Origin of the sequence: Streptomyces sp. NPDC055955 (assembly GCF_042270245.1) — a bacterium.
Taxonomy (GTDB): Bacteria; Actinomycetota; Actinomycetes; order Streptomycetales; family Streptomycetaceae; genus Streptomyces.
In genome coordinates, this window is the sequence record NZ_JBHJYS010000024.1 from 97469 (window position 1) to 155139 (window position 57671).

The following is a 57671-nucleotide window of genomic DNA, read 5'->3' on the forward strand; positions in this document are numbered from 1 at the left end:
CGGCCCCCGGGCGCCCCGGGGGGCGCCCCCCCTCCCCCACAGCGCCCCGGGGCCGGCACCACACCACTTCCATGCGGGCCACCCACCCGGGGGGGGGGCGGGCGCGCCCCCGGGCCCCCCCCCCGACGCTCGTGTTGCCCCGCTCAGACGCGATCAGGTTCTCCGACCGGTTCCTTCTGCGTCTGCCAGTACTCGGCCCCCTTGATACCGAGCGGTCCCGGATCGAAATGCGGGTCGAGCCCCTCGCGCCGCTGACGGTCGTAATCCCGGATCACCTTGCGCACTACCGGCGTCAGCAGCAGGACGCACGCCATGTTCAGCCAGCCCAGAATGCCGTAGCCGATGTCGCCGACCGCCCACATGGCGTCCGCCGTGACCGCGCTCCCGATGAACGCGATGGCCAGCGTGCCGACTTTGACCAGCGCGTCCAGCGCCTTGCTGCGGCGATCGCCGAGCAGGAACACGAGGTTGGTCTGGGCCACATAGAAGAAGAACACCATCGAGGTGAACGCGAACATCGCCACGGCCACCGCGACGAACACCGCACCCCAACCCGGCAGGCTGGAGTCGATGGCCTCCTGCATGAAGTTGGGGCCCGCGACCGCACCCGGTACGTGCTCCACGAGGAACCCGCCGGCCGGGTCCTTCACGTTGTAGGCGCCCGTGACGACGAGGAGCAGTCCACTCGCCGTACAGATCAGCAGGATGTCGATGTAGATACTGAAGGCCTGGATGATGCCCTGCTTGCCCGGATGCGTGGTGGTCGCCGCGGCGGCCGCGAAGGTGCCCTCGCCGAGGCCGGTCGCCGAGGCGAACACGGCACGGCGCACGCCCCAGGCCACCGCGTAGCCGACAATGCCGCCGAACACCTGATCCTTGCCCGTGGCGCTGGAGACGATGAGCACCACCGCGTCCGGCACCTTCGTGACGTTCAGGCCGATGATGACGAGCGCGCTGAGGATGTAGCCGAGGGCCAGGAACGGAACGATCGCCTCGACGACCTTCACGATCCGGCGCGTACCGCCCAGGATGACGACCGCGAGGACGGCGGTGACGACGATGCCCGTCACCGGCCCGTCGACGCCGAAGGCCAACTCGGCGCTGGAGGCGATGTTGTTGGCCTGGACGCCCGGGAAGACGAAGCCGTACCCGACCAGGGTCGCCACCGCCACGATCGTGGCGAGCCAGGGAGCTTTGAGCCCGTACTTGATGTAGTACGGCATGCCGCCGCGGTCCTCGCCGTGCTCGCGGCGCTTGTAGACCTGCGCCAGTACGGACTCGGCGTACGCGCAGGTGGAGCCGAGGAGCGCCGTGATCACCATCCACACGAGCGCGCCCGGACCGCCCGCGGCGACGGCGGTGGCCACACCCGCGATGCTCCCGACTCCGATACGACTGGACAGGGACAGCGCGAGCGTCTGCAACGAGGACAGCCCGCCCTCACTCGCCTCGCCGGCCCTCAGGTGCCGGATCATGTCGGGAAAGCGACGGAACTGGACGCCCTTGGTGAGCAGCGTGAACAACACGCCGATTCCCAGAGCGACATAGGCCAGCGGATTCCAGATCCACCCGCTGATCGTGGACAGCATTTCCATGTGCGGCGTCTCCAGTGGCTCGGTGACACCCGTCCCTGGACGACCCCGGCACTCTACGCGGCGAGCCCGCCCAGGGAAACCCTTGTGTGATCTGTGATCACAGATTAACGTTCTGGCCGACCGGAGGTCAGCGAGCCGTGCCTGAACCCTCACCCCTGACACCCGTCCCTGACGACCTCGCACGGACGCCCCCGGCCACGAAGCCCGTCCCCGGGCACCCCTCACAAACCGCCGCGCGAAGGGGCTCCGCACACCCTGCACGTACGACCTGTCGGGCTCGTACGCGCCCCATCGGACAGAACGCCGACCTTGCCCACGCCGATGCGTCCGGCTTCAGATTTCAAGAAAGGGAGCGTGACGAGCGAGAACGCGACGGGACCGGGGGCGGGATCCCTCCCCGACCACTCTGAAGGCGCCCACACGCAGCACGGCATCGCTGCCGCAGTCGGTGAACAGCTCGCCCCGCACTCGTTCCGTCGAAGCCCTCGCCTCAGTTTCCGTCTCATTCAGCTGAGTTCGGGGACATCCAGGGCAGGACGGGAGCCGGGCCGACTGAACCGACGAACGTAGGTGAACCAGGTGGGCTCGGTTGACCTCGACGGACAGCGTCGGCTTCACTGACGCCGCGCCGTGCAACGGCCGCCTCGCCGTTCCCGAGATCTACCGGATCCGGCCCCGGAGCGCTGCGCACGAGGGGCCTCGCAGGGCGATCGGATCAGTGTCATGAGTGTTTCGACGTCCACGGTCCGCCGCCCGGACGGGAGCGCCCGCCCACTCGATCCACCGCGACCACACTGGAGTTCAGCGTTGCCTACGAACCCGTCCACCGACTCCTTCCCCACCGGTACCGGCACCCCTGCCGTCGGATCCGCGCGCCCGGGTGCCCCTGATCGCCAGGCGCGGGCCGTCTGGTCAGTGATCACCGGTATGTACGCGGCCTATGCCCGTCAGGACCGGGGTGCGATCGACGCGTGCCTGGAGCCGGACGCGACGATCTGGGACTCCGCCACCGCCCGACTGTTGTGCGGCAAGGCGGATCTGGACCGTGTCCGTGACGCACGTCCCGCATCGGGTGAGGGCCCTGAGGAGACGGGGCTCGATGCCTATGACCCAGTGATCGATGTCTTCGGCGACCTCGCACTGCTGCGGTATTGGCTGCGGGTCGACTTCGCACCTGATGCGTCGGGCTCGCCACTGCGGCCGGAGATCGTGCGCAACACCGCTGTGCTGCGCCGCTTCACGGACGAGGGCTGGCGCATCGTCCATCTCCACGAGGACGTGCAGCAGGTCGGCGGCTAGGGTCTTTCGCTTGGATCAGGCCGGAATCAGGGAGCGGGTGCCGGCGCCGTGCCTCGCAAGGCGCAGGAAGGAGCCCATGCGGAGCATCGGCGACGGACGACATCGCCGCCAGGCACGGAACCAGCCCCGCGAGCCCGGCACGATCCAAGCGCAAGGCCCCTGGGTGGCCACGTGTGTGCTCACGCGTGTGAGTGACGCTCGCGGCGCTGATCACGCAGTGTGCGTCACGCCCGGTCCACCTTTCCGCAGCGTGCGCGACGCACAGACCGCGTGCGGCCCCGTCCGGTTAGCGTCCGTCCATTCCCCGAGACAGCCGGGAGGCGGCATGACATACCGGGTAGCCATGGACATCGGTGGCACGTTCACCGACGTCGTCGCGTACGACGAGATACGCGGCACCTACTTCGCGGCGAAGGCCCCGACGACACCGGGCGATCTGGCGAAGGGCGTCTTCGCCTCGCTGGGCCGTGCCGTGTCGGACCCCGCCGCCATCTCGTTCTTCGTGCACGGCACCACGCAGGGGCTCAACGCGCTCCTGGAGCGCAAGGGCGCCAAGGTGCTGCTGATGACGTCCGAGGGAATGCGGGACGTCTACCAGATCGCCCGCGGCAACCGCGACCGAATGTTCGACCTGCACTACCGCAAGCCGGTGCCGCTGGTGGACCGGTACTCGACCGTGCAGGTCGGTGGCCGACTCGACTGGCGGGGCGCCGAGCTGCGACCGCTGGACGAGGACGCAGTGCGGGCGGCCGCCCGACGGGTACGTGCCGAGGGGTACACGGCGGTGTCCGTGTCGTTCCTGTTCAGCTACGTCGACCCTCGGCACGAGCTGCGGGCCGGCGAGATCCTGCGTGAGGAACTGGGCGACGACGTGATGGTGGTGCTCTCGCACGCCGTCGCCGGCGAGTGGCGCGAGTACGAGCGGACCTCGTCCGCGGTCCTCGACGCGTACACGGGACCGGTCGTGCGCCGCTACCTCGGCCACATCGAAGAACGGTTCTCCGAGCACGGTCTCGGCGTACCCGTCCAGGTCATGCAGTCCTCGGGAGGGGTCGTCAACGCCTCTTTCGCCCGGTCGCACCCCCTGCAGACGCTGCTGTCCGGGCCGGTCGGCGGCACCATGGGCGGTGTCGCGGCGGCGGGCCTGCTGGGCCGCGCGAACGCGATCTGCGTCGACATGGGAGGCACCTCCTTCGACGTGTCTCTGGTCCTCGACGGCCGTCCCGACATCTCGAACGAGGGCACAGCCGACGGCTTCCCGGTGCTGATCCCCCTGGTGAACCTGCACACGATCGGCGCGGGCGGCGGATCTCTCGCCTACGCGGAGGGCAGCGGTCTGCGGGTGGGCCCCGAGTCAGCAGGCGCCCTGCCCGGGCCCGCCTGCTACGGGCGCGGCGGTATCCGGCCGACCGTGACGGACGCCAATGCCGTACTCGGCCGTGTCGACCCCGAGTGGTTCGCGGGCGGACACATGACGCTGGATGTCGCGGCCGCACGGACCGCTGTGGGCTCCCTGGCCGACGAACTCGACCTGGACCCGCTCGCCCTGGCCGGCGGCATCTGTGACGTCGCCAACGCGAAGATGGCACAGGCCATCCGCACCCTGACCGTCGAACACGGCCGCGAACCCAGGGAGTTCACCCTTCTCGCGTTCGGCGGCGCGGGCCCCATGCACGCCGTGGAGATCGCACGGGAGCTGGGCGTCGAGGAGGTCGTGGTTCCGCTGTTCCCCGGGGCATTCTCCGCGTGGGGCATGCTGGGCACCGCGGTGCGGCGCGACCTGACCCGGCAGTTCTTCACCCCCGGCGACACGCTCGACCGGACCGCTCTGGCCGCCGCCCTCGGCGATCTGGGCACCCAGGGCCTCGCCGCCCTGGACGAGCAGGGCGTCCCCGCCGAGCGCCGCTCCGTCGAGCACGCCGTGGACATGCGCTACGAGGGCCAGGACTACACACTGACCGTGCCGCTGACCGGTGCCGACGAACCACTCACCGACGGCTTCCTCGCCACGGTCGCCGCCCGGTTCGCCACGCAGCACGAACAGCGTTACGGGCATGCCACGCCCGAGGCGCCGGTCGAGTTCGTGACGCTGCGCACCACCGCGCTCGGCACCCCACCCCCCCAGGAGACCCGGCCGTACACACCGGACGCGGGCGAAAGCCCCTGGGCCGGCCGTACCAAGCCCGTCGTCTTCGGCGGCAAGACGCACGACGCCCCCGTCCTCCGACGTGAACACCTCGCCGTCGGCGCGCAGTTCAACGGTCCGGCGATCGTCGTCGAGGCCACCTCCACCACCGTCGTCCCACCGGACGCGCTCGTCACCGTCGACGCGAACGGCTTCCTCGTGATCAAGCTCGGAGGCGCCGCATGAGCTCCCCTGCAGAGGCCGTCACAGACCCGGTCCGCACCATCGACCCCATCACCACGGAGATCATCCGCTGCGCCCTGCTCCAGGCCGCGGAGGACATGAACACCACGCTGATCCGCTCGGCGTACACACCGACGATCTACGAGGCGAAGGACTGCGCCGTCGCGCTGCTCGACCGGGACCACCACGTCCTCGGCCAGTCCTCGGGGCTGCCGATCTTTCTGGGCAACCTGGAGGAGTGCACCCGCGCCACCGAGCGCATGTACGGCCGGGACGTGTGGCGCGAGGGCGACGTCTGGGTGCTCAACGACTCGTACATCGGTGGCACGCACCTCAACGACGTGACGGTCTACGCGCCCATCCACGTCAGCGGCGAACTCGTCGGCTTCGCCGCGTCCCGTGCGCACTGGATCGACATGGGCTCCAAGGACCCGGGCGGCTCCATGGACTCCACGACGATCTACCAAGAGGGCCTGCGCATGGGCCCGTTGAAGATCTACGAACGCGGTGCGCCATGCGTCCTGACGCAGGATCTGATCGCTCGCCAGGTGCGGTTCCCGCAACCCACACTCGGTGACATGCGCGCCCAGGTGGCCTGCGCACTCACCGGCGCGCGGCGGCTCGCGGAGATCGTCGAGCGCTGGGGCACCGACACGCTCGCTGCCGCCCGGGACGCCATCTTCGAGCAGACCCGCCAGCTGGAGCGCGCCCAGATCGCCGACATCCCGGACGGGGTGTACGAGGCCACGGGCCGTCTGGACAACGACGGCATCGATCTTGACACCCCGCTGCCCGTCACCGTGCGCGTCACCATCGACGGCGAGCGGATGGTCATCGACGTCACCGACTGCGCCGACCAGGCGACCGGGCCGGTCAACTGCGGTGCGGCGCAGACCGTCGCGGCCTGCCGGGTCGGCTACAAGCTTCTGGTCAGCGGTGAAGTCCCGCTCAACGGCGGCTCGTTCGCACCTTTGGAGGTCGTGACGCGGCCCGGATCCATGCTGGCCGCGATCGAACCGGCCGCCTGCCAGTACTACTACTCCCACCTCGGCCTCGTCATCGACCTGGTCGTCAAGGCGCTGGCTCCGGCGATGCCGGAGCGTGCCGCGGCGGCCTCGTACGGGGACTCCATGATCGTGCAGTTCACCGGCCTCGACCCGCGCAGCGGAAAGCTGTTCGTGTCGCAGGAGGCGACGGTCGGCGGCTGGGGTGCCTGGGAGGGCGGCGACGGCGAGACCTGCCTGATCAACAACGTCAACGGCTCGCTGCGAGACATGCCTGTCGAAGTCCTGGAGACGCTGTTCCCGGTGCGGGTCGAGCAGTACGCCGTACGTCCCGACTCCGCAGGCCCCGGCCGTACGCGAGGTGGCCATGGGGTCGTACGCGAGTACGTCTTCACCGCCGACCAGAACCTGTCCTTGTGGTGGGAGCGGTCGGTCACGCCGGCCTGGGGGCTGTTCGGCGGAGCTGACGGGGCCGCGCCCCGGGTGACCCTCAACCCCGGCCGCCCTGAATCCCGTTCGCTGCTCAAGGCGAACGCGCTCCCGGTGCGCCAGGGCGATGTGCTGCGCTGTGAGAGCGGCGGAGGCGGCGGCTACGGTCCGGTGTCCGAGCGCGCTGCCGACGCCGTGGCGGAGGACATCCGGCAGGGAGCACTCACCGCGGAGCACGTCCGGGAGCGGTACAACGGCTGACGCCGGGTACGGGCCGGTGACCAACGACGGTGCCGGGCAGGGAAGACGGCCTTTCCCTGCCCGGTGTCACCGTCGCTCAACGACCCTCATCGAGCAGCACCTGGCACGCGACATGCAGTGGAAGCCGCAGCTCCGGGTCCTCCAGGTCGCAGCCCAGGGTGCGCAGTCGCTCCAGCCGTGCCGTCACCGTGTTGCGATGCACCCCGAGGCGGGCGGCCGCGGCCGAGGGGGCGCCACCGACGTCGAGCAAGACGGCCAGGGTCCGCAGCAGCGTGCCGTCGCGGTCGGCGGCGAGCAGCGGGCCGAGCAGCGCGGCGGCCGGCCGGCGCAACGCGTCGCGGGGCAGCGCCGCGATCAGCTGGGCGGATCCCGCCCGGTCCGCGCGTACGACCGTGCCCGGCCGGGCGACACCGGCGGCGGCGACGGCGTCGTCGAGCGCGGGCCCCAACGCGGTGAGGCTCTCGAGCGGGCCCGCGACCGCCCCGGCCACCGGCCAGGGCAGTGCGGCCTCGGCTACCGCCGCGGCCAGGCGCCGTTCTGCGCGTACGAGGGCTTCGGCCGATGGTTCGCCCCCTTCCAGCGTGCGCCAACAGACCCAGACGTCCCGGTACGCGACGAGCGGGCCGCCGATCCCGGCACGGTTCCACCACGTGGTGAGCAGCGGTCCGGTCTCCGTCGTCGGGGCGACGCCGGGCCGCAGTGCGTAGGCGAGGAGCGGCCCCTCGGTCGCCCAGCCGAGCGCGACCGCCGAGCTCAGGACCGGGTCGGGTTCGCTGTCCGCGGCAGCGGTGCCCGTGTCGGGCGCGTCTCGGTCGAGCAGCGTCCGCAGCAGGGCCGAGGCCGCTCGCTCGGACCGCTCCACGCCGAGCCGTTCGCCGGCGGCCCAGGCCGTCAGCGGAGCCACGGCCAAGTGCAGGACTTCCGTCATCGTCGCGGCCCAGTCCGGAGCGCGGGACTGTGACCGCGCCGTCAGGGCGGCCAGCTGCCCGCCGTCGGGATCGCGCACGGATACCCGCACGCTCACGTCGGCGGACGCGGTGTGCAGGGCCGACGCGCGCCCGGCCAGGAGGTCGCCGGACGGGCCGGTGAGCGCCACCGAGGTGCGGGGCAGCACGTCGTGCAGGGCTGCGAGTACCTCGGCCGGCCGATGCCCGGCCCCCGCGATCCGATGCGCGGCCCGGGCCATCAGCGCGGCCCGGCCCGCCTCGGGCTGGGCCACCACAGAGGCCAGCAGTACGGCGGTGTCCAGCGGTTCGCCCGCGACGAGGAGGAGGGAGACGCCGAGGCGGTCGGCCAGTTCTCCCACCGAGCCGGCACGCACTGCCGTCGGTGCGGCCACGACGCACGCCGCCGCGTGCTCCCACGCCTTGCGCAGCGCCATCTCGACGGTCCATGCAGCCGATGCGACATGTCCCACCAGCACCACAGCGGTCCCGGGCTGCACCACGTCGAGCGACTCGACACGGTCCACGATCCGAACGGACCGGATCTCGGTGGGCGAGTCGGCGGGACCGTACACGGTCGTCTCGGGCAGCGGGCCATGTCGCAACAGCTCGACCAGCGTCAGCGGGCGGCTCATGACAGCGCTCCGACCGCTCCGGCCAGAGCACGCCCTTCAGGGGTGTGCCAAGCGGGCGCCGCCTCGATCACAACCACGTCCACGGTCAGGCCCGGGAGAGCGCGTTCGACGTCGAGCACGCGCCCGTCGGCGCCGGTGACCAGCAGGATGTGATCGGGTGCGGCCGCGACGACCGCGCCGTCGGCCAGGGCGAGCAGCACTTCGTTGTGGGCTTCCAGACGGAACCGGCGCCGTAGCCCGTCTTCCTCGTCGACCAGGACGCTGGTGGGCCGCGACGGCAGAGTGACGGACGCGGCGGCATCGCCAGGTCCGTACGGCCCGGGCGACGGCTCCAGGGCGGCGATCCTGCCCCGGCACAGGCGGCGCGGCCGCCAGGCGGCGAAGCGGGCCGCCCCCTCCAGGGAGCCGACCTCGATCGCCCGGCTGACCGTTCCGTGCACGAGCGCTCCTGCCAGCACCGCCCCGTCCACCGGATACCCGGCGGCGACCGCCCAGCCTCCCGCGGCCAGGACCAAGGGACGGACGAGTTCCTCCACGCTGCTGCGCGCGCACTCCAGGGTGATGACGTCGCCGCCGGGTGTGGCCAGGGCGAGCGGCGCCGCGTGCGCGCCGGCCAGGGTGAGCAGGGTCTGTTCGAGCAGCGGGAGCACACGTCCGCAACCGTCACCGTCGACGAGCGGCAGACCACAGCGGGCGGCCGTGGCGAGGGCGATCAGAGCGTTCTCCGCGGCGGTGTTGAGCGGCACGACGGCGTGGGCCAGGCGTCCGGTCATCCGCTCGACGGCCTGCACGGCCCGCACCGGTTCGTCGCCAGTGGGCAGTGCTTCGGCGAGCGCGGCAGATGCCCCGGCCAGGGTCACGGCGATACAGAGCCCGTCGGGCGCGATCCGGTGGGCAGGTATCAGCCGCACGGGGCCATGGGCGGCGAGTTCGGCGGTGGCCCAGTCGAGGGCCACCTGGTATGCGGACTCCTCCGTCCCCGCGGCGAGTACCCGCGCGCCGACGGCCAGGTGGGCCAGTTCGTCCGGTCCGATGAGCCGGTCCTCGGCGCACGTCATGCGACAGCGTCCATGAGGGGTTCACCCGCGGCCTGCACAGTCACGCGGTGCACTCCGGCAGGCAGGTAGGCGACCGGAGCATGGGTGAGCGACCGCACCCGTACGGTGGCGGGGGCGGCGCCCGCCGCGATGGCCCGGGACAGCGCCTGGTCCCGCGCGGCATCCATCAGATGGTCCAGCTCCGCCCTGCCTGCGGCCACGACGATGTGCTCGATCTCGGCGCGGCAGTCGGCATGGGTGCCATGGCGAGCCGCGTCGAACCGCCCCTCGCTGTCGGCGCCACCGCCGGTGCGCACCACGGGCGCTCCTGGCACCCGTTCGGCAAGCCGTGCGACGACGGCGTCGATATCCTCGGCGCCTGGCCCTTGGGTCCACTCGGTCACGTCCGGGGAGCCCAGCTGCACGCGGACGCCCAGAGCTCCCGGGTAGGGGCGTTCGTGCCGCACGGGTTCCCCCTCGACCACAGTGAGGCAGCGGACGGAGCGAGCGCCCGCATCCACCACGACTGCCTGTTCGCTGCCTGTGCGCGTCACCGCGCCGCGGGCGGCACATGAGGTGGCGGGCGAGGTCGCGATGACAGGGTGGCGGCAGAAGTAGTCGGCGGACACCAGTCCCCCGCTGTCCCGGGCGAACAGCAACGGGGCGTCGATTCCTGCGGAGCGCAGGGCGCGCCGGCAGTCCCGTACGAGTTCCTCGGCCCAGCCGCCGAGCGCCGCGTTGAGGATCGTCGCATTCTCGCGTTCCCGAAGGCCGGGCGAGCCGATCTCGTACGAGAGGCTGAGGGCCGCGTCCGGGACGGTTTCGGCAATGATCTCGGACGCCTCCCACTCCGGCCCGGGCACGGTCGGGGCGCCGGCCGCACTCAGGGCGAAGGCGGTGACCCCGGCCGCACGGGCACGGTGTGCGAAGTGGGCGACGGCCCGCCGGTCGAGCGCGGCCAGGGGCCGCCCCGTCACGGAACTGCCGCCGGCCACGACCTCGTACGGCCCGGCCACCTCCGCACGTACCGACTGCGGCCAGCCGACGAGCGGGCCGAGCGCGGCATGGGAGTTCGGGGAGATCCGCAGCACCGCGACGCGACGCGGCATGGGCGGCCTGCGGGCCAGGTCGGTGACCACGGCGACGGCCCGCACCCGGCCCGGCAGCGGGCCGAGCCGTGCCAGGACTCGGCTCAGGCTCACCGCGGTCGTGGGCGCGCTCGCCACCACCGCTTCGGCCTCCACCCGGTCGGCGTGGCCCGGGTCGGCGAGAACGGCCGCGGTCGTCGCGCGCCCCACATCGATTCCGAGTCTCACCTGGTCATCTTCCCATCGCACCCGACGTGGGCGAGCCGAGCCGCCCGGCTACTCCAAGTCCTTCCCCTCGGTCTCCGGAAGCGGAGCGGCGCAGATCAGGGAGAGCGCGAGGAAGGCCATGATGAAAAGGATCGTGGACGAGTAGCTCGTCGCACGGGCCAGCAGGAATCCGATCACGGACGGTGCCAGCGAGGTGGCGCCCAGCTGGGCAGCGGTCGCCCACGAGTAGCCGGTCGCCCGGAGCGCGGTCGGATAGAACTCGCCGTTCCACGTGTTCCACACGCCCCAGGCCCCCAGGCAGAAGAACGACAGGGCGAAGTTCGCCACGTACATGGCAGTCAGAGTGTCGGCGTAGGCAAAGGCCACTCCGGCGACCGCGGCGAGGGCGACGTACGGCAGGAAGACCTTCTTACGGCCGTAGCGGCCCGTCAGCCATGACGCCGAGACATATCCCGGAATCATGAACACGGCGCTCAGCGCGACGAAACCGAGGCTCGCGGACATGCTGAGCCCCTTGTCCTGAAGCAGGGTCGGCAGCCACGTCTGCAGCCCCCAGTAACCCCAGTTGAAGGCGAAGTTGACGACGAGCATGAGGACGCTGACGCGCAGCAAGGGCCCCCGGAACAGGTCGACAGGACGGCCTGCCCGTGTCTCGGACGCCGCGGGAACGGCGAACACCGTGCCGTCGGGGACCTCCGCGCCGAGCCGTCGCAGCACGGCCCCCGCTTCCTGGTGTCGCCCCTGCTCCGCGAGCCAGTACGGGGACTCCGGGACCCATGCCCGGATGGCGAACACCCACAGTCCGGCGAGCGCGCTGGCAATGGCGACGACGTGCCAGCCGAGCCCGCCCAGGGCCTGGGTCACCCCGACGGCCAGAAGGACACCGATCGGCCAGCCGATGGACAGATAGACCGCCGCGCGGCCGCGCATCCGGGACGGCAGCAGCTCCAGGAAGTAGGGAAAAGTCACCGTGTAGATACCGGCGAGTGCGAGTCCGGACAGGAACCGCGCCACCATGAGCACGGTGAAGTTCGGCGAGAAGGCGCTGGCCAGGGCAATGACGCCGTAAGCGGCAAGGGACCACAGACACACCGACCGGCGCCCGATCCGGTCGGACACCGGCCCCCACACGAGGCTGCCGGGGATCATGCCGAGCGCGACCGCGGACAGAGCCCAGCCGATCGCGGACTCGTTGATGCCGAAGGCGTCGCCGAGGTCCCCCGACACGTACACCAGCGCCAGCTGCTCCCACGACTCGATCACGAACGCCATGAACAGGGCGGTGGCGGCCAGCAGATGGGTTCGCCCGAAAGGCATGCTCTCGAACCACGCGCCGACAGGGCGCGGCGCACTGCCCATCCCAGCCACGGCGGGCCCGGCGCCTCGGCCCGCTTCTCTCATGGTGCTCATCCGTCGTCCTTCCAGCCTGCTCAGGCTACGGCCCCCGTCATCAGGGGTGGCGGCACCATAAACAGCGACGCACCTCCGCAGGCATGCACGCCGCACACATGCGCCGACGGCTAGGCGTGCGCCGTGCACAGTACGACAGGGGCCTTCCGAGGCCATGACGTGGCGGGTACTGCGCTGCTGAACTCGTGCGGACAGGTGAGCGCTGGTCCGCCCGTCGGCGAGCTCGACAACGTCACCGGTGTCGCCGGGGATCAGTGCCACCGCGGTGACGGTCCCGGCGCTCGTGGAAGGGCTGCCCGTCAGGGGGCTGCCGCCGGCGCTCGCGGCGGCATGGATGCCTGCTCCCGACAGACACCGGTGGCGGCCAGAACAATGGTGGTTGCCACCGTCGTGGCCGCCCGCTCAGACAACGATGTACGAGAGGTCCGTCCTTGCCCCCGGTGACGTGCGCTTCGGCGAGAAGCGCACCAGGTCCACCGCGTCTGTCTCCCCTATCCGACCGCGTTCACCCCGAACGCCCGCGTGACGGTCTGCGTCAGGTGCCGGGGCACAAGCGAAGAGGCCCCGGACCAATCATGGTCCGGGGCCTCGCATGGAACGCCTGCGGGCGGCGGGACACCGCGGCAGGTTCTCTTTGCTGGATCAGCCGACGCAGTTCGGGATGGGGATGCCGCCCGAGCAGTTGGTGGGCGTGTTGTTCCTGACTCGGGAAGCGGTCAGCGTGACGGAGCCGCCGCTGTTGAGGATGCCGCCGGGGGCGGCGGCGGCGGTGTTGTTGTTGATGTTGCTGGCCGTGATGTTCGTGGTGCCGCCGCCGACGTTGGCGATGCCGCCGGCTTGGTTACCAAGGGCATGGTTCAAGGTGACGTCAGTGTTGACGAGTCGCAGCGTGCCGTCGTTGGCCAAGCCACCTCCAACACCGTTGTTGGCCGTGTTGCCGGTGATGCGGGTGTTGACGATGGTCATGTCTCCGTCGTTGGCGACGCCGCCACCGTTCACGTTGGCGGTGTTGCCCGTGATGGAGCTGTTCACGATCCGGGTGACGGTCCCCGAACCGCCGCCGATTCCACCCGAGAAGTTGGCGCTGTTCCCGCTGATGTCGCTGCCGGTCACGGTCAGTCGGCCGCGGTTCGCGATGCCGCCGCCGAAGTCGGACGCGACCCCCTTGGTGATGGTGGTGTTCGTGAGCGTGAGGTTTCCAATGGAGTCGACGGAGAGAATGCCGAAGTTGTTGGCTGCCGAGGGGTCGCGAGTGATCGTGGTGTTCCGGCCGACGATGGTGATCGTCGACTGGATGTGCGGCAGCTCCGTCATGAGCGAATAGATACAGCCCCTTGCCAGCACCAGGGTTCCGCCCCCTGCGGTGTTGGCGTTGCCGATGGCGGTGGACAGGGCATTCGCGCTGCACGGGACGACCGTCTGCGCCGATGCGGGAGTGGCCGAAGCGACGACCGTCGCGAGGGCGGCAACACACAATGCCTGCGCGGCGAGTACCGACGGCTTACGGGTGAACATGGGCAGGTGGCTCCTTCGGAAGTCCGGGATCCGCGGGGTGCTCCCCGCACCGAAAATCGGCGGCGCCGTATCTCGGGGGGAGCGGTGTTGATGGTGCCCCGTCGACGCGCCGCGGTTACGGGATGGAGACGGACGTCCGCTCGGACGGTGTAGCCGTTTCCGTCCGACGGCCGACAGGAGGCGTCCGGAACTCAGCCGTACAGCTCAACCCGGCTCCCCCTCCTGTGCCCCCTGGTGCCGGTCCCTCCGAAGTCGGCACCTGAGACACAGCCAGTCGGCAGGCAGAGTGCCCCTTGGGGGCGTTGCTGTACAGCGGCGCGGAGAACAGCCGCCGCGAACGCAGCTGACCATCAGCGGACTCCAAGACCGCCCACTCAGCCCTCAAGGCGAGAGACCCGATGCCGCTGGGCCCGGCGCCCTGCAGGGCAACCTCGACATCGGGTCAATCTTGCCCGTCCTCAAGGGAGTTGTGCTGTCGATGATCCCAGCGGTGGCCGTGGGCAGTGCTCGTGATCGGGCAGCGGCCGCTTCGGGAGGGGATCACGGCATCGGCGCTGACGGGCTGAGCACCCGCGCCGACCTACTTGGCTTCCTGAAGGGCGGCCTGCCAGACAGGGCTGTCGACGTAGTGGTTGTCGTACAGCTCCGAAGAGTTCTTGATCTCCTCGAAACCGGCCTCCCCGCGCATCACACGCCCCAGCAGGCGCAGGTAGTCGAAGCGCGGCATGCCCGGGCTGAAGACGAACAGCACATCCGCCTCGCGGCCCGGGGCCGCGGCGAAGGCGTGCGGACTGTGCGGCGGCACCAGCAGGAAGTCGCCCTTCTCCAAAACCTTGACCTCGTCGTCGATCAGCACGCGCAAGGCGCCGTCCAGGACGAAGAACAGCTCGGACGCCTTGGTGTGAAAGTGCGCGGGAGCACCGACCGCGCCCTTCGCGAAGGTGGAGCGGTAGCTGGTGAGAGCGCTGCCGTCCGTGCCGTGGTCCGCGAGCAGTGTCATCACGCTGCTGGGGTCCGCAGTGGTCTCGGCGGTGGCGGCACGGGTGAGGACGGCCTTGGGTGCGGTCTGCGCGTTCATGAGGGTTGTTCCTGTCTGTGAGCTGCGGCTTCGGGCTCTCCCGGCGCCTTGTGACCACAACTCTATGGAGCAGATAGACCTGCCATGAGGTGCATTTCACGGCCCAATCCATGGGTCAATTGACGGCGTTCGTGGGCTGGGCACTACTCACGGGGCGCCTCTCCGTCGCCGGTCGGCACCGAGGCTTCCGTAGCCGCACCTCCTGGCCGGGTCACCACGTCGATGACTCGGTTCGGCAGGTACTCACGCAGACTCTTGGCACTCGTCGAGCGCCGAGGCCAACGTGACCTCCGCGCACTTCGGGGCGGCCCTGGCGACGATGCGGCCACTCGTCAGCCGTACGCCCGACATCGTCAGCGCGACGATCGAGAGCGCCGACGGCTGGAGCTGGACGGGCGAGCTTCAGGTCGACCGGCCTCCCGGGCGGGCGGCCCGCGCGGGACGGGGTGATCCTGGTGGCATGGGTGGTACCGGTGGCGTTCCCTGGGCCCGGGTCCGACTGCCCGCCGCCTACCGGGCGGCGGCCCGCCGCTCCGCGCGGGTCACGGTGGCCGCCGGCGCCGGCTTCTACCTGTTCCTGTACGGCTTCGGCTCGGCCGAGGCAGCGATCTACGCGCTGTTCGCCGCGGTGTCACTGGCGGGACTGTCGCACATCCCCGGGACAGGCCGCCAGCGTGCCGCGGTGGTCGCGCGGCTGCTGCCGGTCAGCCTGGTGCTGATCACCGTCGGCACCTACCTGTCCGTGCAGACCTGGACCGCCACGACAGGGATGCTGCTGATCGGCTTCGCGCTGGCCTTCTCCGCGGTGGGCGGCCCACGCCCCGCGGGGGCCGCGCCCGGGCTCCAGCTGATGTACATCCTGCCGTCGTTCCCGCCCTACGACCCCGGCTCGCTCGGCTCCCGGCTGGCCGGGGCTGCGGTGGGCATCGTTTTCCTCGTACTCGCGGAGAGGTTCCTGCTGCCGGACCCACCCACCGTCCCCTATCGGGAACTGGCCGCGCGGGCCGCCGACTGCGCCCGCCGGTGTGCCGAGGAGCTGACCGAACCGCCGTACGCGATCACCGACCGGACGCTGCAGGAGGCCCAGGCCGCCAGTACCGCGCTGCGGTCCTCGCAGGTGCCGGAGGCCGAGCGGCCGGCCGGGCCGAGCGTGCGGGACCGGGGCCTGACGCACACCGGCCTGGCCACCCGCACCCTGTTGGGGCGGCTGACCGCTCCCCCGCAGCCGAACCCCGGGCCGGCCGGGTCCGGGCTCGGGCCGGCCGTGCTGCGCGCGGTGCGGGACACGGCCGTCGAGACGGCCGACCGCCTGCGGGGCCGGGCCCCCGACGCCGGGGACGCGCACGCCGAGCTGCTGCGGGCCCGCACTGCCCTGGCAGCCGGTCCGGACGCGGGCGCCTCGCCGGCCGCGCTGCGGCGGCACGCGGCGATGCTGGAGCTCGCGGACGCCGCGCTGGCGATGTCGACGGCGGCAGCCATCGCCGTACGGGGCCGGGCAGGCGCGGCACAGGCGGCCCCGGGCCGGTTCTGGTACGCCCAAAAACGCGCGCCGCAGCTGTGGTGGAGGCGGATGGCGGGGCACGCGAGCGCCCGGTCGGTGTGCTTCCAGAACGCGGTACGGATCAGCATGGCCCTCGCCGCGGCACGGGTGATCGCGGGGGTGGACACGCTGCCGCACGGCTTCTGGGTGCTGCTCGCGACCTTGACTCTCACCCGGACCACCGTGCGGCAGACCCGGTCGACGGTGCGGGTGGCACTGACCGGGACCCTGATCGGCGCGCTGATCGTGGCCGCGCTGTTCACCCTGGTCGGGACCAATATCGCCGTGTACGCGGCGGTGCTGCCGCCACTGATGCTGTTCGCGTTCACGCTGGGTCCCGTCAAGGGCGTGGGCTGGGCCCAGGCGCTGTTCACGCTGGTGGTCGCCCTGGCGTTCGCCCAGCTGGCGCCCGCGACCTGGCAGCTTGCCGAGTTCCGGCTGCTGGCCGTGCTGACCGGCAGCGCGATCGGCGCTGTCTTCGGGCTGCTCGCCTGGCCGCGGGGGGCCCAGGACGAACTGCGGCGGTCGATGGCGGTACTGCTGCGCGGCGCGGCGGAGAACGTGGTGGCGACCACCGCCCAGCTGGCCGCCGGCGGGGTGCGGGGACCGGTGACCGCCGCGCCGGGCCACCACTCGCTCATGCACTCGCTGGTCATGGCGGAGGCGGCGTACGCGCAGTTCCAGAGCGAGCCGAGGGGCCTGGCCGCCGGCCACCCCGGCCAGGATCCGAAGGGCTCGACAGGCCCCCATGAACCCGCCGGCCAGCGCAGCCCGCAGGACTGGCAGGCGACCTTGATGGCCGCCCACCACACCCTGTGGGGAGCCGACCGGCTTCTGGTGCCACCCGAGCGGATCGTCGCACCACCCCTGGAGCTGGAGCCGACGGCGGCCGTGTCCCGCCTCGGGGACCGGGTGGCCGGGCGGATGCTGCTGGTGTCGGCGCGGCTCGATCCGAGCGGCGACACCCCGCAGGACCCGGTGCCTCTGCGGGACCCCGACCTCGACGGTTTCGACGAAGAGCCGCCGGGCGCGCCGCGGGTGTACTACGCGGCCGTCTCGTGGCTGGACGCGCTGATGACAGACCTGGAGCGGATCACCGGAGAGGCCGCACCCGCGTCCCCTGACCACTGACCGCTGACCGCTGACCGCTGGCCGCTGGCCGCTGACGAGCTCGCGCACGGTTGGCGGTGCCACGTCGAGACTCTGATCGTCGATCATGGTCAGTGCGGTGTAGATCCAGGCGTCCTCGGCGGCGTTGCTGTCAGTTCCTGCCCTACGTCGGTGAGGGGCCGCAGCCGACAGATGTACGCGCGGTCCTGGTTCGCGGACAGTGGTTACGCGTCATACGTGTGCGCATCGCGGCTGCTGTCGCCACCGACGCCCATCTGACGGTGGTCCACCCTGAGCACGACCTCGTCACGCAGGTTGAGCTGCTGCGGCATCACGGTGCTCCTCTGCGCGTCGGAGAGTGCGGTGGCACGCTCAACTGGCGTGATTCCACCGGCCTGTTACGCGGGGCTCGCTTTCCCCGAAGAAACAACACAACTGACACGATGGCGCCGCCGGTGTTGTGGCTTCCTGTCTCACTGCCGGGCCGTAGGAGTTGTCCGCGAACTTTCCCGGACTTGTCCGCGATCCGTAACGGACGCATCCGTGGGCCTGGGTGTGTCGTCCTGCCCAGTGATCGCAAGGTGATCGGGGCCGGTGAGGCACTGCGTGAAGGGGACGGACATGGCGGCGCGGCGGAGCAATGGGCGGGGCTGGAACAGCAAGTTGGTCGGGGCCGCTCTCGGGGTGACGTTGCTCGCCACCGGTGCCTCGGTGTGGACCGCGCAGGCCGGTACCGTGGACGGCTCCTCACCGGAGGCGACAGCCCCGGCCACCCCGGGCGGCGCCGTGAGACCGACCGCGGTGACCATCGCACACGCCTCGGACGCGGGGACGCGCGGCATCAACATCACCATCGACGATGGCCCCGACCCCGAGTGGACCCCCCAAGTGCTGGGCGTGCTGCGGGAGTACGGGGTGAAGGCCACGTTCTGCATGGTGGGCCCGCAGGCCCAGGCGCACCCGGACCTCGTGAAGAAGGTCGTCGCGGACGGGCACCGCCTGTGCGACCACTCGGTGTCACACGACACCGCCATGGACAAGAAGTCCGAGGCCTATCAGTCGCGGCAGATACTCGACGCCGAACGCATGATCACCAAAGCCTCCGGAGGCGTACGGCCGATGTACTACCGGGCCCCCGGTGGAGCCTTCACCCCGTACAGCCGCAAGCTCGCCGCTTCCCGGGGCATGCGCCCTCTGGGCTGGAACGTGGACAGCAAGGACTTCGAGCGTCCGGGTACGGACATCATCGTCGCCACCGTCGAACGGGAGTTGCCCAACGGACCGACGCTCCTCTTCCACGACGCGGGCGGCGACCGCTCCCAGACCGTCGAGGCCCTGCGCCGCACTCTCCCCCGGCTCAAGGAACAGGGCTATTCCTTCGGCTTCCCGATGCGCTGAACCTCGACAACCCTGGCCCGGAAGCACCGGGCCGATGTCCGCACGCAGTCGGCCTTGACTCGTACTCCCTCCTGAAGGAGGGAAGTTCTGGCCGTCCCGCGCCGTGCTGTGCCGCTACGCGGCTCTCGGTAGCCGCAGAGTCAACGGACCTGGGGGCTTTGTCGATGCAGGGCGAGCGGGGCGAGCCGGTGAGGTCTGCAGGACATGTCCGGTTGCCCCAGGGATCGCGCAGCGACGCGACGTCACAAGGGGCGGGGCATGCCGGGCACGCGGACACCACCGCGCCGCGCACCCGGCTCCCTCGCGACCTGCCCAGCGTCGCGTCTAGTACTGCTCGGTCTCCACGAACCCGGCGTCCCCGTCGTCCTCCGCGTCATAGGCGTCGGCAGCGGCGGTCGGGTCGAATCCGGGCGGGCTGTCCTTGAGGCCAAGCCCCATGCCCGCGAGCTTCGCCTTGACCTCGTCGATCGACTTCGCACCGAAGTTGCGGATGTCGAGCAGGTCCGCCTCCGAGCGGGCGACGAGCTCGCCCACGGAGTGAACTCCCTCGCGCTTCAGGCAGTTGTACGAACGGACCGTGAGGTCGAGCTCCTCGATCGGCAGCGCCAGATCGGCGGCCAGGGCGGCGTCCGTGGGGGACGGGCCCATGTCGATGCCCTCGGCGTCGATGTTCAGCTCGCGCGCGAGACCGAACAGCTCGACCAGGGTCTTACCGGCCGACGCCATGGCGTCACGCGGACGCATGGCCTGCTTCGTCTCGACGTCGACGATCAGCTTGTCGAAGTCGGTGCGCTGCTCGACACGGGTCGCCTCGACCTTGTACGTGACCTTCAGGACCGGCGAGTAGATCGAGTCGACCGGGATGCGCCCGATCTCCTGACCGACCTGCTTGTTCTGGACGGCGGAGACGTAGCCGCGACCGCGCTCGACGGTCAGCTCCATCTCCAGCTTGCCCTTGCCGTTGAGCGTGGCGAGGACGAGGTCGGGGTTGTGCACCTCGACACCGGCCGGGGGCGCGATGTCGGCGGCGGTGACCAGACCCGGGCCCTGCTTGCGCAGGTACATCACGACCGGCTCGTCCTGCTCCGAGGAGACGACCAGCTGCTTGATGTTCAGGATGAGGTCGGTGACGTCTTCCTTCACGCCCGGCACGGTGGTGAACTCGTGCAGGACACCGTCGATACGGATGGACGTGACCGCCGCACCCGGGATCGAGGAGAGAAGGGTCCGGCGCAGGGAGTTGCCGAGGGTGTAACCGAAGCCCGGCTCCAGCGGCTCGATCACGAACCGGGAGCGGAACTCGTCGACGACCTCTTCGGTCAACGAGGGACGCTGAGCAATCAGCACGGGGTATTGCCTCCAGTGGTTTGGCGCCCGCTATGTGACGCCGTGGTCACCACGAAGGGTAATGGTGGTCCGGGCGATACGGCCTCCGAAGAGACCGAACCGCCCGACTCCGCCCGTCTGGCGGCCGTTCGGCGGCCCCTGCCTTCGCAGGGGTGGAGCGCCCGACGGCCAACTGCTCCTACTTCTGGGAGTCCTTCATACGGAGGGGGCGGGACTGGTACAGCCGGGTGTAATAGCGGCCTTCCGCCTCCAGTCCGGTGGGGTCGTCGCCTGCACGAAGCACCTGTTCGACGGCGCCCCGCTGTTCCGCCGCGCTGGTGAACTGCCTCTGGGGGTAGGTTCGTGCGGGGTCGGTCGTGGTGGTCAGTCCGTGAGCTTTCAATTCGTCGATCACGGGCTGGTAGGGGACGGTGCGCAGGACGAACGCGCTGAGCCAGATCGGCTCCTGCCGGCACTCCAGCAGTGCCCGGAAGGTGCGGTGGGTGATGTAGCCGACGCCTCCGGTGACCGTGATCAGGCCGGTGGCCGCGACGGCGCGCCGCAGCCGGGAACTGGGCGGCTGGTGTTCCAGGTTCTCGGCATAGGCCTCGTCGAGCAGGCCGGCGGCCAGCGCGTACTGGACGGCGTTTTCGGCGCTGTCGAGGCCGATGACCGGGGTCGCGTCCGCGCGGCGCCGCGAGGCGTAGAACTTCTTGTCGTATTCGATGAGTTCGGTGGTGGTGAGGGCGTCGGCCTCGGGGCTGGTGTAGTGCGCGTACAGCTCGGCCAGCGTGACGTGGTGGTTGAGGAGCGCGGCGTTGAAGCCGTAAGAGCAGCAGAGGTCGAGGACCGTGACGGGGGCATCGGTGCCGTCGGCCGCGGACCGGTCGGTGCGGGTGCGACGGAAAACGTCCTGGGCATGGTGCGGTATCTCGTACTCCAGCGGGGCGAGTCGGCGGACATAGGCGCGAGGATCGGGCTCGTTGTAGATGTCGTCGAATCGGGTCTTGCCCGCTGCGGCAATGACAGGGCCTGCGACCATGGGGCGTACCTCCGCGGAATCAGGACGGGCGGCTGCACTGAAAACCTCTGTCGGGCCGGTCTGCGCCGCTTCGGTGGAGCTCGCGGCGGGAACCGGCCACGGGGTGGCCGCGCCGGCACCGATCGAACCGGTCGACGCTGATCGAACCGGCCCGATGCCGGCCGAGGGCGCGACGCCATCCACTCACGACTCGTGCGCTCACAACCCGTGCAGAACGCTGTGTCCCGTCAGAACGGACCGGCATGACCTGGCGAGCCACCAGGAATGGGATGACGGCCCGCACACAGCTCTCTCGTGACGTTCGGGCGTCCGTTCGGCGCGTAGGAACGCGCCGTGGATCTCTTCGACTTCCTGTCCGGGAACTGGCCGAATTCGGGATGCACGGTGGATCATGCCGTGCTCGTCCTCGAAGGGCTCGGCCTCGCGACGGTGGTAGGCCGGCCCCTGGCGATGCTCGTGTACCGCACCGCACTGCCGCGCGCCGCCCTGTCTGAGCGTCGCGGGCCTTTTCTCACGATACCCTCGGACGCCCTGTTCGGCCTGCTGATCATCCATGCGCGGCCAGGATGGACGTCAGCGCAGGTCAGGCCGTGTATCTGTGCTCGTTGATGAGGCCCGGCGGGCTGTTGTCGAGCGTCGGGCGGCAGCCGAATGTGGCCGATGACAGCAGCCTTCCGCCGGCCCCGGGGTCGCGGTCGGCACACGGCCGAGATTGGGCCAGGTGCCTGGCGCCAGACACTGGGTGCCTGCTGCCTGGCGCCTGGCGCCTTTATCAACCAATGGTGACGACGCGTGCCCAGGACGGCGGGGTGTCCGGGACGTAGTCGGGGTCGTCCTCGTCCGTGGCGCGGGCGGGGCGCGGGAACAGGCCGACGACGGTGCGGCAGGGCGGCTGCTCGGAGGGCCACGGCGTCTGCCCGTCGGTCAGGGCGACGATCACGTCGGGGCGGGGCCGGGAACGGAGCGCCCGGGCGAAGCCGGAGCGCAGATCGGTTCCGCCGCCGCCCAGCAGCTCGAGGCTCTCGGCTCGGCACAAGGGGACGGCCACGCCGGCCGCCGCGTCGCAGGAGATCACCGAGACCAGGTCACGCCGCCCGCCGACGGCCCGCGAGATCGCCACGACCTCGAGCAGCGCGCTGCCCAGCTCGGCGTCGCTCACCGAGCCGGAGGTGTCGATGACGACGCAGACGCGGGGCGGCGTACGGCGAAGGCTCGGCAGCACCACGCCGGGCACGCTCGACGAGCGGCGGGACGGGCGCCGGTAGCTGTGGTTCTCCCCCACTCCGGGCGCACCCGCCGCCGAGCGGATCGCGGCGCCCAGCAACTGCCGCCACGGCTGTGGTGGTTGGAAGGCTTCGTCGGCCCACCGCCGCCACCCTTCCGGGGCTTGGCCAGGTCTGCCCTTGATGCCCTCGGCGACCCGGAAGCGAACCGCGTCCCGCTGCTGCCGGGTGAGTCCGTTCGCCCCGCCGGGCCCCAGCTCCCACGGCCGCTCGTGCCCGTCGGCACCGCTGCCGCAGTCGAGCCAGGCCAGTTCCGCGGCGAGCCCGGACATCGACGCCGTCCGCAGGTATTCCTCCATCAGCAGGCCGTCGGGCAGTCGCAGCAGCGACGGCACGACCGCCCCGAAGGGCCGGGGCAGTCCGTCACCGTAGATGTCGTCGTTGATCTCGAAGTCGGCGGCGATGTTCCGGCGCAGCCTCCCCCAGCCTTCGGCCGGGGGGACCCCCGGCTCGCTTCGCTCGCCCGGCCCGGACTCCTCGTGCTCCCGCGCGTAACGCTCGCCTCGTCCGTGGTGGTCACGGAGCAGATGGGAGACCTCGTGCACCCAGACGCCCGCCAGTTCCTCCAGCGGTGTGCGGGCGACGAACCCCGGCGACACGTAGCAGCGCCAGTGCGCGTCGACCGCCATCGTCGGAACCGCACGGTCCTCCACCACATGCAGCGCGAAGAGCGCGTCGGCCAGGTAGGGGCGGACCTTCACCGCGTGCAGCCGCGCGGTGAACAACTTCTCCCGGTCCAGCGGGAGTCCGGGTCGGTCGCCGGACCTTGCGGAGCGGGCCGGTCGCCCCGGCGGTGTCGCCCGCACCGGGCGCGGGGGCGCGGGCGGGGACATGGGGCGCGGCAGAGGGCGTGGTCCCGGGCGCTTCGCGGCAGCCGTCGCCGGTCGCGGGAGCGGGCGCGGTCCGGGGCGGGGCGCGGGTGCCGTCATCGGCGTGCCCCCGTCACGCGACGGGCGTCGGCCGCGGCCGCGACCCGTTCCACCGACCGGTCCGCAGTCCGGGCGAGCCCGACGACGTCGGCCAGTCGTTCCACCGCCACCGGCACCTCCCAGTCGTCTCGTCGCAGCCCGGCCAGCGCCGTCGCCGGGGCGACCAGAAGGTCCGGAGCTCCGGTCTCCATGGCCCTGACCAGCACGGCCCAGCCCGCCTCCCATCGGTGCCGCTCCGGCCGTGCCCCGACGGCGGCCACCACCGCTTCCAGCGCCGCCTGCCGCAGATCGCCCCGCTCCGGCAGCTCGGCGGCGGCCGGGTCGGCGAGCAGCGACTCCGGGTCCGGCAGGTCCATCCGGTCGAGGTGGGCGAGGAGTTCGAGCCCCGGCCCGTCCCCCACCGCGCCCCGCACCAGCAGCGCGAGGACGTCCCGGGAGACGGAGGCCGCCGTACCGAAGGCGAGCAGGGTCAGCGCGGCCTCCCAGCTCCGGGGCGACGGCCACGCACCGCCGCGCCGCGTCTCGGAGGTGGGCAGCCGGTGGATCAGCGTCGGCCGGGCCTTCAGGAATCCGCAGACCGCGTGCCGGGCGAACGTGACCGCCTCCGCCAGCCGCTCCGGGGCGAGCCGGGGCAGCTCCGCCCGGGGCCAGACCCCGCCGAGGCCGCGTACCACGACGTCCCGGTCGTGCACCCAGTGCAGGTGTACGAAGCGGTTGGCGAGCGGTGGGCTCAGCTCCCAGCCGTCCGCTGCCGAGGCGCGCGGGTTGGCGGCGGCCACGATCCGTACGTCTGGCGGGAGTTGGAGCGCTCCGACCCGCCGTTCCAGGACTACGCGAAGCAGTGCGGCCTGGACGGCCGGGGTGGCGGTGGAGAGTTCGTCCAGGAAGAGCAGCCCCCTACCGGCGCGTACGAGTTCGACGGCCCACTGCGGCGGCGCCATCGGCACGCCCTGCACGGCAGGGTCGTCGCCGACGATGGGCAGCCCGGAGAAGTCGGACGGCTCGTGGACACTGGCGATCACCGTCGTGAGCGGCAGGTCGAGCGAGGTGGCGAGCTGCGTCAGGGCGGCGGTCTTGCCGATGCCCGGCTCGCCCCAGAGCAGCACGGGCAGGTCGGCGGCCACGGCCAGAGTCAGCGCTTCGAGCTGTTCATCGGGGCGGGGCTCGGTGGTGGTCGTCCGCAGGAGGGACAGGAGCTGGTCGGCGAGGGCCAGGTCCGTATCGGTCTCGGACGTTGTGGTGGCGGGGGCGGGGGCGAGGGCAAGCACGGGCAGGACGGTGCTGGAAGTCATGAGGCATCACCTGGGGTGGGAGAGGGGAACGGGGCGTGCCGTTCCTGAGGGCATGAGGGCGTGAGGGCGTGAGGGCGTGAGGGCGAGACAGGGCGTGACCGCCTGTGCCGCGCGACGCGTCGCGCGTGAAGGGGACTTCGGTGAGTCAGCCGATGAGGTGAGTGAGGGGCGGGTCAGATCTGACCGGTACGAGGCCGGCCCCTGCTGCCGCGCTTGCGGCGCGCCACAAGGGACGTGTCGCGGCCGGGCCGGGGCCGGTGGTCCACTTCGGTGTGCCGCGCGCCCGAAGCGTGCCCGCCCCGTGGTTCGCCGGGACCTGCGGGTACGTCGGCCAGCCCCGCCCGGAAGAGCCCGTGGTCGATGCGGCGGACCGCGGCCGACTCCAGTTCCTCCCTGAGCGGTCCGTCGCGCAGCAGCGCGGCGGGACCGAGCAGCCCCTCGACCACGGCGAGCGCACCGGTGACGTCACCGTGGCGGAGCCGTTCCCGTACGGCGGGAAGCGCCTCAGGGTTACGGTGCACCGCGTCGATCGCCCGCAGGCAGGGCAGCGCCGGACCCCCGAGCGCCACCAGCAGGTCCTCTCGGCGGAGTTGGTCCGGGTCGTGATCGACCGCGCTCAGCACCCCGTCGCGCAGCGCGATGCGGTGGATCTCGCCCCGGCACTCCACCCGGTGCGGGTCACTGGGCTCGGGGACGCGGCCGGCCACGGACTCCGGGCTGTCTCCACCCACCGCCGGGGCCACGAGCGGATGCAGCCGTCCGACCGCGATCAGCCCGGCCCGCAGCAGTTCCAGATCCGGAAGAACCCGGGCCGCCGCCTCGGGCAGCACGGGCAGCACCGCGACGTCCTGCGGGGGCGGTGCCTCCCGCAGCGGCCGGAACGTCGGCGCGTGGCTGTCGTCGGGGGCGACGAGTTCGAGCACGGCTCGACTGCGCGCACCGAGCCGTACGGTGAAGGCCCCACGAGAGCGCCCCTCGGCTCGCAACAGCAACTCCGCCTCGGTGGCCCAACTGCCCACCGCCCAGGGGGAGTCGTGAAGGTCGGGCCGACCGGCGGGCACTACGGAGGGCGCGCCTCCGCGCTGCGCCAGTTCGGCGCTCCGTCCCGCATCCCAGAGATGCCGGTGCAGATCCAGCCGGAATCGCCGGTCGGGATGCGGATGCGGATGGAGGTACGAACGGTTCGCGGGACGGTCGTTGGCCGACCCCTCCCACACGTCCAACGACATCCGTTGTCCGGCGTCCGCGAGGGCGGGCGGTGTCCGCACCACGAGGTGGGGCGGTGTTCCGCCGCACCTGCCGTAACGGGCCAGGGAGATGGTGAGACCGGGCCTCAGGCGCCCGTCGGGGGCGATCCTGGGCATGTGCCAGCGGAGCAGATCGGGCGCGAGCCCGCGCAGATCCGCGCGGATGCGGGTGGCGATATCGGTGCCGTGGCGGTCGCGCACGGCGCGCAGATCGAGGTCGACGTCGATCCGGGCGGCGGCACAGGCCCCCGCCCAGTCACCGGCCGCACGGCGCGCGGTGGCGGTCTCGATCATGGACGGTGGCACGGCGTACTCGCGTACGCGCTGCCACATCAACAGGTGGGACGGAATCTCCTGCGCGAAGTGATGTGCCATCAGCACTCACCTTGCGCGAACGATTCCTCCGATCCCCAGGAGAAGAAGGTGAAGGTGTTCATCGCGGGCAAGGTAACCACACCGAAGACGATCTGTCAGTCTCCTTTCGGACCGTGTGCCGCTCAAGAGGTTGTCGGCGCAGGTCAGCCCGCGTAGCTGTACTCGTTGATGAGGCCGCCGAGGATCCGGGTGCGCAGCAAGGTGGGCGCAGACCAATCGACGCGAACTTCTGGACCGCACGCTCCTTTGGAGGCAGGGCACCCCGCCGGGCTGGCCCAGCTCCGGGCTGCCGCGAGACGGTGCCACCTGGGGTTCCGGAGCGGGGATGCGGCCCGCGTCATGCGTGCCCCAACGTAGGGGCCCTGTCGGCGCATCAGCGTCGGCGGGGCCCCTACGTGCGCTCTACTCGGCGCGGGATTCGGTGGCGCGGCTGCGCAGGACGGCGAACACCGCTGCCGCCAGCCCCAGCACGCCCACGATCAGCCCGGCGACACCGAGCCCACGTGCGGTCGAGTCACTGCTCGACGCGGTCGACTCAGTGCTCACGGAACTCTTCGAGCTCGTCGACGGGGTGGTCGCCGTGCCGCCCTCCGCGCCCTTGGCGGTCAGCTTGAGCACGGGTGCGGGGTTCTCCGGCTCTTCCCCACCGGACGGGTTCTCGATCCAGCGGACGGTCTTGCCGTCGGAGTAGGTCTGCAGGGTCTTGAAGGTCAGCTGGTCCGTGTCGTCCGACAGTTGGCCGAAGGCGACGTTGAAGTCCTGGTACTGACCGGCGCCGATCCTGCCGCCGGTCCAGGTGATCTCGGAGACGGCGTCGGTGATGGTGCCGTCGTCGGTCTTGACGGGTGTCTTGAGCTTGGTGTTGGTCACCTTGGCCGTCCAGCCGTCCTGAGGTGTGACGAGAACGCCGAGGACAGGGTGGTCGGCGGGCAGGAAGACCTGCACCTTGGTGGTCGAGGCGGCGTCCTCCTCGTTGGGCACGCGGAAGGTCAGGACGCCGTCGGTGGCGCCCTTGGCGTAGCTCTCGGGGTGGACGGTGACGTGCGCGGAGGCGATGCCCGCGGCGGCCAGGACTCCGGCGGCGGCCAGGGCGGTCACGGAGCCGGTTCGGCGCAGGACGGTACGTGCTCGGAACATGGGTGAGTGGATCTCCGTACTGGAAGGGGCAGCGCGGTCAGACGGCGTACGGCATCCCCGTCGGCGGGCCCCGCCGGTGCACGGCGTACCGCAGCCGCACACCCGTCAATGACCAGGACTCCGCGCAGGGCCGCGGCCGGGGCGGCAAGGTGTCGTCCGGCACTCCTCCGACGCCCTGCCACCAGGCGACGAGCCCCGGGACGCACTCGATCGCCCAGCGCAGCAGTGACCACAGTGCGGCCTCGCCTCTGCGCAACCACCAGGTCAGGACGGCGGCCGCCCCGGCGTGGATGGCGGTGGCGTGCGGTGTCAACGGATGGACATGGGTGGTCATCCGCGTGCCGTGCATGACCATCGCGGCGTGATACGGCCGGACGGCGTGGAAGACGACGTGCAATGCGCCCTGAACGGCGAGCGTCACGGCGCCTATGCCGACCAGCGACCGCTCCCGGCCGCCCAGCAGACAGCCGGCCATGAAGACCGGGCCGCCTGAGGCCACCTGAACCCACACCGGCGGCGCCTCACCCGTGGCCAGCACGTGCCCTCCGGCAGCGAGGAGTACGCACAGCACCGCGAACACCGCGGCGCGCACGCTCCGAACCGCCGCGGACGCACTCATCGCACCGGATGCTCCCACACGGCCAGAGGGCAGCTCCCGCCGCCCGCGCATGTGCACCACCGTCCACGTATCACCCCGACCTCCTCTGCCCCCTCTCTACGAGTCGGGCGCGGGGACCGTTCAGGTCCCGGCCCTCCGGATGCAATCGAGGCGCAGGGGCGTCGCCGGAGCAGAGGCACACATCAGCCGTCCTGTGCCGCTCGAAGCCTCATCCCCGCTGGTCAGGGGCGAGATCCGTACGGCGGTGAGGGTGCCCACCGAGGGCCGCCCCCGGAGCCAGTGAGGCGTGAAAGAACCGGAAGCCCATGCCCTATGACATCGGTCACAGCGCTCCCGTCAATCAACCGGCGTGCTTAGTAGATAGGACATGGGGGCTATCTAAGCATTTGTCCGAATTGGCACTATTTTTGGTCGCATCGCGTGCCCTGGGATTCCGCCCGGCCGACCCGCACTCCCGTTGCCCTGTCCTACAACGCTTCTGACGCCGCGACAGGTTCCCCTCCCGCCGCCATGTGCGGACCGACGACCCGCACACACCCCTGACGAGGTCCCCGGACCTACTAGGCGGCGTAGCGGAGGGACCCCTTGTGCTCCCTGTCGAGCCCTTCTAAGAATGTCGACCCACAGGACGTCGCCGCAGCTCGGAACCGGCGTTCACGCAGATTCGACCGCGCACCGGGCGCTCGGCGTCACCCAGCGAACAGGAGCCCCTGTATGAAGTTGTCCCGAACAGCCGCGAGGCGGCCCCTCACCCTCGCTCTCGGCCTGGGCCTGGCCGCCGGCGCGCTGGGCGCGGCGGTGCCGGCGAGCGCCCAGACACCCACCACCCCGTCCGCGGCCGCCGGTACCTCCGTGGCGCGGTACGCCGGGTCGGTCAAGAAGGCCGCGAACAACAAGGCCTTCTTCGAGGCCGTACGCACGTCGGTTGCCGAGAAGCGCGCCGCCCTGCCGAACGCGCAGGCGGTGACCATCTACTACAACGCCTCCCAGGCACCGAGCTTCCGTTCCCAGATAGCGAGCGCGGCCTCGATCTGGAACAGCACCCAGTCCAACGTCAAGCTCCAGGCGGCGTCGAGCGGCGCCGACTTCTCCTACCGCGAGGGCAACGACCCAGAAGGGTCCTACGCCTCCACCAACGGCGACGGCACGGGCTACATCTTCCTCGACTACGCCCAGAGCCGGGAGAACGACTCGGTCCGCGTCGCCACCCACGAGACCGGGCACGTGCTGGGCCTGCTGGACGACTACAGCGGGCCGTGCAGCGAGCTGATGTCGGGCGGCGGCCCCGGCCCGTCCTGCACCAACCGCTACCCGGACGCCACCGAGCGCTCGCGCGTCGACCAGCTGTGGGCCACCGGACGCGCCGACCCCGTACGCGCGCAGGCCCCGGACACGGGGAACCGGACCCGCGACCCGCGGACCGGCTGACCACTTGAGCGCTGCACCGCCGGCACGGATCGTGGCGCCGGGCCGCGGGCCGTACGCGCTGCGAACGGACCATCGGCGCCATCCGGCGACGAAGCGCTCGGCCACATCCTCATCCTCGACAAGGCCCACACTCCGGCACGTCGTGGCTACCTGTCGGCGGCACTGCAACGGGCATCGCCCGCACCAGGCCCGCAACCGACCACCACGTAGCTCCTGTGAACGTCCCGCCGCTGTGCAGGACCTCGACAGACGCAGAATGCTGCGCGGCCGAATCCTCGGCGGTCTGATCAACGCGTATCGCCATGCCGCTCGACCGGCACCGATGACCTTTCGAGCGGCACACACTCCCCCAACGGCTACGACGTTCACGCGGCACACGCCTCCGCCCCGTCGCCTGATCACAACCGAAGACAGGACCTAAGGGCGATCCCCTACAACACCCTGTCATCACACAGCAGTTGCTCCGGGTCAGCACCAGGGGTGGAGCCCTCCTCACCGACGATCCGCAGGCGTCCGCGCACCCGCAGGATGATCACATCGATCGTCCACCCCAGGAGCAGCAGATGCAGACGCGCAGCCGTACCCTCACCGCCGTGGCCGCAGCCCTCGTCCTCGGCCTGACGGCCGGACCGCTCGCCGCCCCCGCCTTCGCCTCCCCCGCCGGGTCCGCCACGGCCGCTCGCGTCACCACCGGCCCGGACGCCGAGGCCCTGCGCGCCGCGCTCGCCGGGCTGCCGGACTCCGACGCGACGGCCGCGCTCGTACGGGTCGGCGGCAATGACGGGACATGGCGCGGGAGCGCCGGCGTGCACGATCTCGCGAGCGGCCGGAAGGCGGACCCTCACGCGCTCTTCCGTGCCGGTTCGACCACGAAGGTGGTCACGGCGGCGGTGGTGCTGCAACTCGCGGCGGAGGACAAGGTCGACCTGGGCGCCCCGGTGCAGCGCTATCTCCCCGGGCTCCTGTCGTCCGCCTTCAAGCCCGTCACCGTACGGCAGTTGCTGAACCACACCAGCGGGATCCAGTCGGGCGACGGCTTCGGCGACTCCTTCGAGGACGCGTACGCGCACCGCTTCGACACGCTCACTCCGAAGCAGGTCGTCGCCTCGGCGGTGGCGAAGGGCCCGGAGTTCGACCCGGGCGAGCAGCAGGACTATTTGAACATCAACTACACGATCCTCGGCATGCTGATCGAGAAGGTCACGGGACACTCGTACGCCGGCGAGGCCGCCCGGCGCGTACTCCGCCCCGCCGGCATGCACCACACGTACTTTCCCGGCACCGACCCCCGCATCCACGGACGGCACAACCACGGCTACCAGGCGGTGAAGCAGGCGGACGGCACGACGAAGTTCGTCGACGTCACGGAGTGGAACCAGGCGGACCGCTGGGCGGCGGGCGACATGATCTCCACGACGGCGGACCTGGAGCGGCTGATCACCCACCTCTTCCGGGGCGAGATCGTCCCGAAGCCGCAGCTGGAGGAGATGTTCACCGTCCCCTCGGACATCGAGGGTGCCGACATGAGCGCCGGGCTCCAGCGCTTCGAGTACGGCGGCACGGTGTACTGGCTCAAGTCGGGCGCCCGCTACGGCTACAGCGCGGTCGTCGTGGCCACCCGCGACCTCTCCCGCACCCTGGTCTACTCGGTCAACTCCACGGACGCGAAGGGCGAGTCGATGAACCCGGTGGCCCAGCGGATCGCGCTGGCGGCGCTCAATTGACATGCTCCTCGGGCTGAAGTCCGAGGATTTTGGCCGTCCCGCACTGGTTGCGGTGCCGCTACGCGGCACGGTTTTCAGTACGAGATTCCGTGGCTTCCTGTTTCTTCACGCCGTGCCTCGCCCCCGATGATGCTGGGGGTTTGGTCTTACCAACGCTCCGCAGACTCGAACCGCCATGTCCGGCGGCTTTGATGTTCTTCGCGGCGTTCACATCGCGATCGTGCAGGGTATTGCAGGCGGGACAGGTCCACTCCCGCACGGACAATGGTTTGGGTCCGTCGACATGTCCGCAGGCGGAGCAGGTACGGGTGGTCGGGATGAAACGGCCGATGCGCACGAACTCGCGCCCGTACCGCTTAGCCTTGTATTCCAGCATGTCGACGAACACCGACCAGCCCGCGTCATGCACGCTCTTCGCCAGCCGGGTACGCGCGAGTGCGTTGACCGCCAGGTCCTCCACGACCACCGTTTGGTTCTCACGGATGATCCGGGTGGAGAGCTGGTGGCAGAACTCCTTGCGCGCGTCAGCGACGTGGGCATGGGCGCGGGCGACTTTCAGCCGGGCCTTCTCACGGTTCTTAGATCCCTTCTGTTTGCGGGACAGCTCCCGCTGGGCCTTCCTGAGCTTCTTCTCCGCACGGCGCAAAAACCGTGGGGCATCGATCTTCGTGCCGTCGTCCAGGACCGCGAAGTGAGTGAGACCGAGGTCGATACCGACGCAGGAGTCGGGGGCAGGGGCGGGCATCTTGGCGGCGTCGGCCACGGGGTCGGTTTCGATGACGAAGCTGGCGAAGTACCGGCCGGCCGCATCCTTGATGACGGTGACCGTGGACGGCACCGATGGCAGCGCTCGGGACCACTTCACCCGCACCTCGCCGATCTTCGGCAGGGAGAGCTTCCCGCCCTTGGTGATTTTCCAGCGGGCATTCGCGGTGAACCGGACTGCCTGCCGCGAGTCCTTACGGGAACGGAAAGACGGCTCGCCCATCTTCGCCCCCTTGCGTTCCCCCTTGAGCGAAGCGAAAAAGTTGGCGTACGCGGTATCCGCATCCCGCAGCGCCTGCTGCAGCACGACCGCGGACACGCCACTGAGCCAGGCACGGTCGGGGCGCTGCTTCGCTTCGGTGATCAGCGACGCCGAAAGGACCTTGGATGTGGGGTAGGGCTCCTTGGCGGCGCGGGCGTCACGACGGGCACGCACCGCGTCGTTGAACACAACGCGCGCGCACCCGAACGCCCGTGCCAACGCTGTCTGTTGACCGGGCTCCGGGTACAACCTGAAGGCGTACCGAAGCTGCACGACCATCACCCTACATACGTGGGTTACGGCCCAGATCCGGAACATCAGAACTGGCAGACACTGTGCTTTCGTCATGCACGCCCACTGGGTCCTCGTGACCAAGTTCCGGCACAAGGGTGTTCACAGATGCCCCCCTTCGGCAAATGGAGGAGATCATGCGGGCGGTCTCCGCCGGCTTCGCGTGCGAGCCGGTCGAGTTCAACGCAGAAGGCAACCACGCCCACCTCCTGTTGAACTTCCCGCCCCAGGTCTTGGAAACAGCAGCACCATCAGGCTACCGGCATCTCCAATTGAGATGATCTCTATGACAGTGTCCTACATGGTGAGGCTGGGTAGTGCTCCTCAACATGGGCCAAGGGACGTGGGGTTGGATTGTTCCGGACGGGCTGTGGGAGATCGCCAGGCCGTTGATTCCGGCGGATCGGGTGCGGCCTCAGGGTGGCGGAAAGCAGAACACGCCTGATGAGACGCTGTTCGCCGCGATCATCTACGTAGGTCAGCGGTTGGGCCTGGCGGGCGTTGCCGCCCTGTTTTGGGGTGTCGAAGTCGACGGTTCACCGGCGGTTCATGATCTGGTCGAGAGCCGGTGTGTGGGGTCGGCTGCACGAGGCGGTTGTGCACCGGCTGGACGATGCCGGCCTCGTCGATGCCTCCCGTGTCATGCTGGACGCCGCGCACGTGCGGGCAAAAAAAGGGGGCGAACACGCAGGTCCGAGCCCCGTGGACCAAGGCAAGCCGGGTTCCAAGATGCACGTCCTGTCGGACGCGAACGGACTGCCCCTCATCGTCGGTCTCTCGGCCGCCAACGTCCACGACAATCTCGCGCTGAAACCCATGGTCGAGGGTCACCAAACGAGACATGACCCCTACCGCGGACGCTACTTTAAGCCACAACGCCTTCACGCCGACAAGGCCTACGACATCTCTCACCTGCGGCGATGGCTCTGGGGAAGCACATCGGGGTCCGCATCGCCCGAAAGGGGGGTCGAGTCCAGCGAACGATCAGGGCGCAGCAGATGGGCGATCGAGCGGACGATGTCGTGGCTGACGGGCTACCGCAGACTCAGCCCTCGTTACGAACGCCAACCTGCCAACTACCTGGCCTTTCTCGCCCTCGCCGCAGCCCTCTGCTGCTACAAACGGCTCCTGAAACTCACCATGTAGGACACCGTCTAAATCCCGGTAGCCATGGCAAGCGGTACAGACGAGGTGAGCGCCTCCAGCCGCTTGATCTTCCTGCGGACGACGTACAGCGGGATCACCCCGAAGGCCCCGAAGGACATGTCGACGACCGACCACCAGAAGGGGATGCCGCGGAGCGGTCCGCAGATCAGGGCGAGCGGGACGATGCCGGCGCAGGCGATCATCGCGAACTCGACGACCCAGATGTTGCGGACGGGGTCGCGGTAGGGCCCGTAGAAGGCGACGGCGATCACGAGGTGCGCGAACGCCAGCCAGTCCGTGCCGTACAGCAGGAAGGGGTACTTCCCGTCGGCGACGTCGAGCCCCTGCCGTACGCGCTCGATCCAGTCCATGAGCGCGGGCAGGTGCTCCGGCACGGACAAGGACCTCAACAGATCCTCGGCCCAGTGCAGTTCGTGCACCAGAGGGAAGGCCGTCGCGCCGCTCAGCACGAGGCAGACGACGAAAAGGACCAGCCACGCACGGATGCCCTTGAGGAGGGCGGCTCTGTCACCACTGTCGTTCATGGCAGGAGAGTACGCCTTACTTGAACGTGTTCAAAACTTGCCCTCGTACGCCCCGATCGGTAGTTGGCGACGACGTTCGCGACCTGCGCCGATGCCGACCGGGTTCACCGGCTGGAAGCGCGGTCCTTGGAGAGGCTGCTGGAGATCGAAGTCGCGGCCACGCGGGCCCACAGGCTCGCCGCCCGCCTGCGGTTGCCCTGCCTGCCCAAGCCCTGGCCCACCTGGCCCTCAACGACCTCGACTTCGCGGCCCAATCCGGCGTCGACGGGAAACCCATCCGGTGGCCGCCTTGCGCTACCTCGACGACGTCTGCGACAGGCTGTTCACGGGACCACCCGGGACCGGCAAGCCATGCTGTCCGTCGCGCTCCGCCGGGCCGCGGTCGACGCCGGGCGCCGTGTCCACTTCACCACGGCCACCGAACTCGCCGCCAAGCGTGACCCAAGGCCGCCCGCGAAGGCCGCTGGAAGATCTGTATGCGGTTCGAGAAAATCTGCTCCCTCGTCCCGAAATGACGCGGCAGCGCCGACTTGTGCATGCCCACTTCGGTGGTGATGCCGGTGACGGAGGAGCAAGGGGCCGACGCGGAGATTCCTTCTTCGGCTCCGCCTCCGTGTCGACGCCCGCACGTCGCGAAGTGACAAGGATTCGTCGCGTGCGGACAAGACGTGTCCGCGCAGCAAGCGCGAGGCTGGGCGTCCCACGATCCCCAAGAGGCCTGCAGCCCGCCGGTCCTGGCCCACGACGTGCCGAGCGAGGGACCAGGGCGGCACCGGCCGTCCGCATCGTTCTCACGGTCGCCACGCCGAACCGGCGCCGGAGACAACGTCACGCGCAAGAACTTCGGAGACATCCCCATGCACACCAGCCTCGCGTCACCTCTCGAGGTCCACCCCCACCACACCCAGCAGCACGCCCGCACCCTGGCACCGGCCGCCGTCCCGGGGCCGCTGCCCGGCACCCTGATGAGTGACGCCTACCTCACGGCGGTCGGCCGCGTCGCCTATCTGTGGGGATGGCCGTTGGTGAACCTGCACAACCGACTGCGGGTCATGGCCCAGCTGCCCGCCCCCGCACTGCTCGGCGGGGTGGTCCCCGGCGGTCCGCCCGGGACGATCGGCATGCTGCACGACTACGCCCAGCCGCAGCAGCGCATCGTCGCCTGCGCCAACCAGGACGTCGTCTACGGCTTCGGCATGCTGGACGCCGAAGCCGGTCCCTGCGTCGTTCAGGTCCCCGACCTCGGCGACCGGTTCTGGGTGATCCAGCTCGTCGACCAGCGCACGGAGTCGTTCGGCAGGCTCGGCTCCCCGTACGGCAGCAAGCCCGGTCACTACCTGCTCGCACCGCATGACTGGGACGGCGAGGTGCCGTCCGGCATCGAGAAGGTCTTCCGCTACGACACCCGGACCGGTGTCGTCGTGCCCCGGGTGTTCATGGACGACACCGCCGAGGACCGTGCCGCGCTGCTGCCCGGCGTGCGGCGGATCAGCGTGTACCCGCTCGCCGAGTACGACGGGTCCGTGCGCGAGGTGGACTGGGCGGCCCTGCCGACCGTCGGTCCCGTCGCATCACCGGAATCGAACGCCGGCCGGGGCGAGCAGATTCAGGTGGATCCGGACACGTTCTTCGACCAGCTCGGCGCGGTCATGGACGAGGTGCCGCCCCTGCCCGGCGAGGAGTCGCTGTACGCCCTGTTCCAGTCGCTGCTGACGGCGGCCGGAGCGGACCCCGCGGCGGCCCGCACCCTGCGTGAGGCTGCGCGCTCGGCCGACGCCGAACTCGTGGCGGATCTGGCCCAGTTCAGGCACGTAGGACTGCCGGCCGCGCACGGCTGGACCACCCAGCGCAACGGCGCCCGCTTCGGCACCGACTACCTGACCCGCACCGCCATCGCCAAGTCGAACATCTTCGTCAACCCCGTGGAGGAGACCGCGTACTACTACCTGGACGTGGCCGCGGACGGGTCGCGGCTGCAGGGCGGCGACTCGTACACCGTGACCTTCGGGCCCGGCGCGCTGCCGCCGGTCCGCGGATTCTGGTCGCTGACCCTCTACGACACCCACCACTTCTTCCACCCGAACGACTCCGGCCGCTACTCCCTGGGCACCAAGAACCAGGATCTGCGCGTGGATCCGGACGGCTCCCTGACCATCACGGTCGCCGCTGACCGCCCCACCGATGAGCGCCGCGCGGCGAACTGGCTGCCCGCCCCCGAGGGCGAGTTCTCCCTCTTCCTGCGCGCCTACTGGCCGGACGATGCCGTACTGGACGGCACCTGGACGCCGCCCGCGGTGGTCAAGGACTGAGCCGTGGCCGCACGGTGCGCCTGCGGCGAGCAGCCGAACCAGCGGCGGCACGAGCGGCTGAAGCTGCTCTGCTCGCTGTACCCGAGTACGTTGGCGAGTTGCGCCAGCGGCATGGCCGTCGTGCGTAGATAGCGGTCGGCCAGTTCATGGCGTACGTCGTCGACGATCTCCTGGAAGGTCGTCCCGTGGGCGGCCAACTGCCTTTGCAGGGTGCGCGGGTGGAGGGCGAAGCTCTCTGCCACGTCCTCCAGGCCGAATCGCCGGGTCGGCAGCGCCCGCTTGACGGTGCTGCGGACCTCGGCGGGCAGTCCGTGGCCGACGGCGCCGCCGACCACGCCGCTCAGATACTCCAGGACGAGTCTGCGGACCGCCGGGTCGCTGCCCTCGACCGGGCGGTCCAGCACAGCGGCCGAGAAGCGGAAGCCCAAGTGGTCCTGATCGGCCGCCACCGGGCAGCCGAAGTAGGTCTCGTACGTGGTCATGGGCGCCGCGGGCAGGTGAGGGAACGAGACGGAGAGCGGGGCGAACTCGGGCCCGATCAGCATCCGGAAGATCTGCAGGGAGGCGCCCAGGGACAGCTCGCCGATCTGGGCCACGCCGATCAGCGTGCGCTGCACCCGCGGGCGGATGCGGAAGTGGTAGTCGGCCACCGCGCCCGCCCGCTCCACGGCGATCTCGATCGCCGGGCTGTACTGGTACAGGAACCGGCCGATGCCGTCGATCGCGTCGCCCACCGAGGTGGCGTGCCGCCCGATGACCCCGACCGGGCCGAGGATGTCCAGGCCCTGATGGGTGGAGAGCCGCAGTCCGAAGTCCGGGCATCGGTGTTGTCCTGCCGCGAGGTCGAGAGCCGTCACGAGGGCGCGGTACGGGATGTACTCGTCCGGGTCGTCGATCGCCTCAGGCCGGAGGCCGGCCTGCCGCAGCAGTGGTTCTGCCTGCCCGCCGAGCGACGACACCAGTGCGGGAAATCCAGTGAGGCAACTGGAACGGATCAGCGAGCTCATGTCGCCAAGTGTCAAATTCCAGTCGTCCTATGTCAAGACTTGCCGGGCGCCGCATCGCAAGCTGGGGGCCATTCACCATTCCGATCCGGAGCAAGGGAGCCCTCGGATGCCTGTCGACTTCGACGTATCAGGCAAGCACGTACTCGTCACCGGTGGCCGCGGCGGGATCGGCGGCGCGATCGCCGCGGCCTTCGTCGACGCCGGCGCGCACGTGATCGCCACCGACCTCTCGCCGGTTCCGGCCGAGCCCCGCAAGGGCATCGACGACCGCGTGCTCGACGTGCGGGACGCCGACGCCGTACGCGCACTCGCCGAGGACCTGGACCGCCTCGACGTGCTGGTGCAGTGCGCGGGCCGCGCCGCGCCCATGGAGGAGTACGAGCTCGCCACGTTCGAGGAGATCGTCGGTATCCACCTCACCGGCTCGTTCTCGATGGCGACCGCGCTGCGCCCGCTGCTCGCGGCATCCGGCGGCAGCGTCCTCAACGTCGGCTCGATGTACAGCTACTTCGGCTCCCCGCTCGTGCCCGCCTACGGCGCCGCGAAGGCGGGCATCGTCCAGCTCACCAAGACCCTCGCCCTCGCGTGGGCGGCCGAGGGCATCCGTGTCAACGGCATCGCGCCGGGCTGGATCCGCACCGCTCTGACCGCGCCGCTCGCCGACGTTCCCGGGGCGGAGCAGGCGATCACCAGCCGCATCCCCGGCGGGGAGCTCAGCGAGCCGGAGGAGCTGGCCGGAACAGCCCTGTTCCTGGCCTCCCCGGCCGCCCGCCTGATCACCGGCGTGACCATCCCCGTGGACGGCGGGTACAGCGCCGGCTGAGCGCCGCCCCCATATGTCCGCCTGTAGTCCCGTCCGTCCTGTCCCGCCCCACCCCGTCCCGTGAGGAACCCCTATGACGATGCAAGCGGTGGTCCTGCACAACGGATCACTTGAGCTCACCGACGTGCCGCTCCCCGAGCCCGGCCCCGGCGAGGTCCTGGTCAAGACCCTGGCCAACGGCATCTGCGGCTCGGACCTGCACTGCGTGACGCACAGCCACGCGCTCGCCGCCGGTGTGAAGGCGGTGACCGGAGCCGACATGTTCGACCCGGACCGGCCGGTCGTGCTCGGCCACGAGTACTGCGCCGAGGTCGTCCGCAACGGCCCCGACACGCACGGCACGTTCGCCCCCGGCACGCGCGTCGTGTCACCGCCCATGCTCGCCCGGCCGGTGCCGGTGAACCTGGGCTTCGGCGGTGTGGACGCGCCGGGCGGCTTCGCCGAGTACATGGTGCTGTCCGAGGTGCTGCTGATGCCGGTGCCCGATCACCTGTCGAGCGAAGTCGCCTCGCTGACCGAGCCGTTGGCGGTGGCGCTGCACGCCGTCAACCGCGGCGCGCTCGGCTCCGACGACGTGCCGATCGTGATCGGCTGCGGCCCCATCGGCCTCGCCGTGATCGCCGTCCTGAAGATGCGGGGCGTCGGCCCGATCATCGCCGCCGACTTCTCGCCCGCCCGGCGTGCCCTGGCCGCCGAGATGGGCGCCGACATCGTGGTCGACCCGCGCGAGGCGTCCCCGTACGACTCCTGGCACGAGGTCGCGGCCGTCGACGACCCGGCCCGCTACGGACGCCAGACCGCGCTCTTCCCCGAGCTGCCCTACCGCCCGTCGGTGGTCTTCGAGTGCGTCGGCGTGCCCGGCGTCATCCAGCAGGTCCTGGCCGGCGCTCCGGCCTGCTCGCGGGTGGTCGTCGCCGGTCTGTGCATGGCCGAGGACACGTTCCTGCCCACCTTCGGCGTGCTCAAGGAGATCGACCTGGTCTTCTCCCTCTACTACACCGTCGAGGAGTTCGCCCAGACCCTCGCGCACCTCGCGGCGGGCGAGCTTCACGTGGAGCCGCTGATCACCAGCCGGGTCGGCCTCGACGGGGTCGCGGACGCCTGCCGGGGTCTCGCCGACCCCGAGAAGGACGCCAAGATCCTTATCGTTCCCGGACTCTGACATTTCGTCACATCCGTAATCCCCTCTTCACCTCTCTCTACTGATCAACAAGGAGACAGCAGATGGCCGACCAGCCCTCCGCCGCCAAGCTTCCCGTGATGTCGCTCCCGCAGGGTGAGCTGCTGACGCTGAACGTCAAGGACATCCCGGTCATCAAGGACTCGCTCGGACCGGGCATCCACTACCAGCCCCTCTTCCTCGACCCCGAGGTCGGCGTCTGGGTGGTGCTCGCCCACTTCGCCCCGGGCGCCGAGCTCCCGGTCCACCTGCACACGGGTGCCGTGCACGCGTACACGCTGAAGGGCTCGTGGGCGTACCGCGAGTACCCGGACCAGCCGCAGACCGAGGGCTCGTACCTGTACGAGCCCGGCGCCTCGGTCCACAAGCTGTTCGTGCCGGAGACCAACACCGAAGACACCGTCGTCCTGTACGTCGTCTACGGCGCGAACATCAACTTCACCGACGAGGGCGAGTTCCACTCGGTGCTCGACGCGGTCACCATCCAGGGCCTGACCCAGCAGCTGGCCGCCGCCCAGGGCCTGGACGTCAACTACCTGACGGGCGGCGCCGCCCGCTACGCCGCCCAGGCCTCCAAGGAGGCGTGAGCCGCCGGGCCCCGAGTCCGAACGGAACACGCGCGAGGGCCCCGGGTGCGAAAGGCGCACCCGGGGCCCTCGCCCGTTCCCGGCGCGGCAGGCGCCACGACATCGTCCAGTCACACAACAGCCGAGGAAAGCAACCATGGTCGAACCCGTCCACCGCGCCACCCTCCCCATCAACGAGCCCCGTCGGCCCGCGGCCACGCCGCTGGACGTGCGCGACGCCCGACAGCCCGCCCCCATCCAGCCGTTGCGCCCGCCGGCACAGGCGCCGAACGTGCTGGTGATTCTTCTCGACGACATGGGATTCGGCGCTTCGACACCGTTCGGCGGCCCCTGCCGCATGCCGGTCGCCGACCGGCTCGCCGAGAACGGCCTGCGATTCAGCCGCTTCCACACCACCGCGATCTGCTCGCCCACCCGCGCCTCGCTCCTGACGGGCCGCAACCACCACACGGTCGGCATGGGCGGCATCACCGAGATAGCCACCGCGTTCCCCGGCTACAACTCCCTGCGCCCCGACAGCTGCGCGACCCTGCCGGAGATCCTGCGGCAGAACGGCTACAGCACCGCGGCCTTCGGCAAGTGGCACCAGACCCCGCAGTGGGAGACGAGCCGCTCCGGCCCCTTCGACCGCTGGCCGACGGGCGAGGGATTCGAGCGCTTCTACGGGTTCATGGGCGCCGAGACCGACCACTGGAGCCCCTCCCTGCACGAGGGCACCACCCCGATCGACACCCCGGACAAACCCGGCTACCACCTGAGCGAGGACCTCGCCGACCGCTGCATCGCCGACATCCGCGAGCAGCAGACGATCACCCCGGACAAGCCGTTCTTCGCCTACCTTTCGTTCGGCGCCCTGCACACCCCGCACCATGTGCCACGTTCCTACATCGACGCCTGCCGTGGGCAGTTCGACCACGGCTGGGACGAGCAGCGGACACGAACCTTCGCCCGCCAGAAGGAGCTCGGCATCGTCCCGCCGGACGCCGAACTCACGCCGCGGCCGGACGCCATGCCCGCCTGGGCGGACAAGTCCGAGGACGAACGGCGGCTGTACGCACGGCTCATGGAGGCGTACGCGGCGATGGCGACGCACACCGACGAACAGGTCGGCCGGGTCGTCGACGCGCTGGAGAACCTGGAGATCCTCGACAACACCGTCGTGCTCTACATCCTCGGCGACAACGGCGCGGCGGCCGAGGCGGGCCTCGACGGTTGCGTCAACCACCGTACCGCGCTCAACCAGGCGTCCGAGACGGTCGCCGAGATGCTGGAGCGCATCGAGGACATCGGCGGCCCCGACTCGTTCAACAGCTACCCGGTGCCCTGGGCGCACGCCATGAACACCCCGTTCCAGTGGACCAAGCAGATCGCCTCGCACTGGGGCGGCACCCGCAACGGAATGATCGTGCACTGGCCGGCCGGTATCGAGTCCGCGTCCCGCGGCGGAATCCGCGAGCAGTTCACGCACGTCAACGACATCGCGCCCACCCTCCTCGAACTCTCCGACATCCCCGAGCCGTCGATGGTGAACGGCATCTCGCAAAGGCCCATGGAGGGCGAGTCGTTCGCGTACACCCTGAACGACGCCGACGCGCCGGAACGGCACACCACCCAGTACTTCGAGGTCTTCGGCAACCGCGGCATCTACCACGACGGCTGGTCAGCCTGCACCAAGCACGGCCTGCCCTGGATGCTCCTCGGCGAGACCCCGCGCTTCACTGACGACGTGTGGGAGCTGTACGCGCCCGGCGACTACGCCCAGGCCCACGACCTGGCAGCCCAATGCCCGGACAAACTCCGGGAGTTGCAGGACCTCTTCCTGATCGAGGGCGCCAAGTACCACGTCTTCCCGCTCGACGACCGCAAGGCGGCCCGTACGAACGCCGCCGCCTCCGGCCGTCCCCACCTGGCGGCGGGCCGCGACCGTGTGACGCTCTACCCCGGCATGCGCCACCTGGGCGAGGGCGTCGTCCCGGACACCAAGAACCGCTCCTGGAGCGCGACCGCCCGCATCGTCGTCGGCGCGGAGTCGGCGCGGGGCGCGATCATCGCCCAGGGCGGCAAGTTCGGTGGCTGGTCGCTGTACCTGCACGAGGGCCGTCCCGCGTTCACATACAACTTCCTGGCCCGCGCGTCGTACGCCATCGAGAGCCAGGACGTGCTCGCGCCCGGCGAGCACGAGCTGCGCTACGAGTTCGACTACGAGGGCGGCGGCGTCGGACGCGGGGGCACGGGGCGCCTCCTGGTCGACGGCAAGGAAGTGGGACAGACCCGGATCGAGCGCACCATCCCGTTCCTGTACGGCTACACCTCATGGATGGACATCGGTCGCGACGAGGGCGCGCCGGTGACCGACCGCTACGGCACCGACCGGGGCGTCTTCACCGGAGGAACCATCGACCACGTGGTTCTGGCCACCGGGGACGACGCGATCACCGATCCCAGGGGTGAGGTGGAGGCGACGCTGTCCGTGCAGTGACGCACTGAGAAGTGGCGAAGGCCCCCGGGTGCGCAACCCGGGGGCCTTCGCCATGTCTTGCCTCGTCTCAGAAGATCACTGCAGGGACGCCTTCGCCTTCGCCTCGCCCATCAGATCCGCGTGCGCGTCGTCGCCGGACGCCAGGACGACCTTGTGGATCCGGCCGCCGGTGAAGACGCCCCGCACGGTCCCGTAGTCGTCGGTGACCGGGTTGCCGTTGTCCTCGCCGACGTCCAGGCCGTCCGTCATGTGGTAGATGAACGGCACCGTGTGCGCGATCCGCGTGGACCCGGCCGGCTTGCCGTCGACGAACAGCTCACCGAGGCCGCCCTTGCCCACGCCCCCGCCGTCGTACGTGAAGCGGTACGTCAACTGGTGCTTTCCGGAAGTGAGTTGGTCGGAAGCCGCGATCTCGTAACGCTCGACGTCGACCCAGTTGTAGTGGAAGACCGGGACGCCGTCGCGCAGGTACAGCGCCCAGCCGGCGAAACGGCTGCCCTGAGCGACGACGACGCCGCGAGCAGGTGCGTCGGTGACTTCGACGTCCGCGGTAAGTGACCAGGATCGGTTACGGGTCGAGGGCAGGACCGACTCGTGCAGGGCCCGCATGCCCGGGTAGAGGCTGACCGAGTCCGGGTTGCCGATCGTCGGGCGTCCCACCGCCTCGCTGTCCGCCCGCACCGCCTTGCGGTCGTCGAGCGGGAAGACGTGGTACTTGGCGCCCTCGATCAGGAACAGCTCCTTGAGCCGATCCAGCTTGTCCGGCATCGCCGCAGCCAGGTCGTTCGCCTGGCTGTGGTCCTCGGGCGCGTACAGCTCCCACGTGTCCTCGGAGAACGGCAGCTGCTCGCCGTTGAGTTCCCACGGCACCGCGTGCTTGGTGCACGCGGACCAGCCCTCGTGGTAGATCCCGCGGTTGCCGAAGATCTCGAAGTACTGAGTGGTGTGCCGCTCGGCGGCGTCGGCGTCGTTCAGCGCGTAGGCGAACGAGACCCCCTCCAGAGGCTTTTGGGCCACACCGTTGACCGACGTCGGCTCGGGGATGCCCGCCAGGTCGAGGAGGGTCGGCGCCACGTCGTTGACGTGCGTGAACTGGTCACGGATGCCGCCGGGGGATGCGATGCCGGCCGGCCAGTGCACGATCGTGCCGACCCGGGTTCCGCCCCAGTGCGAGGCCATCTGCTTGGTCCACTGGAACGGGGTGTTCATCGCGTGCGCCCAGCCCACCGGGTAGTGGTTGTAGAGGGTGGGCCCGCCGAGTTCGTCGACGCGCTCCAGCATCGACTCCACGGTGGCGGGGACGATGTTGTACGTCGCGTACTCGTTGACGCAACCGTCAGGACCGGCCTCGGCGCTCGCGCCGTTGTCGCCCATGATGTACAGGATCAGCGTGTCGTCGAGCAGGCCCATCTCCTCCAGGGCGTCGACGACCCGGCCGACCTGCGCGTCGGTGTGCGTCGCCATTCCGGCGTACGCCTCCATCATCCGCGCGTAGAGGTGGCGGGCATCCTCGGACTGGTCGGCCCAGGCGCCTATCTCGTCCGGACGGGCGCTCAGTTCGGCGTCCTCGGGCGCGAGGCCGAGCTCCTTCTGCCTGGCCAGGGTCCGCTCGCGCTGCTCGTCCCAGCCGTGGTCGAACTGCCCGCGGTACGCGTCCACGTACTCCTTGGGCGCCTGGAACGGGGAGTGGCAGGCGCCGAAGGCGAGATAGCCGAAGAACGGCTGGTCAGGGGTGATCGCCTGCTGCTCGCGAATGTCGGCGATGACCCGGTCGGCGAGGTCCTCGCTGAGGTGGTAACCGGGCTCGGTCGGCGTCGGGATCGGGGTGGTGCCCTCGTAGAGGTTCGGGTACCACTGGTCGGTCTCGGCGCCCATGAACCCGTAGAACCGCTCGAATCCCTCACCGGTCGGCCACCGGTCGTACGGGCCGGAGCGCGAGGTCTCCCAGGTGGGCGTCTGGTGCCACTTGCCGAAGGCGAAGGTGTTGTAGCCGTTGCGGCGCAGGATCTCCGGGATCGGGGCGCACGAGTCGGGCCGCGACGAGGTGTATCCGTCGTGGCTCGTGGCCAGTTCGGTGATGCCGGCCGCGCCGACGGTGTGGTGGTTGCGGCCCGTCAGGAGCGAGGCGCGGGTGGGCGAGCAGATCGCCGTGGTGTGGAAGCGGCTCAGGCGCAGGCCGCCCTCCGCGAGCCGCTCCGCCGTCGGCATGGAGCACGGGCCGCCGTACGAGGACGAGGCGCCGAACCCCATGTCGTCGACGAGGATCATGAGCACGTTGGGGGCACCCTTGGGCGGGCGGATGCGCTCGATCGGCTCGGGCTGCTCGGCGTCCCTCACGTCCATCGGCGTCGCCTTCAGCCGCTTCGGCTGCTGGATGGGGAGGGTGGCACGGTAGGCCGGATTCACCACGGGGGTGGTCCTTTCGGGATGGTGCGGATGTGCGGATGGTGCGGGGTTGGTCTCTTTGTTGAGGGGAGGGGCTCAGGCGTCGGCGGGGCACAAGGCTGTGCCGCCCGCCGTGTTCGTGACGGCGCGGCGGTAGCGCAGCACCAGGGGGATCAGGGTCAGCATCAGCAGGCCGGGCAGGGCCGAGAAGCCCAGCCGGAGGCCTTCGAGCGCGGTCGAGGACTGGGTGACGGGGTGGTCAAGGGTCGAGGACGCGTAGCCGGTGAGCGACAGGACGACGGTGTAGGCGACCGGCCCGAGCGCGTGCCCGGCCGTGTCGACCGCCGTCCACACCCCGGACAGCACGCCCGCGCTGTCGTGACCGGTGCGTTCGGCCTGGATGCGGATGCAGTCGGTCAACAGCGCGTACAGGGCGACCAGGCTCGACGCCTGCCCCAGCGACACCAGGACGCCGGCAGCGGCCGTGGCCCCGACGCCGCCGTCCACGGCGAAGTACAGAGCGACGCCGCCGACCGCCCACAGCGTCACACCGGTCAGCAGCACGGGGATGTTGCCGTACCTGCGGGCGAGTGCACCGACACCGGGCACGGCGAGGGTGGAGCCGAGGGCGAACACCAGGAAGACCGTGGCCTGTTCCTTTTTCCCGCCGAGGAAGTACGTGGCCACGTAGGGCAGGCCCGTCAGGATCATCACCGTGAAGATGAAGTAGAGGAACAACAGCGCCGACAGCAGCACGAACGGCCGGTTGGCGCGGGCGGTGCGGACCGCCTCCCGCAGTGACGGCGTCCGGGCCGGGGGACGCGAGCGCACGGTCCGGGTGGTCAGGACCGGGATGAGAAGGACCACGAGCAGCACCGCGCCGACGATCACGGCCATGGTGCGGTACGCCGCCGGGGTGCCCTTCTGCGTCAGCAGCGGGCCCGCCACCCCGCCGACCAGCATGCCGAGAGTGAAGAAGAACGTCCGATAGGTCATCAGCCGGGTCCGCTGCTCCGGCGACCCGGTCATCTCGGCCGGCAGGGCGATGAACGGCACCTGGAAGCAGAGGTAGGCGGCCGACGCGACGAGGAACGTCGCGAACACCCACAGGGCGGCGGCGTCCCCACGTACCGGCGAACTGAAGGTGGCGACGAAAGCGAAGGGCATCACCACCGCGCCGGCGCGCATCAGCCGTGCCCGCCGCCCGGTGCGCGCCGCCTCCCGGTCGCTGACCGCGCCGAACCAGGCGCTGGCCACGAGGTCGAACAGCTTCGGCAGGGCCACGACGACACCGGCGAGCGCGGCCGGGACTCCCAGCGCGTCCGTCATGTAGATGAGCAGCAGCAGACCGGGCAGCGTGTTGAAGGCGTTCGACGCGAAAGCGCCGACGCCCCAGCCGGCCATCCGGCCTGCGGTCAGCGGCCGTGGCTGCGTGCCGGCGTCCTCGACCCCGGGGGAATCAACTGATCGGTTCATGTCGTGGACCGTTCTTCGGTGGGGGCCTCCTGGGCCCTGGGCGTGTGGCTGAGCCACACCATCGCCGCCGTCCCGCCCGGATGCCTTGTCAGATGACGTCGAGATCGTGTCGCTGTATGACAAGAGCCGAGGCTCATGGGTGCCTATGCGTCTGCGTCGAAGACGCAGCGGAAGCCCATGTGCCCCGTGGTGCTGTCGGGGGTGTTGGAGGTGCGGGCGGCGACCCGGTAGCGGTTACAGTACGAGTCGTGGCACAGGTACGAGCCGCCCCGGATGACCTTCGCGGTACCCTCCGCCGGGCCGGTCGGGTCGTTCGCCGGGGTGTCCTGACGGTTGTGGTCGGTGGTCCACCAGTCGGCGCACCACTCCCACACGTTCCCGGCGGTGTTGTACAGGCCGAAGCCGTTCGGCGCGTACGTGTCCACCGGCGCGGCTCCCCGGTGACCGTCGTCCAGGGTGTTCTTCGTGGGGAAGTGGCCCTGCCAGATGTTGCAACGGTGCTCCCCGCCGGGGGTCAGCTCATCGCCCCAGGGGTAGCGGCGCTGTTCCAGGCCGCCGCGCGCGGCGTACTCCCACTCGGCCTCGGTCGGCAGCCGCCCGCCCGCCCACGCGCAGTACGCCTGCGCGTCCCGCCACGACACATGGACCACGGGGTGCCGCCCCCGCCCGTCGGCATCGCTGCCGGGACCCTCGGGCGCCCGCCAGCTCGCACCCCGCACGCCGCACCACCATGGGGTGCCCGGCACGCGGTCGGAGATCCGGCGCAGCGCGGCCGGCAGGAACGAGGCGAAGACGTACGACCATCCGAACCGCTCGGCGTCGGTGACGTGCCCGGTCGCCTCGACGAACGCGCCGAACTGGGCGTTGGTGACGGCGTACGGCGCAATCCGGAACGGGCTCAGGCGCACCGCGCGCACCGGCCCTTCCCCGTCCGCAGCGAACCCCTCCGCGCTGTCGGTGCCCATCAAGAACTCCCCGCCCGGCAGCGGGACGGGCTCGCGGATCCCGTCCCCCGTTGCGGGTACGCGCGACACCGCGACCGACAACAGGCTGGTCTCTACGCCCAGTTGAGAGGAGGGCTGTCGGGACGGCGTGCAGCAACTGTGCGACGCAGAGGCGTCTTCCGTGTGGTTCATTCGTGTCCTCGGTGGCGAGCGCACCGCGTCATCCGCGCGCGGCACCGCCGCCAGCCTGCCGCCGCGCGCACCGCCAGGTCTTGCCCCCACAGGACAGACCGGTGACGCGTCATGCCAAGAATTTGTCGCCCACGGACAAGACTCGGCACGTTGCGGCCCGGCAACGTACGCCCTGCCCTCCCGGAACATCCCGCAGGAAAGAGACCGACGGTGACCAATCTCGCCCTCAATCTGGTAGACACCGCCGAAGCGCACCCGGGCCGTCCGACGCTACGCCTCGACGACCAGGTCGTCGACTACGGCACGTTGGACGAGCGGAGCGCCCGGGTGGCCGCGTGGCTCACCGCCGAGGGCGTCACGCCGGGCGACCGTGTCGCGATCATGCTGCCCAACATCCCGCAGTTCGCGATGGTCTACTACGGGGCGCTGCGCGCGGGCGCCGTCGTCGTGCCGATGAACCCTCTGCTGAAGGCGGGCGAGATCGCCTACAGTGCCGGCGACTGTGGAGCGCGCACCGTGCTCACCAGCGCAATGTCGCTGCCCGAGGCGTCGGCCGCCGCGACGGAACTGGGCATCACCTGCACCGACGTCACCGGCGAGGACTTCGCCGCCACGCTCGCCTCCACGGAACCGTCCTCCGCGTTCGCCGAACGGGCGGACGACGACCCGGCCGTGATCCTCTACACCTCCGGCACCACAGGCCGCCCCAAGGGAGCCGTCCTCACCCACGGCAACCTGCGCAGCAACACCGAGACCGTCGTCCGGCTGCTCGGCATCACCGGCGACGACACCGTCTTCGGCGGTCTTCCGTTCTTCCACGTGTTCGGCCAGACCTGCGGCCTGAACGCCGCCGTGCTGACCGGTGCCTGCGTGACGCTGCTGCCGCGCTTCGACGCCGCGAAGGCGCTGCGCATCCTGACCCGAGACCGGGTCACGGTCATGGAGGGCGTGCCCACCATGTTCGTGGCGCTGCTCGCGGCGGCGGAAGCAGCGGGCGGGGCGGACCTCGACACCGTACGGCTCGCGGCGAGCGGCGGTTCGGCGATGCCGGTCGACGTGCTGCACCGCTTCGAGGCCGCGTTCGGCTGCCCGGTCGTCGAGGGGTACGGCCTGTCCGAGACGGCACCGGTGGTCACGCTCGGCGCACTCGACGGCGTCCGCAAGCCCGGCTCGATCGGCACCCCCGTCGACGGCGTCGAGGTCCGCCTGATCGACGACGAGGGCAAGGACGCCGCCGAGGACGAGGTCGGTGAGATCGCCGTACGCGGCCCCAACGTCATGCGTGGCTACTGGAACCGCCCCGAGGCCGACGCCGCCGCCTTCACCGACGGCTGGTTCCGCACCGGTGACCTCGCCCGCCGCGACGAGGACGGCCACTACTTCATCGTCGACCGCAAAAAGGACCTGATCATCCGCGGCGGCTACAACGTCTACCCGCGCGAGATCGAAGAGGTCCTCTACACGCACCCGGCCGTCGCCGAGGCCGCCGTCATCGGCGTCCCGCACGACCTGCACGGAGAAGAGGTCTGCGCGGTCCTCGCCCTCAAGCCCGGATCGACGGCCACGCCCGAGGAGCTCCACGACTACGTTAAGGCCCGGGTCGCTCCGTACAAGTACCCCCGCACGGTCCGCCTCGTGGAGACCCTCCCCAAGGGCCCCACCGGCAAGATCCTCAAGCGGGAGCTGCCCGCGGCGTCGTAACGGGCCCCCACGAGCTCACTACCCCTGGGCCTCGCCCAGGGGGTCCTCGGCCTGCTCGGCGGCACCGCCACCATCGTCAGAAGGGGCAAGCAGACGTGACAGCCCCGGCGATCGCGGGTTTCCCGGATCCGCCATCTCCCGCGGTTTCCGCCAAGAAACGCGGCCCACTGCTGTCACGAGCCGTCGGCGGCGGCACAGTGGCGCCAGCGGCGACGACGCCGGGACGGATGAAGGGTGCCCAGACATGCCGGAATTCAACGACGGGACAGCCGAGACCGAGCCGCCCCCGGGCCCGGTCGTGACCACGGACGTCGTGGTCGTGGGCTCCGGCCCGGCCGGTGCCTCGGCGGCCCTGCTGCTCGCCACCCTCGGCGTGGACACCATCATGATCACCAAGTACCGCTGGACGGCGAACACCCCGCGCGCCCACATCACGAACCAGCGCGCGATGGAGGTCTTCCGCGACGTCGGCATCGAGGACCAGGTGCTCGCCGACGCCACCGAGCACTCCCTCGTCGGCGACACCGTCTTCTGCACCAGCATCGCCGGGGAGGAGATAGGCCGGATCCACACCTGGGGCACCCGCCCGGACCGCGAGGCGGACTACCGGCTCGCCTCGCCCTGCCTCACCGTCGACATTCCGCAGACCTACCTGGAACCGATCCTGGTCAAGAACGCCGCGCAGCGCGGCGCCCAGACGCGGTTCTCCACCGAGTACCTCTCCCACACCCAGGACGCCGAAGGCGTCACCGTCGACGTCCTCGACCGGCTGACGGGCAGGGCGTACACGATCCGCGCCAAGTATCTGATCGGCGCCGACGGTGCCCGCTCCACGGTGGCCGCCGACACCGGGCTTCCCTTCGAGGGCGCGATGGACATCGCCGGCTCGATGAACATCACGTTCAAGGCCGACATCGGCCGGTACGTCGCCCATCGGCCCTCGGTCCTGTACTGGGTCGTCCAGCCCGGCTCGAACGTCGGGGGGATCGGGGCCGGACTGGTCCGGATGGTCCGTCCCTGGAACGAGTGGCTGATCGTGTGGGGCTACGACATCGACGAGGAGCCCCCGCAGATCGACGACGCGACGGCGGTCCAGATCGTCCGCAACCTCCTCGGGATGCCGGATCTCGACGTCGAGATCACCGGCACCAGCCTGTGGGGCAACAACGAGATGTACGCCACCCGCCTGCACAGCGGCCGGGTGTTCTGCGCCGGGGACGCCGTCCACCGGCACCCGCCGAGCAACGGGCTCGGCTCCAACACCTCGGTCCAGGACGCCTACAACCTCGTATGGAAGCTGGCCGCCGTCCTCAAGGGCCAGGCGGGTCCCGCGCTGCTCGACACCTACTCCAGCGAGCGGGCGCCGGTGGCCGAGCGCATCGTCCAGCGGGCCAACAGGTCGAGCCGGGAGTTCGTGGACATCTTCAAGGCCCTCGGGGTCCTCGACGCCACGACGGACGCCGAGATGACGGCGGCGATCGAGGAGCGCAAGGCCAACACCCCCGAGGGCGCCGCCAAGCGGGCCGCGCTGGTGAGGGCGATGGACCTCAAGAACTACGAGTTCAACGCGCACGGCGTCGAACTGGGCCAGTTCTACACCTCGTCGGCGATCCTCTCCGACGGCGGCACCCGGCCCGTCCCGGCGCGCGACCCCGACCTCTACTACGAGATGTCCACCGTCCCGGGCTCGCATCTGCCGCACGCCTGGGTCGGGGACAGCAGGAACAAGAAGGCGCTGATGGATCTGGCGCCGTACGACCGCTGGACGCTCATCACCGGCATCGCCGGCGAGGCGTGGGAGCGCGTGGCCGAGAAGGTCGGCCAGGAACTCGGCGTTCCGCTGGCCACGGTCGTCATCGGCCCGGGCCGCGAGGTCACCGACCTCTACTACGACTGGGCCAAGCTGCGCGAGGTCGAGGAGAGCGGGGTGCTGCTCGTCCGCCCCGACAAGCACATCGCCTGGCGCGCGTCGGTCTTGCCCGACGACCCGGAGAGCCGACTGCGCGAGGTGCTGACCGCCGTACTGGGAAGGGTCTGAGCCGGTGCGCTTCGATCACGAGACGCTGCCCCAGCGCATACGGTTCGCGTCCGGTGCGGCGGCCGCCCACCTGGCCGCCGAGGTGGAGGCCCTCGGCGGCCGCAGGGTGATGGTGACCGCCGGCCCGGCCGCGCGGTCGGCCGCCCGCGAGATCACGGACGGGCTGCCCGTCGTGCACCGGCACGACCGGGACGGCGACGTCGTGCGGCACGTACCCCGAGCGGTGGCGGAACGCGCCCGCGCCGCGGCTGCGGAGCACGACGCCGATGTCGTGGTCGCCGTCGGCGGCGGCTCGACGACCGGGCTCGCCAAGGCGGTCGCCCTGGCCTCCGGGATCCCGGTGGTCGCGGTGCCGACCACCTACGCGGGCTCCGAGGCCACCGCGGTGTGGGGGATGACCGAGGACGGCCGCAAGACCACCGGCACCGATCCGCGGGTACTTCCCCGAGCCGTCGTCTACGACGCGACGCTGACCCTGTCCATGCCCGTCGGCCTGAGCGTGGCCTCGGGCCTCAACGCCCTCGCGCACTGCGTCGACTCCCTCTGGGCTCCCCGGACCGACCCGATCAGCCAGGCCCTCGCGGTCGAGGGCGTCCGCGCCCTGGGCGCCGGGCTGCCGCTTGTCGTCAGGGAGCCCGAAGGGCTGGGCGGCCGGGAGCGCGCGCTGTGCGGTGCCTACCTCTCCGCGTCCGCCTTCGCGTCCGCCGGTTCGGGACTCCACCACAAGACCTGCCATGTCCTCGGTGGCATGTTCGACCTGCCGCACGCTCAGACCCATGCCGTCGTCCTCCCTCATGTCCTCGCCTTCAACGCACCGCACGCGCCCGAGGCCGAGCGAGCCCTCGCGGCGGCCTTCGACGCACCGACGGCAACGGCCGGACTGGCCCTGCTGTACGACGAGTTGGACGCGCCGCGTACCCTTCGCGAACTCGGCATGCCCGAGGACGGCATCGCCGCGGCGGCGGAGGCGATCGTCGCCGCCGCCCCGCCCGACAACCCACGAGCCGTCACACTCCAGGCCATCACCGGGCTCCTGCGCGCCGCCTGGGAAGGAGCACAGCCATGACCGTCGACCACGAGGCCGCCGCTGTCCCCGCCGAACAGCAGGCGCGGGAGGCCGAGATCACCCGGGAGGTGCTGGACTCGTTCCGTGACTGCGCTGATCCACGGCTCCGGCAGGTCATGCGATCCCTGGTGCACCACCTGCACGCGTTCATCAGGGACGTACGGCTGACGGAGGACGAGTGGAGCAAGGGGATCGAGTTCCTCACCCGGACCGGGCACATCACAGACGGCCGGCGCCAGGAGTTCATCCTCCTCTCCGACGTGCTCGGCGCCTCCATGCAGACCGTCGCCGTCAACAACCAGGCGTACGGTGATGCCACCGAGGCCACGGTCTTCGGGCCTTTCTTCGTGGAGCACAGTCCGGAGATCGCGGCGGGCGAGGACATCGCGTTCGGCGCCGCCGGCGAGCCGTGCTGGGTGGAAGGCACCGTCACCGACAGCACCGGCAAGCCGGTCCCCGCCGCGCGCGTCGAGGTGTGGCAGGCCGACGGGGACGGCTTCTACGACATGCAGTACGGTGACGACCGCACGGCGGCACGCGCGCACCTGTTCACCGGCGCCGACGGCGGCTACCGCTTCTGGGGCCTGGCCCCGACCCCCTATCCCATTCCGCACGACGGACCGGTGGGCAACCTCCTCGAGGCGAGCGGGCGTTCACCGCTGCGAGCCTCGCATCTGCATTTCATGGTCAGCGCGCCCGGACTGCGCACCCTGGTCACCCACATCTTCGTGAGCGGCGACGAACTCCTCGTCCGGGACGCGGTGTTCGGTGTGAAGAAGTCCCTGATCAAGGAGTTCCAGCGGCAGCCGGAGGGCACGCCGACACCCGACGGACGGGACCTCGACGGGCGGGTCTGGTCCCAGGTCCGGTTCGACATCGTGCTCGCGCCGGACGGCGCCTGAACTGCCCGGGCGGGCAGCGGAGTTCAGCTGCCCGCCCGGGCCTCGTGCAGGACGTCGGTGGGCCGCAGGCCGTACCGTTCCTTGAAGCGGTGCGCGAAGTGGGCGGCCGAGCCGAAGCCGCATCGCGCGGCCGCTTCGGCGACGGTCATGTTCCCGCCGCCCCCGGACAGCAGGGCCCGCGCGCTCTCCAGCCGACGTGCCAGCAGATACTGGGGAACCGTCGTGCCGCCCGACGCGAACACCCGCGACAGATGCCGCTCGCTGATCCCTGTACCTCTGGCCATCCGGGCGGCGGTGAGCCCGCTGTCCGCGAGATGGTCCTCGGCGTAGGCCTTGGCCATCGCCAGATGGACGGCGGAGAGCGCGGCGGCCCGACCGGTCACCAGGCTGCCGAGCAGATCGAGGAGCGTCTCCTCGTCGACCGGCCGGGACGCCCCGGGACGTACCGCGCCACCGGTCAGTCGCGCCAGCGTCCTGGCCCGCAGGTCGCCGCCGGCGAAGTCGAACACCCGGGGCCGGGCCAACGGCTCGGTACCGACCGTCTCCCACCACACCTGACGCGGAACCTTGACGGCCAGCTCCTCCAGGCCCTGGGAGAAGCCGCGCATGAAGGGGCGGTCCGCGTCGCACACGATCAACTGCCCTGGCCGCACCGCCTGTACGCCGTCGTCGTGGTAGAAGAACGCCTCGCCCTCCAGCGTCAGATAGCAGGCGATGGCTTCCGACGGCGTGCGCCGGACGACGGCTCTGGTGCGTTCGACGACATGGGGGTTCCCCGTCACCCGTGCCACGTGCAGCCTGGGGAGCTGCAAATTGATCTCCGTCGCCTCAAGGGCGGCCTCGTCGTCGAGTGACCGGCAGCGCAGGCCGATCAGCGCCGTAGCGTTGTGGTCCTCCCACAGCGCGACCCGCTGGGCCTCGGGCAGACCGATCGTGCTGAAGCGCACGGGTTCTGACGGCGTGCCGGTCCTCATTTCCCCAGAGTAGTCCCGGCCGCCGTGGTCCAGGCACCGGGCCTGCGACGAGACTTCCGCTTCCTCTCCTGTACCGGTTTCCGCATGTCGGCGAAGTGGTCGGCGTCGAGGGCGCGGACGATGCTCCCCCATGCCCCGCTAGAACAACGCGCGTACGGCGATGAGTTCGGACAGGACACAGAAGTCGTCGTCGGCACTGAGCAGACCACGGAACGTGAGGTCTGCGACCGGCGCGGACAGGCTCGGCCGGACGCCGCCACGCTCACGCCGGCAGGTGGCGGCTGCTGCGAGCGACCGTCCTGTGTCACGTTCCGCCGGTTGAGCAGGCGGCGGGACGAGGCACATGCGTGCGGTGGTGGATCTCGATGGCGAGGGGCGTGGCGGTGAACATGGAGGAGTAGGTCCCGACCGCGAGGCCGATGAGGAGGGCGAGGGCGAAGTCGGTGAGGGTGTCGCCGCCGAAGACGGCCAGCGCGGTGAGGATGAAGGCTGCTCCCATCCCGGTGTTGACGGTGCGGGGCAGGGTCTGCAGGAGTGCCTCGTTGCTGATGCGTGAGAGGGGCGCCTTGCGGTCGCGCCGGCTCAGTTCTCTGATGCGGTCGAAGACGACGACGGAGTCGTTGACGGAGTAGCCGATGACGGTCAGGAGGGCGGCGAGGAACACTCCGTCGACGGGCTTGCCGAGCCAGGCGAAGATGCCGGTGAGGATCACTACGTCGTGGGCGAGGGCGGCGACCGCCGCGGTTCCGAACAGCCAGCGGAAACGCGTCGCGAGGTAGATCAGCTGAGCTCCGAGGGCGACGGTGAGGGCGATGAGGGCGCCGCGGCGCAGTTCGTCGCCGAGGCTGGGGCCGATGCTCTCGTCGCGGAGCTTGTCGGCGTGCTCGGTCAGATCGCGGACGGCTTCGGTGACCTCGGCCGTCTGCGCGTCGGTGAGCCGGCTGGTCCGTACGGTGAGCTGGTTGTCGCCGGAGGTCTGGACGACGGCACGCGGGAATCCGGCGTCGGCGAGTGCGGCGCGGGCCTGGTCGGGGTCGACGGGGGTGGCGGTGGCGTACTCGATGACACGTCCGCCGGTGAATTCGATGCCGAGGTCGAGGCCGCGCAGCGCGATGCCGGAGCCGGCCAGGACGAGCGCGGCAAGGGAGACGGCGAGCCAACGGCGAGGGTGGCGCATCAGGTGAGGGCTGCTGCGGCTGAGGCGGTCGCGGACGCCACCGGTGTGGGCGATGCCCGTGATGCGGGGCCGCCGACGCACGCAGGGGCGGGCGACGGCGTATTCGGCGAGGACGCGGGTGATGACCAGTGCGCTGAGCATGGAGGCGAGGACGCCGATGCCCAGGGTGACGCCGAAGCCCCGGACGGGTCCGGAGGCGAGGAAGAACAGCAGGCCGGCGGCGATGAGAGTGGTGATGTTGGAGTCGGCGATCGCACTGAAGGCGCGGCGGAATCCGGCGGCCAGGGACGAGCGTGCGGTGGGGCGGTGGCGCACCGCGTACTCTTCGCGGGCTCGTTCGAAGACGAGTACGTTCGCGTCGACGGCCATGCCGATGGCCAGGACGAATCCGGCGAGTCCGGGCAGGGTGAGGGTGGCGCCGAGGGCGGCCAGGGCGGCGTAGGAGATGAGCCCGTAGCAGGCCAGGGCCACGGTGGCCAGCGCGCCCATGAGCCGGTAGACGACGGTGATGAACACGGCGGTCAGCGCGGTGCCGATGACGGCGGCCCAGAGGCTGGCCGTGATGGCTTGGGCGCCCAGGCTGGGGCCGACGGTGCGCTGTTCGACGGTCTCGACCGGCACGGGCAGGGCGCCGCCGTTGATCAGCAGGGCCAGTTCCCGTGCTTCGCCGGGGCTGAAGGACCCGGTGATCTGCGTGGAGCCGCCGCTGATGCCGGAGCCGCAGCGGACCGACGGGTCGACCTGCGGCGAGGAGATGATCTTGTTGTCGAGGACGATGGCGACCCGGCGTGCCGGGTCACCCGCCGGGTGGCAGGCGGCTTGGCCGGTCAGGCGGGCCCATCCGTTGTCACGGCCGCCGTCCTCGAAGTCGACGGTGACGTGCCAACCGGCGCCGCCCTGCTGGTCGAAGCCTGGGGCGGCCTCTTTGACGTCGTTGCCGGTGAGTAGGGCTTGCTGCAGGCGCAGGCGCCGGCCGGACTCGTCGGCCAGGACGTGCCGGCGGGGCCGTTCGGGCAGTGGTTCGCGAGAGTCGTCGGCGCCGTCGGCTGTGCCGAGCACCTGGTGGAAGGTGAGCTGGGCGGTGCGGCCGAGGACGTCGGCCGCCTTCCTCGGGTCCTGGACGCCGGGCAGTTCGACGACGATCCGGTTGTCGCCGGAGCGGACGATGGTGGGTTCGGCGACGCCGAGCGCGTCGATACGGCCGCGCAGCACTTCCACGGTGCGGTCGGTGGCCTCGTCGTCGGTGACAGTGGTGTCGGCGGGTCGCGTCTCCAGCACGATCTGCGTGCCGCCGCGCAGGTCGAGCCCGAGGCGGACCGGCACGGTGAGCGCGATGTACAGGGACAGGGCGACGGCAGTGAGGGCGAGCAGCCCTCGGATGCGCGGGTTTCGGTTCACAGCGGGCCTCCGGCAGGCACACCGCGGCCAGGGCGATGGCAGCGGTCAGCGAAACAAAGGGGAAGGTGTCTCAGATGCCTGGAGGTGGAGGTGGTGCCCGCGTCGGGTGACGGTCCGCCGTCTGTGCGGGGGCGGGCGGGCTCTGCGCCGGAAGCGGCGTGGAGGTGGACCGGGGCGGGCCGTCGGCCGTGCAGCGCCGGGTGAGGGTGGCGGGGGCGGGCGGTGAAGGACGCTCGCCGGTGGTGTCGCGGTGGCAACGGGCCGTGGCTGGCCGTCCGTCGTCCGTGTGAGGTCCGCTGTCGGCCCGCATCGCGACGGACGTGCGTGCCGCGTCGTCCGGCAGCACGTGAGGGCGTGTGCCGGCGGTCGCCGGTGGGCTGAGTAGGGCGGCAAGGAGGGCGAGAAGGGCGGCGATCAGCGCTGCCGGGCCGAGGCCACCGGCACGCGGGACGGTGTGCGTGGAGCGTGCCATGCCCCGTTCCCCCTCTTCGGCGCGTGTCGGTGTGGCCGGCTTGCGGCGGGCTGCGGGCCCCAAGGTCCCGGCTGGGGAGTGGCAGCCGGAGCCTTGAGGCGGTCAGGGAGGATCAGGGTTCGATGAGGCCGACCCGGATGGCGTAGCGGGTGAGCTCCAGGCGGTCGCGCAGGCCGAGTTTGTGCAGGAGGTTCGCCCGGTGCCGGTGGAC

Annotated in this window: 42 protein-coding genes (1 of these 42 cut by a window edge); 19 read left to right on the top strand and 23 right to left on the bottom strand. The window is 70.7% G+C overall.

Annotation, left to right across the window (positions count from 1 at the left end; translation table 11 throughout):
- Positions 1 to 143 precede the first annotated feature (143 nt).
- Positions 144 to 1595, bottom strand: a complete 1452-nt coding sequence (locus ACFC96_RS36480) for an alanine/glycine:cation symporter family protein (protein ID WP_376616392.1) — start codon at positions 1593 to 1595, stop codon at positions 144 to 146.
- Between the two features lie 807 nt (positions 1596 to 2402).
- Here ACFC96_RS36480 and ACFC96_RS36485 point away from each other — a divergent pair.
- The 3 genes from ACFC96_RS36485 (at position 2403) to ACFC96_RS36495 (ending at position 6956) form a co-directional block, all read left to right on the top strand.
- Complete coding sequence (locus tag ACFC96_RS36485) at positions 2403 to 2894, top strand: nuclear transport factor 2 family protein (protein WP_376616393.1); 492 nt, start codon at positions 2403 to 2405, stop codon at positions 2892 to 2894.
- Positions 2895 to 3219: 325 nt separating this feature from the next.
- Positions 3220 to 5265: a hydantoinase/oxoprolinase family protein gene (locus ACFC96_RS36490; protein ID WP_376616395.1), complete on the top strand. Its 2046-nt coding sequence runs from the start codon at positions 3220 to 3222 to the stop codon at positions 5263 to 5265.
- Positions 5262 to 6956: a hydantoinase B/oxoprolinase family protein gene (locus tag ACFC96_RS36495; protein ID WP_376225779.1), complete on the top strand. Its 1695-nt coding sequence runs from the start codon at positions 5262 to 5264 to the stop codon at positions 6954 to 6956. Before ACFC96_RS36490 ends, ACFC96_RS36495 begins: the two co-directional genes overlap by 4 nt.
- A gap of 76 nt (positions 6957 to 7032) precedes the next feature.
- Here the strand turns inward: ACFC96_RS36495 and ACFC96_RS36500 are convergent, their stop codons facing one another.
- The 6 genes from ACFC96_RS36500 to ACFC96_RS36525 all read right to left on the bottom strand — a co-directional run bounded on the left by ACFC96_RS36500 (position 7033) and on the right by ACFC96_RS36525 (position 14891).
- A complete protein-coding gene (locus tag ACFC96_RS36500; RefSeq protein WP_376616397.1) occupies positions 7033 to 8535 on the bottom strand; it encodes a PucR family transcriptional regulator in 1503 nt (500 codons plus the stop codon).
- Positions 8532 to 9593: a DUF917 domain-containing protein gene (locus ACFC96_RS36505; protein WP_376616399.1), complete on the bottom strand. Its 1062-nt coding sequence runs from the start codon at positions 9591 to 9593 to the stop codon at positions 8532 to 8534. Before ACFC96_RS36505 ends, ACFC96_RS36500 begins: the two co-directional genes overlap by 4 nt.
- A complete protein-coding gene (locus ACFC96_RS36510; RefSeq protein ID WP_376225456.1) occupies positions 9590 to 10888 on the bottom strand; it encodes a hydantoinase/oxoprolinase family protein in 1299 nt (432 codons plus the stop codon). Before ACFC96_RS36510 ends, ACFC96_RS36505 begins: the two co-directional genes overlap by 4 nt.
- A 48-nt stretch (positions 10889 to 10936) precedes the next feature.
- Positions 10937 to 12205 carry an MFS transporter gene (locus ACFC96_RS36515; RefSeq protein ID WP_376225454.1) on the bottom strand — a complete coding sequence of 423 codons (1269 nt, stop codon included), beginning with the start codon at positions 12203 to 12205 and terminating at the stop codon, positions 10937 to 10939.
- Between the two features lie 735 nt (positions 12206 to 12940).
- A complete protein-coding gene (locus tag ACFC96_RS36520) occupies positions 12941 to 13813 on the bottom strand; it encodes a hypothetical protein (RefSeq protein WP_376225453.1) in 873 nt (290 codons plus the stop codon).
- A 580-nt stretch (positions 13814 to 14393) separates the two neighbouring features.
- The gene (locus tag ACFC96_RS36525; protein WP_376616401.1) at positions 14394 to 14891 is read right to left on the bottom strand and encodes a cupin domain-containing protein; all 498 of its coding nucleotides are present in this window, start codon (positions 14889 to 14891) and stop codon (positions 14394 to 14396) included.
- A 283-nt stretch (positions 14892 to 15174) separates the two neighbouring features.
- On the opposite strand from ACFC96_RS36525, the gene ACFC96_RS36530 reads away from it, so the two are divergent.
- Together ACFC96_RS36530 and ACFC96_RS36535 are read left to right on the top strand one after the other, a co-directional pair.
- Positions 15175 to 17562: an FUSC family protein gene (locus ACFC96_RS36530; RefSeq protein WP_376616403.1), complete on the top strand. Its 2388-nt coding sequence runs from the start codon at positions 15175 to 15177 to the stop codon at positions 17560 to 17562.
- Positions 17563 to 18162: 600 nt separating this feature from the next.
- A complete protein-coding gene (locus ACFC96_RS36535) occupies positions 18163 to 18939 on the top strand; it encodes a polysaccharide deacetylase family protein (protein ID WP_376226658.1) in 777 nt (258 codons plus the stop codon).
- Between the two features lie 324 nt (positions 18940 to 19263).
- Here the strand turns inward: ACFC96_RS36535 and ACFC96_RS36540 are convergent, their stop codons facing one another.
- Together ACFC96_RS36540 and ACFC96_RS36545 are read right to left on the bottom strand one after the other, a co-directional pair.
- Complete coding sequence (locus ACFC96_RS36540) at positions 19264 to 20286, bottom strand: DNA-directed RNA polymerase subunit alpha (protein WP_376261636.1); 1023 nt, start codon at positions 20284 to 20286, stop codon at positions 19264 to 19266.
- Between the two features lie 178 nt (positions 20287 to 20464).
- Positions 20465 to 21307 carry a hypothetical protein gene (locus tag ACFC96_RS36545; RefSeq protein WP_376616405.1) on the bottom strand — a complete coding sequence of 281 codons (843 nt, stop codon included), beginning with the start codon at positions 21305 to 21307 and terminating at the stop codon, positions 20465 to 20467.
- Between the two features lie 333 nt (positions 21308 to 21640).
- Between ACFC96_RS36545 and ACFC96_RS36550 the strand changes: the two genes are divergently transcribed.
- Positions 21641 to 21916: a hypothetical protein gene (locus tag ACFC96_RS36550; RefSeq protein WP_376616407.1), complete on the top strand. Its 276-nt coding sequence runs from the start codon at positions 21641 to 21643 to the stop codon at positions 21914 to 21916.
- A 163-nt stretch (positions 21917 to 22079) separates the two neighbouring features.
- On the opposite strand, the gene ACFC96_RS36555 is transcribed toward ACFC96_RS36550, so the two are convergent.
- From ACFC96_RS36555 to ACFC96_RS36575, 5 genes are all read right to left on the bottom strand, one after another.
- The gene (locus tag ACFC96_RS36555; RefSeq protein ID WP_376616408.1) at positions 22080 to 23423 is read right to left on the bottom strand and encodes a VWA-like domain-containing protein; all 1344 of its coding nucleotides are present in this window, start codon (positions 23421 to 23423) and stop codon (positions 22080 to 22082) included.
- A gap of 92 nt (positions 23424 to 23515) precedes the next feature.
- Positions 23516 to 24811 (bottom strand): AAA family ATPase, encoded by a 1296-nt coding sequence (locus ACFC96_RS36560; protein ID WP_376616410.1) that lies wholly within the window; start codon positions 24809 to 24811, stop codon positions 23516 to 23518.
- 173 nt (positions 24812 to 24984) lie between these two features.
- The gene (locus ACFC96_RS36565) at positions 24985 to 26433 is read right to left on the bottom strand and encodes a hypothetical protein (RefSeq protein WP_376616412.1); all 1449 of its coding nucleotides are present in this window, start codon (positions 26431 to 26433) and stop codon (positions 24985 to 24987) included.
- 402 nt (positions 26434 to 26835) lie between these two features.
- Entirely contained in the window at positions 26836 to 27570 is a 735-nt protein-coding gene (locus tag ACFC96_RS36570) for a YcnI family protein (RefSeq protein ID WP_376616414.1), read from the bottom strand.
- A 37-nt stretch (positions 27571 to 27607) separates the two neighbouring features.
- Complete coding sequence (locus ACFC96_RS36575) at positions 27608 to 28189, bottom strand: hypothetical protein (RefSeq protein WP_376227376.1); 582 nt, start codon at positions 28187 to 28189, stop codon at positions 27608 to 27610.
- A 714-nt stretch (positions 28190 to 28903) separates the two neighbouring features.
- Between ACFC96_RS36575 and snpA the strand changes: the two genes are divergently transcribed.
- Both snpA and ACFC96_RS36585 read left to right on the top strand, forming a co-directional pair.
- A complete protein-coding gene (gene snpA, locus ACFC96_RS36580; protein ID WP_376616416.1) occupies positions 28904 to 29617 on the top strand; it encodes a snapalysin in 714 nt (237 codons plus the stop codon).
- A 563-nt stretch (positions 29618 to 30180) separates the two neighbouring features.
- On the top strand, positions 30181 to 31341 hold the full coding sequence (locus ACFC96_RS36585) for a serine hydrolase domain-containing protein (protein WP_376616418.1): 1161 nt from the start codon (positions 30181 to 30183) through the stop codon (positions 31339 to 31341).
- 58 nt (positions 31342 to 31399) lie between these two features.
- On the opposite strand, the gene ACFC96_RS36590 is transcribed toward ACFC96_RS36585, so the two are convergent.
- Positions 31400 to 32641: an RNA-guided endonuclease InsQ/TnpB family protein gene (locus tag ACFC96_RS36590; protein WP_376616420.1), complete on the bottom strand. Its 1242-nt coding sequence runs from the start codon at positions 32639 to 32641 to the stop codon at positions 31400 to 31402.
- A 155-nt stretch (positions 32642 to 32796) separates the two neighbouring features.
- Between ACFC96_RS36590 and ACFC96_RS36595 the strand changes: the two genes are divergently transcribed.
- The gene (locus ACFC96_RS36595) at positions 32797 to 32940 is read left to right on the top strand and encodes a hypothetical protein (protein ID WP_376616484.1); all 144 of its coding nucleotides are present in this window, start codon (positions 32797 to 32799) and stop codon (positions 32938 to 32940) included.
- 48 nt (positions 32941 to 32988) lie between these two features.
- A protein-coding gene (locus ACFC96_RS36600) for an IS5 family transposase (RefSeq protein WP_376616486.1) occupies positions 32989 to 33805 on the top strand; the annotation gives its coding sequence in 2 pieces (ribosomal slippage) (positions 32989 to 33137 and positions 33136 to 33805; 819 coding nt in all).
- A gap of 8 nt (positions 33806 to 33813) precedes the next feature.
- On the opposite strand, the gene ACFC96_RS36605 is transcribed toward ACFC96_RS36600, so the two are convergent.
- Positions 33814 to 34350, bottom strand: a complete 537-nt coding sequence (locus tag ACFC96_RS36605; protein ID WP_376616421.1) for a hypothetical protein — start codon at positions 34348 to 34350, stop codon at positions 33814 to 33816.
- Between the two features lie 857 nt (positions 34351 to 35207).
- Here ACFC96_RS36605 and ACFC96_RS36610 point away from each other — a divergent pair.
- Complete coding sequence (locus tag ACFC96_RS36610; protein ID WP_376616422.1) at positions 35208 to 36659, top strand: DUF1254 domain-containing protein; 1452 nt, start codon at positions 35208 to 35210, stop codon at positions 36657 to 36659.
- Here the strand turns inward: ACFC96_RS36610 and ACFC96_RS36615 are convergent.
- Positions 36596 to 37666 (bottom strand): AraC family transcriptional regulator, encoded by a 1071-nt coding sequence (locus ACFC96_RS36615; RefSeq protein WP_376616424.1) that lies wholly within the window; start codon positions 37664 to 37666, stop codon positions 36596 to 36598. The genes ACFC96_RS36610 and ACFC96_RS36615 overlap by 64 nt on opposite strands.
- Before the next feature lie 106 nt (positions 37667 to 37772).
- On the opposite strand from ACFC96_RS36615, the gene ACFC96_RS36620 reads away from it, so the two are divergent.
- From ACFC96_RS36620 to ACFC96_RS36635, 4 genes are all read left to right on the top strand, one after another.
- A complete protein-coding gene (locus ACFC96_RS36620; RefSeq protein WP_376616426.1) occupies positions 37773 to 38489 on the top strand; it encodes an SDR family NAD(P)-dependent oxidoreductase in 717 nt (238 codons plus the stop codon).
- A gap of 73 nt (positions 38490 to 38562) precedes the next feature.
- The gene (locus ACFC96_RS36625; protein WP_376616428.1) at positions 38563 to 39651 is read left to right on the top strand and encodes a zinc-binding dehydrogenase; all 1089 of its coding nucleotides are present in this window, start codon (positions 38563 to 38565) and stop codon (positions 39649 to 39651) included.
- A 62-nt stretch (positions 39652 to 39713) separates the two neighbouring features.
- Complete coding sequence (locus ACFC96_RS36630; RefSeq protein ID WP_376616430.1) at positions 39714 to 40256, top strand: 2,4'-dihydroxyacetophenone dioxygenase family protein; 543 nt, start codon at positions 39714 to 39716, stop codon at positions 40254 to 40256.
- A gap of 136 nt (positions 40257 to 40392) precedes the next feature.
- The gene (locus ACFC96_RS36635; RefSeq protein WP_376616432.1) at positions 40393 to 42735 is read left to right on the top strand and encodes an arylsulfatase; all 2343 of its coding nucleotides are present in this window, start codon (positions 40393 to 40395) and stop codon (positions 42733 to 42735) included.
- A 75-nt stretch (positions 42736 to 42810) separates the two neighbouring features.
- Here ACFC96_RS36635 and ACFC96_RS36640 read toward each other — a convergent pair whose 3' ends face one another.
- From ACFC96_RS36640 to ACFC96_RS36650, 3 genes are all read right to left on the bottom strand, one after another.
- Entirely contained in the window at positions 42811 to 45144 is a 2334-nt protein-coding gene (locus tag ACFC96_RS36640; RefSeq protein WP_376616434.1) for an arylsulfatase, read from the bottom strand.
- 72 nt (positions 45145 to 45216) lie between these two features.
- The gene (locus ACFC96_RS36645) at positions 45217 to 46596 is read right to left on the bottom strand and encodes an MFS transporter (RefSeq protein WP_376616436.1); all 1380 of its coding nucleotides are present in this window, start codon (positions 46594 to 46596) and stop codon (positions 45217 to 45219) included.
- A gap of 143 nt (positions 46597 to 46739) precedes the next feature.
- Positions 46740 to 47732, bottom strand: a complete 993-nt coding sequence (locus ACFC96_RS36650) for a formylglycine-generating enzyme family protein (protein WP_376616438.1) — start codon at positions 47730 to 47732, stop codon at positions 46740 to 46742.
- A gap of 210 nt (positions 47733 to 47942) precedes the next feature.
- Here ACFC96_RS36650 and ACFC96_RS36655 point away from each other — a divergent pair, with 210 nt between their 5' ends.
- The 4 genes from ACFC96_RS36655 to ACFC96_RS36670 all read left to right on the top strand — a co-directional run bounded on the left by ACFC96_RS36655 (position 47943) and on the right by ACFC96_RS36670 (position 53439).
- Complete coding sequence (locus ACFC96_RS36655) at positions 47943 to 49433, top strand: long-chain fatty acid--CoA ligase (RefSeq protein ID WP_376616440.1); 1491 nt, start codon at positions 47943 to 47945, stop codon at positions 49431 to 49433.
- A 244-nt stretch (positions 49434 to 49677) separates the two neighbouring features.
- A complete protein-coding gene (locus ACFC96_RS36660) occupies positions 49678 to 51471 on the top strand; it encodes an FAD-dependent oxidoreductase (RefSeq protein ID WP_376227373.1) in 1794 nt (597 codons plus the stop codon).
- A gap of 4 nt (positions 51472 to 51475) precedes the next feature.
- A complete protein-coding gene (locus ACFC96_RS36665; RefSeq protein ID WP_376616442.1) occupies positions 51476 to 52537 on the top strand; it encodes a maleylacetate reductase in 1062 nt (353 codons plus the stop codon).
- Positions 52534 to 53439 (top strand): dioxygenase, encoded by a 906-nt coding sequence (locus tag ACFC96_RS36670; protein ID WP_376225839.1) that lies wholly within the window; start codon positions 52534 to 52536, stop codon positions 53437 to 53439. The genes ACFC96_RS36665 and ACFC96_RS36670 overlap by 4 nt, the downstream gene beginning before the upstream one ends.
- 23 nt (positions 53440 to 53462) lie before the next feature.
- On the opposite strand, the gene ACFC96_RS36675 is transcribed toward ACFC96_RS36670, so the two are convergent.
- The 3 genes from ACFC96_RS36675 to ACFC96_RS36685 all read right to left on the bottom strand — a co-directional run.
- A complete protein-coding gene (locus tag ACFC96_RS36675; RefSeq protein WP_376225837.1) occupies positions 53463 to 54413 on the bottom strand; it encodes an AraC family transcriptional regulator in 951 nt (316 codons plus the stop codon).
- A 304-nt stretch (positions 54414 to 54717) separates the two neighbouring features.
- The gene (secD, locus tag ACFC96_RS36680) at positions 54718 to 56988 is read right to left on the bottom strand and encodes a protein translocase subunit SecD (protein ID WP_376616444.1); all 2271 of its coding nucleotides are present in this window, start codon (positions 56986 to 56988) and stop codon (positions 54718 to 54720) included.
- Positions 56989 to 57572: 584 nt separating this feature from the next.
- Positions 57573 to 57671 carry the 3' portion of a response regulator transcription factor gene (locus tag ACFC96_RS36685; protein WP_340458272.1) on the bottom strand. 561 nt of this gene lie beyond the right edge of the window, so 99 of the gene's 660 nt are visible here — the last part of the coding sequence; its start codon lies beyond the right edge, outside the window — the gene reads right to left on this strand; it ends in the stop codon at positions 57573 to 57575.

What these genes read in the sequence shown, in the direction of transcription:
- ACFC96_RS36610 (WP_376616422.1), top strand. Translation starts at nt 35,208, where the DNA reads ATGCACACCAGCCTCGCGTCACCTCTCGAGGTCCACCCCCACCACACC.
- ACFC96_RS36520 (WP_376225453.1), bottom strand. Translation starts at nt 13,813, where the DNA reads ATGTTCACCCGTAAGCCGTCGGTACTCGCCGCGCAGGCATTGTGTGTT.
- ACFC96_RS36650 (WP_376616438.1), bottom strand. Translation starts at nt 47,732, where the DNA reads ATGAACCACACGGAAGACGCCTCTGCGTCGCACAGTTGCTGCACGCCG.
- ACFC96_RS36500 (WP_376616397.1), bottom strand. Translation starts at nt 8,535, where the DNA reads ATGAGCCGCCCGCTGACGCTGGTCGAGCTGTTGCGACATGGCCCGCTG.
- ACFC96_RS36505 (WP_376616399.1), bottom strand. Translation starts at nt 9,593, where the DNA reads ATGACGTGCGCCGAGGACCGGCTCATCGGACCGGACGAACTGGCCCAC.
- snpA (WP_376616416.1), top strand. Translation starts at nt 28,904, where the DNA reads ATGAAGTTGTCCCGAACAGCCGCGAGGCGGCCCCTCACCCTCGCTCTC.
- ACFC96_RS36495 (WP_376225779.1), top strand. Translation starts at nt 5,262, where the DNA reads ATGAGCTCCCCTGCAGAGGCCGTCACAGACCCGGTCCGCACCATCGAC.
- ACFC96_RS36645 (WP_376616436.1), bottom strand. Translation starts at nt 46,596, where the DNA reads ATGAACCGATCAGTTGATTCCCCCGGGGTCGAGGACGCCGGCACGCAG.
- ACFC96_RS36515 (WP_376225454.1), bottom strand. Translation starts at nt 12,205, where the DNA reads ATGCCTTTCGGGCGAACCCATCTGCTGGCCGCCACCGCCCTGTTCATG.
- ACFC96_RS36480 (WP_376616392.1), bottom strand. Translation starts at nt 1,595, where the DNA reads ATGGAAATGCTGTCCACGATCAGCGGGTGGATCTGGAATCCGCTGGCC.
- ACFC96_RS36595 (WP_376616484.1), top strand. Translation starts at nt 32,797, where the DNA reads ATGCGGGCGGTCTCCGCCGGCTTCGCGTGCGAGCCGGTCGAGTTCAAC.
- ACFC96_RS36525 (WP_376616401.1), bottom strand. Translation starts at nt 14,891, where the DNA reads ATGAACGCGCAGACCGCACCCAAGGCCGTCCTCACCCGTGCCGCCACC.
- ACFC96_RS36670 (WP_376225839.1), top strand. Translation starts at nt 52,534, where the DNA reads ATGACCGTCGACCACGAGGCCGCCGCTGTCCCCGCCGAACAGCAGGCG.
- ACFC96_RS36660 (WP_376227373.1), top strand. Translation starts at nt 49,678, where the DNA reads ATGCCGGAATTCAACGACGGGACAGCCGAGACCGAGCCGCCCCCGGGC.
- ACFC96_RS36585 (WP_376616418.1), top strand. Translation starts at nt 30,181, where the DNA reads ATGCAGACGCGCAGCCGTACCCTCACCGCCGTGGCCGCAGCCCTCGTC.
- ACFC96_RS36635 (WP_376616432.1), top strand. Translation starts at nt 40,393, where the DNA reads ATGGTCGAACCCGTCCACCGCGCCACCCTCCCCATCAACGAGCCCCGT.
- ACFC96_RS36630 (WP_376616430.1), top strand. Translation starts at nt 39,714, where the DNA reads ATGGCCGACCAGCCCTCCGCCGCCAAGCTTCCCGTGATGTCGCTCCCG.
- ACFC96_RS36575 (WP_376227376.1), bottom strand. Translation starts at nt 28,189, where the DNA reads ATGAGTGCGTCCGCGGCGGTTCGGAGCGTGCGCGCCGCGGTGTTCGCG.
- ACFC96_RS36565 (WP_376616412.1), bottom strand. Translation starts at nt 26,433, where the DNA reads ATGGCACATCACTTCGCGCAGGAGATTCCGTCCCACCTGTTGATGTGG.
- ACFC96_RS36605 (WP_376616421.1), bottom strand. Translation starts at nt 34,350, where the DNA reads ATGAACGACAGTGGTGACAGAGCCGCCCTCCTCAAGGGCATCCGTGCG.
- ACFC96_RS36560 (WP_376616410.1), bottom strand. Translation starts at nt 24,811, where the DNA reads ATGACTTCCAGCACCGTCCTGCCCGTGCTTGCCCTCGCCCCCGCCCCC.
- ACFC96_RS36535 (WP_376226658.1), top strand. Translation starts at nt 18,163, where the DNA reads ATGGCGGCGCGGCGGAGCAATGGGCGGGGCTGGAACAGCAAGTTGGTC.
- ACFC96_RS36570 (WP_376616414.1), bottom strand. Translation starts at nt 27,570, where the DNA reads ATGTTCCGAGCACGTACCGTCCTGCGCCGAACCGGCTCCGTGACCGCC.
- ACFC96_RS36490 (WP_376616395.1), top strand. Translation starts at nt 3,220, where the DNA reads ATGACATACCGGGTAGCCATGGACATCGGTGGCACGTTCACCGACGTC.
- ACFC96_RS36620 (WP_376616426.1), top strand. Translation starts at nt 37,773, where the DNA reads ATGCCTGTCGACTTCGACGTATCAGGCAAGCACGTACTCGTCACCGGT.
- ACFC96_RS36675 (WP_376225837.1), bottom strand. Translation starts at nt 54,413, where the DNA reads ATGAGGACCGGCACGCCGTCAGAACCCGTGCGCTTCAGCACGATCGGT.
- ACFC96_RS36625 (WP_376616428.1), top strand. Translation starts at nt 38,563, where the DNA reads ATGACGATGCAAGCGGTGGTCCTGCACAACGGATCACTTGAGCTCACC.
- ACFC96_RS36555 (WP_376616408.1), bottom strand. Translation starts at nt 23,423, where the DNA reads ATGTCCCCGCCCGCGCCCCCGCGCCCGGTGCGGGCGACACCGCCGGGG.
- ACFC96_RS36545 (WP_376616405.1), bottom strand. Translation starts at nt 21,307, where the DNA reads ATGGTCGCAGGCCCTGTCATTGCCGCAGCGGGCAAGACCCGATTCGAC.
- ACFC96_RS36615 (WP_376616424.1), bottom strand. Translation starts at nt 37,666, where the DNA reads ATGAGCTCGCTGATCCGTTCCAGTTGCCTCACTGGATTTCCCGCACTG.